The 56,695-nt window shown below is 60.3% G+C and carries 54 protein-coding genes, 1 tRNA gene and 1 pseudogene (2 of these 56 cut by a window edge); 28 read left to right on the top strand and 28 right to left on the bottom strand.

Going from position 1 to position 56,695, the window contains the following annotated elements; all coding sequences use genetic code 11:
- From garD to ACOYQJ_RS02120, 8 genes are all read right to left on the bottom strand, one after another.
- Positions 1-743, bottom strand: partial view of a galactarate dehydratase gene (garD, locus tag ACOYQJ_RS02155; protein WP_422904348.1) — the beginning only. The gene continues 760 nt to the left of window position 1, outside the view; only the first 743 of its 1,503 coding nucleotides appear in the window; it begins with the start codon at positions 741-743; the stop codon falls past the left edge of the window.
- A 9-nt stretch (positions 744-752) separates the two neighbouring features.
- Entirely contained in the window at positions 753-1,997 is a 1,245-nt protein-coding gene (locus tag ACOYQJ_RS02150) for an enolase C-terminal domain-like protein (protein ID WP_422904347.1), read from the bottom strand.
- Positions 1,998-2,075: 78 nt separating this feature from the next.
- Entirely contained in the window at positions 2,076-3,224 is a 1,149-nt protein-coding gene (locus ACOYQJ_RS02145) for an enolase C-terminal domain-like protein (RefSeq protein ID WP_422904346.1), read from the bottom strand.
- Positions 3,221-4,093 (bottom strand): alpha/beta hydrolase, encoded by an 873-nt coding sequence (locus tag ACOYQJ_RS02140; RefSeq protein ID WP_422904345.1) that lies wholly within the window; start codon positions 4,091-4,093, stop codon positions 3,221-3,223. Before ACOYQJ_RS02140 ends, ACOYQJ_RS02145 begins: the two co-directional genes overlap by 4 nt.
- Positions 4,094-5,782, bottom strand: a complete 1,689-nt coding sequence (locus ACOYQJ_RS02135; protein WP_422904344.1) for an ABC transporter ATP-binding protein — start codon at positions 5,780-5,782, stop codon at positions 4,094-4,096.
- Positions 5,783-5,807: 25 nt separating this feature from the next.
- Complete coding sequence (locus tag ACOYQJ_RS02130) at positions 5,808-7,004, bottom strand: ABC transporter permease (protein WP_422904343.1); 1,197 nt, start codon at positions 7,002-7,004, stop codon at positions 5,808-5,810.
- Complete coding sequence (locus ACOYQJ_RS02125; RefSeq protein ID WP_422904342.1) at positions 6,997-7,983, bottom strand: ABC transporter permease; 987 nt, start codon at positions 7,981-7,983, stop codon at positions 6,997-6,999. The genes ACOYQJ_RS02130 and ACOYQJ_RS02125 overlap by 8 nt, the downstream gene beginning before the upstream one ends.
- A 125-nt stretch (positions 7,984-8,108) precedes the next feature.
- Complete coding sequence (locus ACOYQJ_RS02120; RefSeq protein ID WP_422904341.1) at positions 8,109-10,034, bottom strand: ABC transporter substrate-binding protein; 1,926 nt, start codon at positions 10,032-10,034, stop codon at positions 8,109-8,111.
- Between the two features lie 157 nt (positions 10,035-10,191).
- Between ACOYQJ_RS02120 and ACOYQJ_RS02115 the strand changes: the two genes are divergently transcribed.
- From ACOYQJ_RS02115 to ACOYQJ_RS02095, 5 genes are all read left to right on the top strand, one after another.
- A complete protein-coding gene (locus ACOYQJ_RS02115) occupies positions 10,192-11,076 on the top strand; it encodes an SMP-30/gluconolactonase/LRE family protein (protein WP_422904340.1) in 885 nt (294 codons plus the stop codon).
- A gap of 84 nt (positions 11,077-11,160) precedes the next feature.
- A complete protein-coding gene (locus tag ACOYQJ_RS02110; protein ID WP_422904339.1) occupies positions 11,161-12,312 on the top strand; it encodes a mandelate racemase/muconate lactonizing enzyme family protein in 1,152 nt (383 codons plus the stop codon).
- Entirely contained in the window at positions 12,309-13,217 is a 909-nt protein-coding gene (locus tag ACOYQJ_RS02105; protein ID WP_422904338.1) for an alpha/beta hydrolase, read from the top strand. Before ACOYQJ_RS02110 ends, ACOYQJ_RS02105 begins: the two co-directional genes overlap by 4 nt.
- The gene (locus tag ACOYQJ_RS02100; protein ID WP_422904337.1) at positions 13,214-14,008 is read left to right on the top strand and encodes an NAD-dependent epimerase/dehydratase family protein; all 795 of its coding nucleotides are present in this window, start codon (positions 13,214-13,216) and stop codon (positions 14,006-14,008) included. The genes ACOYQJ_RS02105 and ACOYQJ_RS02100 overlap by 4 nt, the downstream gene beginning before the upstream one ends.
- 42 nt (positions 14,009-14,050) lie before the next feature.
- Positions 14,051-14,953 carry a 5-dehydro-4-deoxyglucarate dehydratase gene (locus ACOYQJ_RS02095; RefSeq protein ID WP_422904443.1) on the top strand — a complete coding sequence of 301 codons (903 nt, stop codon included), beginning with the start codon at positions 14,051-14,053 and terminating at the stop codon, positions 14,951-14,953.
- A gap of 71 nt (positions 14,954-15,024) precedes the next feature.
- Here the strand turns inward: ACOYQJ_RS02095 and guaB are convergent, their stop codons facing one another.
- The 8 genes from guaB to ACOYQJ_RS02055 all read right to left on the bottom strand — a co-directional run bounded on the left by guaB (position 15,025) and on the right by ACOYQJ_RS02055 (position 21,650).
- Positions 15,025-16,473, bottom strand: coding sequence for an IMP dehydrogenase (gene guaB, locus ACOYQJ_RS02090; RefSeq protein WP_422904336.1), 1,449 nt, complete (start codon positions 16,471-16,473; stop codon positions 15,025-15,027).
- A gap of 155 nt (positions 16,474-16,628) precedes the next feature.
- Positions 16,629-17,018, bottom strand: coding sequence for a hypothetical protein (locus tag ACOYQJ_RS02085; RefSeq protein ID WP_422904335.1), 390 nt, complete (start codon positions 17,016-17,018; stop codon positions 16,629-16,631).
- Positions 17,015-17,368: a helix-turn-helix domain-containing protein gene (locus tag ACOYQJ_RS02080; protein ID WP_422904334.1), complete on the bottom strand. Its 354-nt coding sequence runs from the start codon at positions 17,366-17,368 to the stop codon at positions 17,015-17,017. The genes ACOYQJ_RS02085 and ACOYQJ_RS02080 overlap by 4 nt, the downstream gene beginning before the upstream one ends.
- A 173-nt stretch (positions 17,369-17,541) precedes the next feature.
- A complete protein-coding gene (locus tag ACOYQJ_RS02075; RefSeq protein WP_422904333.1) occupies positions 17,542-18,480 on the bottom strand; it encodes a phage protease in 939 nt (312 codons plus the stop codon).
- Between the two features lie 15 nt (positions 18,481-18,495).
- Positions 18,496-18,801, bottom strand: a complete 306-nt coding sequence (locus ACOYQJ_RS02070) for a Mu-like prophage major head subunit gpT family protein (protein ID WP_422904332.1) — start codon at positions 18,799-18,801, stop codon at positions 18,496-18,498.
- The gene (locus ACOYQJ_RS02065) at positions 18,791-19,381 is read right to left on the bottom strand and encodes an AAA family ATPase (protein ID WP_422904331.1); all 591 of its coding nucleotides are present in this window, start codon (positions 19,379-19,381) and stop codon (positions 18,791-18,793) included. Before ACOYQJ_RS02065 ends, ACOYQJ_RS02070 begins: the two co-directional genes overlap by 11 nt.
- Before the next feature lie 73 nt (positions 19,382-19,454).
- Positions 19,455-21,074, bottom strand: coding sequence for a transposase domain-containing protein (locus ACOYQJ_RS02060; RefSeq protein WP_422904330.1), 1,620 nt, complete (start codon positions 21,072-21,074; stop codon positions 19,455-19,457).
- A 366-nt stretch (positions 21,075-21,440) separates the two neighbouring features.
- Positions 21,441-21,650 carry a helix-turn-helix domain-containing protein gene (locus ACOYQJ_RS02055; protein WP_422904442.1) on the bottom strand — a complete coding sequence of 70 codons (210 nt, stop codon included), beginning with the start codon at positions 21,648-21,650 and terminating at the stop codon, positions 21,441-21,443.
- Between the two features lie 102 nt (positions 21,651-21,752).
- Here ACOYQJ_RS02055 and ACOYQJ_RS02050 point away from each other — a divergent pair, with 102 nt between their 5' ends.
- The 5 genes from ACOYQJ_RS02050 to ACOYQJ_RS02030 all read left to right on the top strand — a co-directional run bounded on the left by ACOYQJ_RS02050 (position 21,753) and on the right by ACOYQJ_RS02030 (position 27,307).
- Entirely contained in the window at positions 21,753-22,268 is a 516-nt protein-coding gene (locus ACOYQJ_RS02050; RefSeq protein WP_422904329.1) for a helix-turn-helix domain-containing protein, read from the top strand.
- 328 nt (positions 22,269-22,596) lie between these two features.
- Positions 22,597-23,556, top strand: coding sequence for an agmatinase (gene speB, locus ACOYQJ_RS02045; RefSeq protein ID WP_422904328.1), 960 nt, complete (start codon positions 22,597-22,599; stop codon positions 23,554-23,556).
- A gap of 246 nt (positions 23,557-23,802) precedes the next feature.
- On the top strand, positions 23,803-24,951 hold the full coding sequence (locus ACOYQJ_RS02040; protein ID WP_422904327.1) for a CaiB/BaiF CoA transferase family protein: 1,149 nt from the start codon (positions 23,803-23,805) through the stop codon (positions 24,949-24,951).
- Between the two features lie 141 nt (positions 24,952-25,092).
- The gene (locus ACOYQJ_RS02035) at positions 25,093-27,135 is read left to right on the top strand and encodes an ASKHA domain-containing protein (RefSeq protein WP_422904326.1); all 2,043 of its coding nucleotides are present in this window, start codon (positions 25,093-25,095) and stop codon (positions 27,133-27,135) included.
- Between the two features lie 98 nt (positions 27,136-27,233).
- Positions 27,234-27,307 (top strand) — tRNA-Gly (locus tag ACOYQJ_RS02030).
- 13 nt (positions 27,308-27,320) lie between these two features.
- Here ACOYQJ_RS02030 and ACOYQJ_RS02025 read toward each other — a convergent pair.
- Together ACOYQJ_RS02025 and ACOYQJ_RS02020 are read right to left on the bottom strand one after the other, a co-directional pair.
- Positions 27,321-28,424 carry an acetoin utilization protein AcuC gene (locus ACOYQJ_RS02025; protein ID WP_422904325.1) on the bottom strand — a complete coding sequence of 368 codons (1,104 nt, stop codon included), beginning with the start codon at positions 28,422-28,424 and terminating at the stop codon, positions 27,321-27,323.
- A gap of 9 nt (positions 28,425-28,433) precedes the next feature.
- Positions 28,434-28,862 carry an Lrp/AsnC family transcriptional regulator gene (locus tag ACOYQJ_RS02020; protein WP_422904441.1) on the bottom strand — a complete coding sequence of 143 codons (429 nt, stop codon included), beginning with the start codon at positions 28,860-28,862 and terminating at the stop codon, positions 28,434-28,436.
- A 119-nt stretch (positions 28,863-28,981) separates the two neighbouring features.
- Here ACOYQJ_RS02020 and rocF point away from each other — a divergent pair, with 119 nt between their 5' ends.
- The 5 genes from rocF to gap all read left to right on the top strand — a co-directional run bounded on the left by rocF (position 28,982) and on the right by gap (position 32,964).
- Positions 28,982-29,902, top strand: a complete 921-nt coding sequence (gene rocF / locus ACOYQJ_RS02015; RefSeq protein ID WP_422904324.1) for an arginase — start codon at positions 28,982-28,984, stop codon at positions 29,900-29,902.
- Between the two features lie 51 nt (positions 29,903-29,953).
- Entirely contained in the window at positions 29,954-31,009 is a 1,056-nt protein-coding gene (gene ocd, locus ACOYQJ_RS02010) for an ornithine cyclodeaminase (RefSeq protein ID WP_422904323.1), read from the top strand.
- 95 nt (positions 31,010-31,104) lie between these two features.
- A complete protein-coding gene (locus ACOYQJ_RS02005; protein WP_422904322.1) occupies positions 31,105-31,650 on the top strand; it encodes a helix-turn-helix transcriptional regulator in 546 nt (181 codons plus the stop codon).
- A gap of 48 nt (positions 31,651-31,698) precedes the next feature.
- On the top strand, positions 31,699-31,842 hold the full coding sequence (locus tag ACOYQJ_RS02000; protein ID WP_422904321.1) for a hypothetical protein: 144 nt from the start codon (positions 31,699-31,701) through the stop codon (positions 31,840-31,842).
- 120 nt (positions 31,843-31,962) lie between these two features.
- Positions 31,963-32,964, top strand: coding sequence for a type I glyceraldehyde-3-phosphate dehydrogenase (gene gap / locus ACOYQJ_RS01995; RefSeq protein WP_422904320.1), 1,002 nt, complete (start codon positions 31,963-31,965; stop codon positions 32,962-32,964).
- A 69-nt stretch (positions 32,965-33,033) separates the two neighbouring features.
- Here gap and ACOYQJ_RS01990 read toward each other — a convergent pair whose 3' ends face one another.
- Positions 33,034-33,267 (bottom strand): hypothetical protein, encoded by a 234-nt coding sequence (locus tag ACOYQJ_RS01990; RefSeq protein ID WP_422904319.1) that lies wholly within the window; start codon positions 33,265-33,267, stop codon positions 33,034-33,036.
- A 271-nt stretch (positions 33,268-33,538) separates the two neighbouring features.
- Here ACOYQJ_RS01990 and ACOYQJ_RS01985 point away from each other — a divergent pair, with 271 nt between their 5' ends.
- Entirely contained in the window at positions 33,539-33,700 is a 162-nt protein-coding gene (locus ACOYQJ_RS01985) for a hypothetical protein (RefSeq protein WP_422904318.1), read from the top strand.
- A 94-nt stretch (positions 33,701-33,794) separates the two neighbouring features.
- Here ACOYQJ_RS01985 and coaD read toward each other — a convergent pair whose 3' ends face one another.
- From coaD to ACOYQJ_RS01970, 3 genes are all read right to left on the bottom strand, one after another.
- Positions 33,795-34,298 (bottom strand): pantetheine-phosphate adenylyltransferase, encoded by a 504-nt coding sequence (gene coaD / locus ACOYQJ_RS01980; RefSeq protein ID WP_422904317.1) that lies wholly within the window; start codon positions 34,296-34,298, stop codon positions 33,795-33,797.
- 82 nt (positions 34,299-34,380) lie between these two features.
- Positions 34,381-34,815 (bottom strand): CBS domain-containing protein, encoded by a 435-nt coding sequence (locus tag ACOYQJ_RS01975; RefSeq protein ID WP_422904316.1) that lies wholly within the window; start codon positions 34,813-34,815, stop codon positions 34,381-34,383.
- Between the two features lie 64 nt (positions 34,816-34,879).
- Positions 34,880-35,785, bottom strand: coding sequence for a LysR family transcriptional regulator (locus ACOYQJ_RS01970; RefSeq protein WP_422904315.1), 906 nt, complete (start codon positions 35,783-35,785; stop codon positions 34,880-34,882).
- A 97-nt stretch (positions 35,786-35,882) separates the two neighbouring features.
- On the opposite strand from ACOYQJ_RS01970, the gene ACOYQJ_RS01965 reads away from it, so the two are divergent.
- The 9 genes and pseudogenes from ACOYQJ_RS01965 (at position 35,883) to ACOYQJ_RS01925 (ending at position 44,537) form a co-directional block, all read left to right on the top strand.
- Positions 35,883-37,382 carry a CoA-acylating methylmalonate-semialdehyde dehydrogenase gene (locus ACOYQJ_RS01965; RefSeq protein ID WP_422904314.1) on the top strand — a complete coding sequence of 500 codons (1,500 nt, stop codon included), beginning with the start codon at positions 35,883-35,885 and terminating at the stop codon, positions 37,380-37,382.
- 130 nt (positions 37,383-37,512) lie between these two features.
- Complete coding sequence (locus ACOYQJ_RS01960) at positions 37,513-37,944, top strand: hypothetical protein (RefSeq protein WP_422904313.1); 432 nt, start codon at positions 37,513-37,515, stop codon at positions 37,942-37,944.
- Between the two features lie 157 nt (positions 37,945-38,101).
- Positions 38,102-38,521 carry a hypothetical protein gene (locus ACOYQJ_RS01955; RefSeq protein WP_422904312.1) on the top strand — a complete coding sequence of 140 codons (420 nt, stop codon included), beginning with the start codon at positions 38,102-38,104 and terminating at the stop codon, positions 38,519-38,521.
- A gap of 88 nt (positions 38,522-38,609) precedes the next feature.
- A complete protein-coding gene (locus tag ACOYQJ_RS01950) occupies positions 38,610-39,737 on the top strand; it encodes a carboxylate-amine ligase (RefSeq protein ID WP_422904311.1) in 1,128 nt (375 codons plus the stop codon).
- 92 nt (positions 39,738-39,829) lie between these two features.
- Positions 39,830-40,963 carry a glycosyltransferase gene (locus tag ACOYQJ_RS01945; RefSeq protein ID WP_422904310.1) on the top strand — a complete coding sequence of 378 codons (1,134 nt, stop codon included), beginning with the start codon at positions 39,830-39,832 and terminating at the stop codon, positions 40,961-40,963.
- A 158-nt stretch (positions 40,964-41,121) separates the two neighbouring features.
- On the top strand, positions 41,122-42,261 hold the full coding sequence (locus tag ACOYQJ_RS01940) for an acyl-CoA dehydrogenase family protein (RefSeq protein ID WP_422904309.1): 1,140 nt from the start codon (positions 41,122-41,124) through the stop codon (positions 42,259-42,261).
- A gap of 87 nt (positions 42,262-42,348) precedes the next feature.
- Positions 42,349-43,362: pseudogene (locus ACOYQJ_RS01935) on the top strand (enoyl-CoA hydratase/isomerase family protein); the annotation flags it as partial.
- 27 nt (positions 43,363-43,389) lie between these two features.
- On the top strand, positions 43,390-44,262 hold the full coding sequence (gene mmsB / locus ACOYQJ_RS01930) for a 3-hydroxyisobutyrate dehydrogenase (RefSeq protein WP_422904440.1): 873 nt from the start codon (positions 43,390-43,392) through the stop codon (positions 44,260-44,262).
- Between the two features lie 71 nt (positions 44,263-44,333).
- Complete coding sequence (locus tag ACOYQJ_RS01925) at positions 44,334-44,537, top strand: YgaP family membrane protein (RefSeq protein WP_422904308.1); 204 nt, start codon at positions 44,334-44,336, stop codon at positions 44,535-44,537.
- Positions 44,538-44,615: 78 nt separating this feature from the next.
- Here ACOYQJ_RS01925 and uvrA read toward each other — a convergent pair whose 3' ends face one another.
- Positions 44,616-47,516, bottom strand: a complete 2,901-nt coding sequence (gene uvrA / locus ACOYQJ_RS01920; RefSeq protein WP_422904307.1) for an excinuclease ABC subunit UvrA — start codon at positions 47,514-47,516, stop codon at positions 44,616-44,618.
- 153 nt (positions 47,517-47,669) lie between these two features.
- Between uvrA and ACOYQJ_RS01915 the strand changes: the two genes are divergently transcribed.
- Entirely contained in the window at positions 47,670-48,032 is a 363-nt protein-coding gene (locus ACOYQJ_RS01915) for a rhodanese-like domain-containing protein (RefSeq protein WP_422904306.1), read from the top strand.
- Positions 48,033-48,149: 117 nt separating this feature from the next.
- Here the strand turns inward: ACOYQJ_RS01915 and ACOYQJ_RS01910 are convergent, their stop codons facing one another.
- The 5 genes from ACOYQJ_RS01910 to ACOYQJ_RS01890 form a co-directional block, all read right to left on the bottom strand.
- Positions 48,150-49,241, bottom strand: coding sequence for an ABC transporter ATP-binding protein (locus ACOYQJ_RS01910; RefSeq protein WP_422904305.1), 1,092 nt, complete (start codon positions 49,239-49,241; stop codon positions 48,150-48,152).
- A 27-nt stretch (positions 49,242-49,268) separates the two neighbouring features.
- Positions 49,269-50,927: an alpha-glucosidase gene (locus ACOYQJ_RS01905; RefSeq protein ID WP_422904304.1), complete on the bottom strand. Its 1,659-nt coding sequence runs from the start codon at positions 50,925-50,927 to the stop codon at positions 49,269-49,271.
- A 79-nt stretch (positions 50,928-51,006) separates the two neighbouring features.
- Positions 51,007-52,170: a carbohydrate ABC transporter permease gene (locus ACOYQJ_RS01900; RefSeq protein ID WP_422904303.1), complete on the bottom strand. Its 1,164-nt coding sequence runs from the start codon at positions 52,168-52,170 to the stop codon at positions 51,007-51,009.
- Positions 52,171-52,183: 13 nt separating this feature from the next.
- The gene (locus ACOYQJ_RS01895; RefSeq protein WP_422904302.1) at positions 52,184-53,410 is read right to left on the bottom strand and encodes a carbohydrate ABC transporter permease; all 1,227 of its coding nucleotides are present in this window, start codon (positions 53,408-53,410) and stop codon (positions 52,184-52,186) included.
- Between the two features lie 91 nt (positions 53,411-53,501).
- Complete coding sequence (locus ACOYQJ_RS01890) at positions 53,502-54,764, bottom strand: ABC transporter substrate-binding protein (RefSeq protein WP_422904301.1); 1,263 nt, start codon at positions 54,762-54,764, stop codon at positions 53,502-53,504.
- Positions 54,765-55,023: 259 nt separating this feature from the next.
- On the opposite strand from ACOYQJ_RS01890, the gene ACOYQJ_RS01885 reads away from it, so the two are divergent.
- Both ACOYQJ_RS01885 and ACOYQJ_RS01880 read left to right on the top strand, forming a co-directional pair.
- Complete coding sequence (locus ACOYQJ_RS01885; protein ID WP_422904300.1) at positions 55,024-56,049, top strand: substrate-binding domain-containing protein; 1,026 nt, start codon at positions 55,024-55,026, stop codon at positions 56,047-56,049.
- Between the two features lie 7 nt (positions 56,050-56,056).
- Positions 56,057-56,695 carry the 5' portion of a GH1 family beta-glucosidase gene (locus ACOYQJ_RS01880; protein WP_422904299.1) on the top strand. It continues 681 nt past the right edge of the window, so the window shows 639 of its 1,320 coding nt (coding positions 1-639); it begins with the start codon at positions 56,057-56,059; the stop codon falls past the right edge of the window.

The raw sequence follows: 56,695 nt of genomic DNA, 5'->3' as shown, positions 1-56,695 counted from the left end.
TTCAGGGCGTCCAGGAGTATTTCGGCCTCGGCCATGATCGTATCGATCATCGGTACAAAGCCGTCTTGCTCTTGCAACGTCACCAAGGCGGCTTCGGGCATCATCAGGCGCGCAGGCTGAAGTTTCTCGCACCCCAGCGACACAACCAAAGCCCGCCCGCCAAAGTTGGGGTTCTTCGAGATATTGGACAGCGTGCGGATGGGGATTGCCGCATCGACCGCATCAATCGCCACGCCGCAGCCATAGATATGTTCCAGCGGGACAATGCCATCGACGTTTGGATACTTGGGCAACAGCTCTTCTCGGATACGGCGCACCGCGTGTTCAACAACGCCAGCGACGCATTGCACCGTCGTTGTCACCGCCAGCAGGTTGCGCGTTCCGACGCTGCCATCGGCATTGCGATAGCCCTGAAATGTCGCCTCGAACGGGGTGCCTGGCGCAGGTTTGATCGTGGCCAAGGGCAAGGAATCCAGCTCAGGCGCGGGCGGCAGATCGGTGTTGTGCTCGTTCACCCACGCCCCCGCAGGCAAATCCTGCGCGGCAATCCCGATCACAACGTCATAGCGCCGGATTTCATCGCCCCGGGCCAGATCGGTCAGGCTAACCTTGTGGCCCTGAGGCACCCGTTCAAGCAGAACGACGCCATTGGGCTCCGCCCCGGCAGGCAGGCCGCCATCATTGACCACGATGGCCACGTTGTCATTGGGATGAACCCGGATCACACGCGGAGTTTGCGTCATCTGTCGTCCTTAAAACTTCGGCCGCTGAAAGCGCCAGTCCGGCCAATGCTTGCGCATCTCGGTTTCATCGTCGCGGTGGGTATAGCCGCACTCCAGATAGTTCTGGTGCAGGCGCTCAAGTTCAACGCGGTCCAGCGTCACGCCCAGCCCCGGCCCCTCGGGCACGGCCAAGGTGCCACCTTCGATCTTCAGCTTACCGCCTTCGATCACCTCGTCGGTCTGCCACGGGTAATGGGTGTCGCAATCATAGGTCAGGTTCGGCGTCGCGGCGGCCAGATGGGTCATCGCCGCCAAGCTGATCCCCATATGGGAATTGGAGTGCATCGACAGACCCAGCCCCCAGATCTCGCAGATCCGGCCAAGGTCGCGGCTGGCCTTCAAGCCGCCCCAGTAATGGTGATCGCTCAGGATCACCTGAAAGGCATCCTGCGCCATGTTCGGCGGCAGATGGCCGTCGGCCACCACATACATATTGGTCGCCAGCGGAATGTCGGTCGCTGCGGCAACCCGCGCGTTGTCGTCGATCCCCACGGTCGGATCTTCAAGATACTCAATTAGACCTTCCAGCCGAGGCAGAAGCTTCAGCGTGGTTTCCACTGTCCAGCCGCCATTGGGATCGATCCGCAAGGGCGCATCCGGAAAGGCTGCGCGCAGCGCCTCAAGCCCGGCAATCTCGGCCTCGGGCTCCAGAATCCCGGCTTTCAGCTTGATCGCGTCAAAACCGTAAGTCTCGATAAAACGCCCCGCCTCGCCGACCAGTTGTTCGGGGGTCAGAACCTCGCCCCAGTCATCGGGCTGTTGCCCGGCATGACCCGCGAACTTGTAGAACAGATAGGCCGAGAACGGCACGCGGTCCCGCACCTGCCCGCCCAGCAGGTCACAGACCCGCAGGTTCAGCGACTTGCCAAGCGCGTCCCACATCGCCACCTCGATGGCGGCGACCACGCGGGGCAACAATGCCTCCTGGCCCATATACCCGCGCAGGTTCCCCACGACCGATCCCTTGGCCCATGCCCAAAGCGCATTCAGGTCGGTGACCTCGATCCCGCGCAGATTGGGCGCAAGCGTTTCGACCGCGTCGATCAGCTTGCGCGTGCCATAGCTTTCGCCAAGCCCGATCACGCCATCTTCGGTTTCGACCTCGATGATGGATCGCAGCGCAAATGGCTGATGGCAGCCCGCGTTGTTCAACAAAGGCGGGTCGTAAAAGGCGATCGGGGTAATCCGGACATCGGCAATGCGCAGGTCAGGCATGTAGGCTCCTTTGGTGGCGCACACATCGCGCCCCCGGGTATCTGAGAAAGTGGAAAGCGAAAACGCGCATGGTTTTGCCTAGACAGTATGGGCTTCGATGTAGTCGAGATTCAGATCCTGCCCGAGCCCCGGCTCTTCGCGGCCATGCACATAGCCATCGCCGTCCATCTCGTCGTCGATCCGGTTTTGGTATTCCTTCGGTTTGTCATAGTCGATGAAGGGGTGCAGCAACCCGCGTTCATAGAAACTGGTATTGTGGATTGCCAACGCGACCGAAAGGTTGCCCGCCCCGGTGCCGTGCATCTCGCAGCTGATGTGAAAGCTTTCGGCCATGTTGGCGCATTTCATCGACGGGGTGATGCCGCCGACATCCCAGACGCCCGCGCGCACCAGATCAATCGCGTCGGCCTTGACGTATTCGCCGCGAATCCAGTGTTTGCCGGTCATGGTCTCCGGGCCGAGGATGTTCAGCCCGGTGCCCTCGCGCAGCCACTTGTAGGACGATATGCTGGCCTCTTCCATCGGCTCTTCCATCCAGCGGAAATCCAGTTCCGCCAGACGGTTGGCCAACCACAGGGTATCGGTGCGGCTGTAGAAATGATGCGGGTCCAGCATCAAGGGCACATCCGGGCCGACCGCCTCGCGCACGGCGGCGCAGGCACGCGCGTCTTTCTTGACGTCCGGCGCGCCGGGCATCGGCGGCATCCAGCCGTGCAGCTTTACCGCCTTGTAGCCACGTTCATTGACCATCCATTCGGCAAAGCGGGCATAATCGTCGGGCGTGGCAAGGCCGTTTTCCAGATCGTCGCCGCACATGGTGCTGCCATAGGCCAGGATCTTGGGCCGCGCGCCGCCCAGCAGTTTCCAAACCGGCTGGCCGCAGATCTTGCCCTTGAGGTCCCACAGCGCCAGATCCACCGCCGTCAGCGTGCGATCGGAAAGCTGCGCGCCGGACAGGCGCTGCCATTTATAGACGGCATACCAAAGCGCCTCTGTGCACAGCGGGTCCTTGCCAATCAGGTTGGGGCGCACAAAACGCGCCAGCAGCTCTTCGCGCACTTCGGCAGGGCGGCATATCACCCGACCGACGCTGCCATCGTCACAGGTGATGGTCAAAAGCGCGCTGGTGGTCTGGCTTTCCGGCCCCGGATGGCCATGTCCATCGCTGTCGCGCACGGTGTTGGAGGAATGGGTGAAGACCTGAGAGGTCACGGTTTCGATTTTCATGTCGGCTCCGATTCGAAAAGCGATTTCAAGGCGTGCGCAGCGCGGGTCAGGCACTGGTCGGCGGCGGGGATCAAGCGCCCCCGGTTGATGAACCCATGCGTCACGCCGGGTTCGATATGCAGGGCGTGGGACACACCGGTTTGCTTGAGGCGCTCGGCCAGATGGCGGCTGTCATCGGCCAGAACGTCCAGTTCGGCCGAGATGATCTCGCAATGTGGCAGACCGGAAAGATCGCCCTTGAGGGGGTAGAGCAAGGGGTTGTCCCGATGCAGCATCTCCGGATCGTAGAGCGAGAACAGCTCTTGCATGCGGGCGAGGGCAAGGCCGTATCCTTCGGCATAGCGCTGATAACTGGCGGTGTCGAAATCATCGCCGCAGACCGGGTAGAACAGCAGCAGTGCCGCCAACGCGCCGCCCTCGGCCAAGGCGCAAGCCAGCGCAAGATTGCCCCCAGCCGACGCACCGCCAATCGCGATACGCGCCGGGGTAAAGCCCAGACCGCCCCCGCGCAGCCAGCGCAAGGCGGCGCGGCAATCATCCAGCCCGGCCGGGAACGGATGCTTTGGCGATAACCGGTACGAGATCGACAGGATGTTCCAGCCCGCCTCGGCCGCCAGTGCCCCGCAGGCGCGATCGTTTAAGGCGATCGAGCCATTGGTCCAGCCGCCGCCATGTATGAAGATCAAAACCGGCGCGCCGTCGTCTCCGCGATAGAGCCGCGCTGTTTGTGCTTGCCCGGCGCTCCCGGGATAGCTGAACGTTTCGGTCGGCACCTGTTTTGCGCCAACCGCCCAATACCGCGCTGCGTCCTCAGGCGAGGCGAAAGCCGCGTTCACGTCTTGCGCTTTTTCGACGCCTTCCGCGAACATTCAGATCGCCTCCGGCGCGTATCTGTGCCGCGTCCGAGTACCGCGCAGCGAAGGGTCAGCGATCGGCACAGAGGACAGCAACGCCTTGGTATAGGCATGCTGCGGGTTGGTGATGATGTCCTCGGTATCGCCAATCTCGACGATGCGCCCGCGATACATCACCGCCACCCGATCGCAGAAATAGCGGATCACCGCCATGTCGTGACTGATAAAGATGAAGGACAGCCCTTTTTCGGCCTGCAATTTCAGTAGCAGATCCAGGACCTGCGTTCGGATCGACACATCCAGGGCGCTTGTCGGCTCATCGGCGATGATCACCTTGGGGTCGAGCGCAATCGCCCGCGCGACCACGATCCTTTGCCGCTGGCCGCCGCTGAAGGCGTGCGGATAACGCTCCATCATCGAAGGGTCGAGGCCGACCTCGGTCAGCAGTTGCGCAACACGATCCTCAAGCTCTTGCCCCTTGCAGATGTTGTTGACGATCAATGGCTCGGCGATCAGCTGCTTTACCGTCATGCGCGGGTTCAGGGACGCGAATGGGTCCTGAAAGATCATCCTAACCTCGCGCCGGATTTCACGCAAACGGTCGGGCGTGGCTTCAACCAGATTTTCACCGTTGTAATCCACCAGACCCGCCTGCGGATCATAGACGCGGGCAATGCAACGGCCGACTGTGGTCTTGCCCGACCCGCTTTCGCCAACGATGCCAAGGGCCTCGCCCTGCCGCAGCGTGAACGACACGCCGTCAACCGCCTTGGTGACATCCGTGACGCGTTGGAAAAAGCCCTCTTTCTTTTCGAAATGCAGGTGCAAATCATCCACCCGCAGCACTTCGCCCGCATCCGCCGTCGGACGCACCTTGGCGGCGGCGGGTTGATCCAGGCGTTTCACGGCGCCCAGAAGTTTCTGCGTATAAGGGTGCTGGGGCGCGTTGAAGATCTGCTCGACCGAGCCTTGTTCGACCACATAGCCCTTTTCCATCACGACCACCTCATCGGCGATCTCGGCCACCACGCCCATGTCATGGGTGATGAACATGATTGCCATGCCGTTGTCGCGCTGCAGGTTGCGCATCAGGTCGATGATCTCCGCCTGCGTGGTCACGTCAAGCGCGGTTGTCGGCTCGTCTGCGATCAGCACATCAGGGTGGCAGGACAGCGCCATGGCGATCATCGCCCGCTGGCGCATACCGCCGGAAAACTCAAAGGCATAACGGTCCAAAGCCTTGTCGGGAGTTGGGATCTCCACCTGTTCCAGAACATCGCGCGCCATCTTGCGGGCAGTCTTTTTATCAACGTCGCGGTGCAACCGGATGGCTTCGACGATCTGGCTGCCGATGGTGTGCACCGGGCTTAGCGAGGACATCGGTTCCTGAAAGATCATACCGATGCGCCCGCCGCGGATGGCTCGGATTTCCTTGCCTCGCGGGTCCATGTCGGTCAGGCAGACTTGCCCATCACCATCGGGATTGAACAGGATGCGCCCGCCGTTGATGACACCGGGGCGCGGCACCATGTTCAGGATTGTGCGGGCCGTCACGGATTTGCCCGAACCGCTTTCGCCGACAATGCAGGTGGTCTTGCCGCGGTGCAGATCAAAGCTGATGCCATGCAGCACGTCCACCACACCTTGGCGCAGGGAAAATCCGACGTTCAGGTTTTCGACACTCAGAATGGGGCGGTCGCTCATGTCATGCGCTCCACTTGGGGCTGGATTATTGCTCATAGGGATCTGCCGCGTCTCTCATCCCGTCACCGAGAAAGTTGAAAGCCAGAACCGCGAAGACCACAAAGCCGCCGGGAATGAACAGCCAAGGGGCCTGCGAGATCGTCAGGATGTTCTGCGCTTCTTTCAGCAGCACGCCCCATGAAATCGCGGGCGGTTGCAGGCCAAGGCCAAGGAACGACAGCGAGGTTTCCGCCAGGATCATCAGCGGGATCGCAAGGGTCAGCGAGGCGATGATATGCGAGGTCAGCGAAGGCAGCATGTGACGAAAGATGATCCGCGCTTCGCTGGCACCATCAAGCCGCGCGGCAATGACAAAATCGTCGTTCTTCATCGCCAGAAAGCGCCCACGCACCACCCGCCCCAATTCGGTCCAGCCGACAAGGCTGACGATCAGGGTGATGACGAAATACTGCTGATAGATTGGCCAGCTCGGAGGCAAGGATGCCGCCAACGCCAGCCAAATCGGGATCGTCGGCAAGGACAAGACGAACTCGATCAACCGCTGGATCACCGCATCCACGCGACCGCCGTAATAGCCCGACATCCCGCCCAGTGTGATGCCCAGCACCAAGGCGATCGCCACGCCCACCAAACCGATACTCATGGAGATCCGCGTGCCATAGATCACCCGGCTGAACATGTCCCGGCCCAGCCGGTCGGCGCCAAACAAGAAGAACTTGTCGCGCGATTTCTCGGTGGCAAAGAGATGAATGTTCGTCGTCCAGAGACCCCAGAACTTGTAGTCTTCGCCCCGTCCGAACATCTTGAGGTAGATCTTTTCGCCCGATGGTGTGTAAGTGATTGCCAGCGTGTCAGGATCGCGTTGACGGTCCATCTCATAGACATAGGGGCGAATGCGTATCCCATCGTCCGTGTGATCGACAAAGTGGATCATCTGTGGAGGATGGAACACCGCGCGGCGGTTCTGTTTGATCGGGTCCGCAGGCGCCACGAACTCTGCAAAGACCGAGATAAGATAGAGAAATCCGATCACCCAAAGGCCGATATTGGCCAGTTTGTGTTTGCGAAAAGACCACCAGGTCAGCTGCCACTGAGAGGCAATGGCGACGCGGTCCGGATCAATATCCTTTTCAATCGCCGGAACGTCATGGATATGGTCATCCGCCGGAAGTTGCGTCTCGTGAGGGCTGTCGAGCGCGTCGGGGTTTGTGGTGTTATTCATAGCGAACCCTCGGGTCGAGAATGACAAGAAGGATGTCTGAAATCAGCATCCCCACCACGGTCAGCGAGGACAGAAGCAAGACGAACGCCCCAGCCAGATACATGTCCTGAGACAGCAGCGCCTGAAGCATCAGCGGCCCGGCCGTGGGCAAGCTGAGAACGATTGCGGTGACGACGGCCCCCGACACAAGATTGGGCAGCACCCAGCCGATGGTCGAGACAAAGGGGTTCAATGCAACCCGCACCGGATATTTCATGATCAGCCAGAATTCCGACAGGCCCTTGGCGCGGGCCGTGTCGACATAGGGCTTGTTCAGCTCGTCCAGCAGATTGGCGCGCATGATGCGGATCAGGCTGGCCGTCGCACCCGTCCCCAGAACCACAACCGGCAGCCAAAGGTGCTTCATCAGATCGACGAACTTGGCATAAGACCACGGCTCGCCCTGAAATTCGGTTGAAAACAGCCCGCCCACATCGCTGCCGAAATGCACAACCCCGATATACATCAGGATCAGCGCCAACAGAAAGTTCGGTGTGGCAAGGCCGATAAAGCCGATGGTCGTGGCGATGTAATCGCCGACAGAATATTTGCGCACGGCGGAATAGACGCCGATCGGAAAGGCCACCGCCCATGTGAACAACAGCGTGGCGAAGGACAGCATGATGGTCAGCCCCATACGCTCCCAGACCAGTTCGGACACCGGCTGACGCCATTCAAAGGACATGCCGAAATCGCCCTGAAGCAGATTGCCCACCCATTTGAAATACTGAACATACAATGGCTTATCGAGGCCAAATCGGGCGCGCAGGTTTTCAACGCTGGCCTGATCGAGCACTTCGTTGCTTTCGCCAAGTTTGGCGATGTAGGTGGTCAGGTAGTCTCCGGGCGGGGCCTGGATCAACAGGAAGGCCACGATAGAGACCGCAAAAAGGAAGGGCACCATCCAAAGGATGCGCTTGAGGATATAACGCCAGATCATCTCGGCCCGCCTGTCTTGAGGAGTGTGCGATCTTGTCCGTAACGGTGCGGCGGGGGCACGCCCGCCCTCCCCCCAAAAGGACAAGGTCTGTGGTTGGGTGGGGGGTACCCCCCACCCGTCGCCGATCACTCGGCGTAGTAGTAGGTCTGCGGCAGGGTCGGACCCGGATCCGGGTACATCCACGACGCGGGGATCGCATCAGGCACGTTGCGCAGCTTCTTGTTGACGACGCCAACAAGGTTCGGTGCAAGGCTGATACCGATGACTTCCAGCTCATCCGCGGCGATCTGGTGGATCTGGCGGAAGATGTCCAAAGCCTTTTCCTGATCGGCTTCGGCCTTATAGGCCTCGTACAGCTCCAGACGCTTTTTCATCGCTTCCGAGGGCTCTTCTCCTTCGGTGCCCCCCGAGATGTACCAACGCACCCACGGGATCGAGAACCAGCTGGCCTGCGGATGCACAGACAGCACATCACGCGGGCTGAGGGTCGGATCAAGTCCGCCGGGCGCGCCCCAGACCATGAAGTCATGCTCGTTGGCTTCGCCGCGCGAATAGTAGATCGAACGTTCGACCGAGGAAGAATTCAGCTCAACGCCGATTTCTTTCCACTGCTCCTTGATGATCTCAAGGCTGTCACCCCAATCCGGCTGTTCAATTCCGGTGTAGTTGACGTTGAAGGTGAACCTGCGGCCATCGGGCAGCAGACGGTAGCCATCGGCGTCCCGCTCGGCCAGACCGGCAGCATCCAGCAGTTCGTTCGCACGGTCCGGATCGTATTCGGTGTACTGACGGCCCAACTGTTCGTTGTAGAGCACATGATCCGGACGCGGGCCAATTTGCCAAGGCTCCCCCTGCCCCTGATACACGATGTCGATGATCTCATCGCGGTCAATGCCAAGGCTCAGCGCAATCCTCACGTCCTTGTTGCGAATGACCTCGCGCATCACCGGATCCTTGTGAGTCTGGTTGAAGTGGATCGCCATGACGTTCGAGTTCGAGTTGATCATGTTAAGGATCTTGTACCCACCCTTCTCTGCGTTTTCCGCAAAGACCGGCTTGTTCGCCAAGTTGGAAATCTTGCGCCGCTGGATGTCGATATTGCCAGCAACCGCCTCAAGCACCATCGCCTGGTTGTCCTGAGCGACACCCATTTCCAGCGTATCGATATAGGGCAACTGATTGCCGGCGGTATCGACCTGCCAGAAGTAGGGGTTACGCTCCATCACCACCTTGGTCGATCCGGCGCTATAACCGTCGCCGGTAACAACCCAAGGGTCCAACGTTGGTCGCTCGGGGTTGGACCAGCGGTTGGGCGCTTCGACTTCGCCGCAGTTCAGACGATACAGACCGGTCCAGTCTTCGACCGCTTCGGTCGCATCGACCAAGGCTTGAATGTCGGGGTTATACTTGGGGTGGTATTGCATGCAGTAATGCTTGGCCCAGAGCACGGGCTCTTGTGCCAACGGTGTCGCGAGTTCCGTCAGGAAGGTACCGTAAGGCGCCGCAAACTTGAGCTTGATCGTGTGGTCGTCGATTTTCTCGGCCTGCATGGTTTCGCCGCCCACCACGAAACGGGCGGGTGCGTTGGGATAGAATTCCTTGTTGTTCAGCAGGTCATCGACAAAGAACATGATGTCATCGGCAGTGAACGGTTCACCGTCTGACCACTTCATGCCCTCGCGCAGGTGGAAGGTGAACTCGCTGCCATCGGCGCTCGATTCCCAGCTCTCGGCCACGTTCGGCACAACGCCTGAAAAATCCGGCTTCCAGCGGGTCAGGCCCTGAGGGCTGACAACGCGCAAGATCGAGTTGTGGTCGTTCGAGCCCCCCAGCATGCGGCGCAGTTTGCCGCCATAGGTGCCCACCGACTCCAGCGGGGTCACAACCTCGGGCTGAGCGGGCAGACGTTGGTCCACTGGTGGCAACGTGCCTGCGGCGACCTGTTCGGCCAGCGCGGGCGCCTCCTCATAGGCCCAGGCCCCGATAGGCGTCAGCGCAGCGCAAATGGCCAGCGCGGAAACGGGACGCAACACGCGTCTCATGAATGACATGGCAGATTCCTCCCTTTAAAGACCTGTCAGATCGGTCCGTGGCGGTATTGGTGACATTTCGATTGCCAAGCTGTCAACAGATTAATATGACAGGTTATGCCACCTGTATGATTTGAATGCGAGGGACGCCACGCAACGCCATGGGAGCCAATGAAAAATGACCGGAATCACAATTGAGAGCGTTGTAAACAGCCATTCGAAAGTGGGCGAAGGTGCTGTCTGGGACGATCGGACTCAAGTGCTGTGGTGGGTCGACATCCCGGCCGGGCTGATCCACCGCTTCGACCCGACGAGCGGACAGAATACGTCCAGGGACTTTGGTGAACCGGTCGGCTGCCTCGCCCTGCGCGAAAACGGCGGCATGGTCCTGGCCACCAAGACTGGCTTTTGGTTGTATGACTGGGACAGCGGTGAGCGCAGCCAGATTGCCGACCCGGAACCGCACCTTGAGCAAAACCGCTTCAACGACGGCGCAACGGATGCGCAGGGCCGGTTCTGGGCAGGCACCATGAAGGACGGCGGCGAACCCGAGCGCCTTGGCACCTTCTACCGTCTCGACCCGGATTTCACCGTTACCAAATGGAAAGACGGTATTTTCACCACGAACGGAATGAGCTTTTCTCCGGACGGCAAAACGCTTTACTACTCGGACAGCAATCCAGCCGAACGGACGATCTGGGCCTGCGACTATGACACCGAAACCGGCACTCCGGGCCCTGAGCGCGTCTTCTTTGACACCCGCAGCGTCGCGGGCCGCCCCGATGGCGGCACAGTCGATGCCGAGGGATGTTACTGGCAGGCGGGCGTTTCCGGCTGGCAACTGTACCGCATCTCGCCGCAGGGCGAATTGCTGATGACTCTGGACATGCCGGTCGAAAAACCCACCAAGCCGATGTTCGGCGGCTCCGATCTGGATGTGCTTTACGTCACTTCGATTGGTGTTGGCCTGACCGAAGGGCGCGCCCAGCCAGACGCCGGAAACCTGTTTGCCGTCAAAGGCCTGGGAATCAAGGGAATCCCTCAGTGTCGCTTTGCCGGATAGATGCTTTAACGCGTTCCAAATATTCAAATCCGCACTCAAACCCCGAGATACTAGCAAATGAAAATAACAGGTCTGAGAAGTTATATGACATGTGATCGCGATCGCCCCCGGGTGCTCGTGGCCATCGATACCGACGAGGGCATAACCGGCTGGGGCGAGTGCTATAATCATGGGCCCGATCGCGCTCTGCCGCCTTTGCTGGACTATCTATTCCTGCAACTCGAAGGCGAAGATCCACGCCGCATCGAACGCATCGTACAGAAGCTTCTGATGCAATCGCGGTTCCCCCCCGGCGCCCTTGGTCTTGCGGCGATCTCGGCTATTGATCATGCGCTCTGGGACATTTCGGCCAAGGCGCTTGGCGTCCCAGCCTATCAGCTGCTGGGCGGCACCGTACGCGACCGGGTGCGGGTCTATCTTGGCGTTTACACCGCGCCCGACCCGAAGGAAGTGCGCGACTACTGCAACCAGATGAACGCGCAATGGGGCTTTACCGCCTTCAAGATGTCGCCCTACCGCAACGACATCCATGCCGAGCCTTGGGGCAAGACGCTCAAGGCCACCGCCGATTGGGTCGAGGTGCTGCACGCGCTCTGCCCGGATTATGAATTTGCCTATGACGCCCATGCCAAGCTGTTCGAACCGTGGCAGGCCGAGCAATTGGGCAATGCCCTCGCCCCGTTCAACCCGATGTTCTACGAAGAGCCAATGCGCCCCGAAAACTTCGAAAGTTGGGGCGCCCTGAAATCGAAGCTGCGCGTGCCGCTGGCCACCGGTGAAAGCCTTTACAGCCGGTTCGAGTTTCTGCGTTTGTTGCAGGCGGGCGGCGCCGATATCATCCAGCCCGACATCTGCGTGGTCGGCGGGCTTCTGGAAATGCGCAAGATCGCCGCGCTGGCCGAGGCGTTCTTTGTCCCGGTCGCGCCGCACAACCCGATGGGGCCGCTGGCGACGGCCGTGAACCTGCATTTCTCGGCCGCCTGCCCGAATTTCAAGATCCTTGAATACCGCCTGCCCCACGGTGCGGCCTATCACTCGGACGGCATGCAAACAGACGATCAAAGCGCCGCCTATATCACGGACCCATATCTGCCCAAGGACGGCCATCTGGAGCTGCGTCCCGATCGTCCCGGCTGGGGTGTAGAGATCGACGAAGACTACCTGAAAACCGATCGCTACGTGCACTGGGAACGCAAACTGCCGAAACGCCCGGACGGCTCGTGGAGCTATACATGAGCACGCTTCGCGACACTTTGCGCGGGCTGCTGGCCCTGCCCGACCCCGGCGATGTGCCCGAGGGCGTGCAGGTCAACGAAACCACCATCGCAGGGGGAATCCGGCAGGACTGGCTATTGAACGGCGCCACCGCAACGCTGCTTTGTCCCGATGGGGCCAGCCCGCGACCGACCGTGCTGTACTGCCATGCCCATGGCGGCGACTACACTCTTGGTCGCCGGGAACTGATCCAGGGCGCGCGGTGGCTTACTGGTCCTTATGCGCCCGACCTGCTGGGACTTGGCCTGAATGTGCTCTGTGTCGATATGCCGGGGTTCGGAGATCGTCAGGGATCTGGCAGCGAAAGCGCGCTTGCCAAGGCTGGACTATGGCGCGGGCAGCCGCTGATGGGGCGGATGCTGGGCGATCTGCAAGGCGCGGTCAGCTGGCTTGAGTCGCAGCCCTTCTGCACGCAAATCGCGACGCTGGGCATGTCGATGGGCGCCGCCCACGCCTATTGGCTGGCGGCGCTTGATCCACGCATCAGTGCCTGTGCCCATCTGTGCATGCTGGCCGACATGGCGCCTCTGATCGAAACGGGCACCCATGACCGACACGGGCATTTCCTGACGGTTCCCGGCCTGCTGCGCCACGCCGAAATGGGCGATGTTGCCGCCCTGATCGCCCCGCGCCCGCAGGTGATCACCCATGGTACCGGCGATCACCTGACCCCGCCTGAGGCCCGCGACCCGGCCTTGGAGCGCGTCCACCGGGCCTATGCGACCGGGGGCCACCTTGTCACCCGGCTTTGCGAGGCCGAAACCCATATCGAAACGCCGCCGATGCGCGCGGCTGTGATCAACTTCCTGCGCGACTGGTCCACCGGCGCGCTGACACACACTCAAGACCAAAGGAAAACAGGATGAAACGGCTTCTGATCACCGGCGCCGCAGGCGGGCTGGGCACTGTCATGCGCGAGAAACTGGCCCATCTGGCAGATACCCTGCGCCTCTCGGACATGACCGAGATGGGCGAAGCAAAGCCCAACGAAGAGATCGTGATCTGCGATCTTGGCGATGCTGCCGCTGTCGAAGAGCTGGTCAAAGACTGTGACGGCATCGTGCATTTCGGCGGCAAAAGCACCGAGGGGCCGTGGAGCGTCATCAACAACGCCAATATCCAAGGCGTGATGAACCTTTACGAGGCTGCGCGCAAAAACGGGATGCCGCGCATCGTCTTTGCCTCGTCGAACCACGCCATTGGTTTCTACAAGCAGGATCAGGTGATCGACAACACGGTCTACCCGCGCCCCGACGGGCTTTATGGCGTATCAAAGGTCTTTGGCGAAGCGGTGGCCAATGCCTATCACGACAAATTCGGCCAAGAGACTGCCATCGTCCGCATCGGAAGCAGCTTCCCCGAGCCGCGCAACCACCGGATGCTGTCCACATGGATGTCCTATGATGATTTCGCTGGCATGATCACCCGCATCTTTGACGTCCCGAAACTGGGTTGCCCGATCATCTACGGCGCCTCGGACAACACCGCCAGCTTCTGGGACAACTCAAACATCGCATGGCTGGGCTGGAAACCGCAGGACAATGCCGAGTCGTTTCGCGCCAAGGTCGACGCGAGCACCGCCAAGCCCTCCCCGGACGCCCCTGACGTGGTGTTCCAAGGCGGCATGTTCTGCGCCGACACGATCCACGAAGACTGACCCAGTTCCCCCCTGAATACGCCCAATAAGGACATCCACATGATTGCCCCAACCGACCTCCGAGAGATCATCCGCTCTGGTCTGCTATCCTTTCCGGTCACGCCTTTCGATGCCGAGGATCAAGTCAACCACAAGGCCTTTGCAGCGCATCTGGAATGGCTGGCCGAAACCCCCGTCGCAGGCCTGATCGTCGCGGGCGGGACCGGCGAGTTGTTTTCGCTGACGCCGCAAGAAGTGGTCGACGTCGTCAAGACCGCAAAGGCCACCCAGCCCAATGACCCGATCATCGCCGGCTGCGGCTATGGCACCCGCATGGCCATCGACATGGCTCAGGGGATCGAGGCAGCGGGCGGCGACGGTATCCTGCTGTTGCCCCACTACCTGATCGGCGCGCCGCAAAAAGGGATCGAAAACCACATCCGCCGGGTCTGCCATTCGACCAACATGGGCGTGATCGTGTACAATCGCGGCCAATCGGTGGTCTCAGCGGAAACGCTCGCGCGGCTGGCGGATGATTGCCCGAACCTGATCGGCTTCAAGGATGGCACCGGCGACATAGATACCGTCAAGCGCATCACCGTACACAACGGCGACCGTCTGGCCTATGTCGGCGGCATGCCCACGCACGAGCTGTTCGCCCAAGCCTATCGCGGCGCCGGGGTGGATACCTATTCGTCTGCCGTCTTCAACTTTGTGCCGAAAACCGCCCTGAAATTCCACGCGGCGTTCCTCGCTGGCGATGATGCCACCTGCGAACAGATGCTGCGGGATTTCTACTATCCCTTCACCAAGATCCGCGACCGGTGCACCGGTTATGCGGTTTCGGCGATCAAGGCAGGGGTTTCCCTGCGCGGCTTCGACACCGGCCCGGTGCGCACGCCCCTGACCGACCTGACCGGCGAAGAGCGCGAGATGATGCAGGAACTGATCAAGGGCTACGACTGACCCGAAGGGCCTTGGAAATGCGAAACGCCGGGGCCTTGCGACCCCGGCGTTTTTCATTCCAAAGCTGCGTTTCAGCCGATCCGGTAGTTCGGGCTTTCGCGGGTGATCTGCACGTCGTGAACATGGCTTTCCTTGAGACCGGCGCCTGTAATCTTCACAAAGCGGCAGCCACCGCGCATCTGCTCGACCGTGGCGCAACCGGTATAGCCCATGGCCGCCCGCAGACCGCCCACCAACTGGTGAATGACCGCCCCGGCAGACCCTTTGTAGGCCACCTGCCCTTCGATCCCTTCGGGCACCAGTTTGTCGCTTGCCGCGTCCTTTTGGAAATAACGGTCAGCCGAGCCGCGCGCCATGGCGCCAAGGCTGCCCATACCGCGATAGGCTTTGAAGGAACGGCCTTGATACAGGATCACCTCGCCCGGGGATTCGTCTGTGCCAGCGATCATGCTGCCGACCATTGCGCAGGACGCCCCCGCCGCGATCGCCTTGGCAAAATCACCGGAAAACTTGATGCCGCCATCGGCGATCACCGGGACGTCCCCCGCCGCCGAGGCGCAGTCCATGATCGCCGTCAGCTGCGGCACACCAACCCCCGCCACCATGCGCGTGGTACAGATCGAGCCCGGCCCGATGCCGACCTTGACCGCATCGGCCCCGGCATCGATCAGGGCGCGCGTCGCCTCGGAGGTCGCCACGTTGCCCGCGATGATCTGAACCCCATTCGACAGGCGCTTGGCCCGGGTCACAGCCTCGATCACGCCGCGCGAATGGCCATGTGCGGTGTCAATCACCACGATGTCCACGCCGCTGTCGATCAGCATCTCGGTCCGCTCAAAGCCGCTGTCGCCAACCGAACTGGCCGCCGCCACACGCAGCCGCCCCAGATCGTCCTTGCAGGCAGTCGGGTTGACCACCGCCTGTTCGGTGTCTTTCAGCGTCAAAAGGCCGGTCAGCTTGCCGGTGTCATCGGTGACCAGCAGCTTTTCGATGCGCCGTTCCTTCATCTTGGCGATGGCTTCGGGACGGTCAGCCGGTTCTCGCAGGATCGCCAGATTTTCGTGCGTCATCATGGCTTTGACCGGCGTGTCATCGTGTTCGGCAAACCGCATGTCGCGATTGGTCACGATGCCGACAACCCGGTGATCCTTGTCGACCACCGGAAAGCCGGTAAAGCCGTACCGCTCGGTCAGTGCCTTAGCGTCTGCCAAGGTTTGATCGGGGGTCAGGGTGACGGGGTTGTAGACGATGCCGGACTCAAACCGTTTGACCCGGCGGACCTGACGGGCCTGCTCTTCAGCGCTCAGGTTCTTATGGATCACCCCCATGCCGCCGGCCTGCGCCATGGTGATGGCCATACGTGCCTCGGTCACCGTGTCCATGGCCGAGGACAGGAGCGGGATGTTGAGATCAATGGATTTGGTTACCCGGGTGCGCGTGTCAGCGGTGCTGGGAAGCACATCGGATGCGCCGGGAACAAGCAGTACGTCATCGAAGGTCAGGGCCTCACGAATCTCCATGGGGTGGCTCCTTTGGAGGGGATCGGTTGGCACGTCCCTATTGCATGGATCATCCCGAGGGGAAAGGGCTAAAGGGCGGAAATGTGTAGTTACAGCTAATCCTGACATGGGCTTACAGTGGGTTTTGATACCGGACTACGCTCGAAGTTCCCGGACTATTCCGGTTGGAAAATCGGGCTGAGGGCGTCGCGGTGTTTGTTCCACCAGTCGTTGATTGCCGTCTTTTTGACGCGGCGCTCAGGCGGAAAGGCATTGGCAACTTCGGCTTCGAGTTGGGGGAATGTCAAGCGGTTGATCCGGGCGAGGATGAAGGCGCGCAGCTCGGGGTCTTTGTCGATGATCGCGGGGCGTCCGGGGCGGTGCTGGCGGCGGTGTTCACAGGGCGGAGGCAATCCTTCAATGGCCGGTTGAACAGGCTGTTGAACACCGGCTTCAAAATGGGTTTCAAGCGCGGCCTCAGCGCGGTCCATCGCCCCGGACAAGGCGTCGGAGACCGCGCGCAATTCGCGCAGGGATTGGCGCAGTTGATCCGCCGCACCGCTCATCTCGCCCTCGCGTCGCGCAGGGTGCGCTTGACGTTGGTGCTGGTGGTTTTCAGAGTTCGGCAAATCTGACTGACGCTAAGGCCCTCGGCATGAAGGGACCGGATCAACCAATTCTTCGGCATTGGCACTTCGGCCCGGTTCGACGGCATTCGCGCGCTCAGCTCGCGCAATTGCGCGGCACCAATCAGGGCCTCGGCCTGACTGCGCCCGCAGGGATCATCCGGGAAGTAGAGGGGCGTGCCACCAAACGCAATCAGAAAACGAACGGCAACACTTGGCCCCAAGACTTCGACATAGGCGTCAATATGGGCCGGGTGTCGCGGATACCTTATGGCCGGAAGCGCGCTCATTCGACTGCGCTGGACAGGTCTTTGGTGACAGTTACTTTCACGACCATGCGCGACACTCCTGAAATAGCTTTGCGAGGACCGGATGTTGCTGACCGGTCCGGCCCCCGCACGCCCCGGCTTTCAATGGCCAGGGCCGACAGGGCGGCAAGGGTGGAGACCGCCGCCCATTTCGATCAATCGCCTATCAGGCGTTCCGGCGTGACCCCAAGCTGTTCGCTCAAGAGCATGACCTCGGCGGAATGCTCGGGCTTGCTCATGCCAGGTATGCCCTTGGGGACAACAGAGGTTGTCAGGTGCGCATAGGCCGGGGCGGTATTGGCGATAAAGGCGTCAAAGCTGGCCTCATCCTTCATGCAAAGTTCCAGCGCCCATGCCTTGCCGCCCGTGGTCAGGTATCCGGCATTCCAGGCGTCGTTGACTTTGCGTTGCGCGCGCTCTTCACGGAAGGTCGCAAGCTCCTTGTTGCGGTCATTCATCGCTTCTCGAAGGGCCTCGATGGGAGCGAATTTGCTTGGGTCAGGATTGGCCCCGTCCAGGCGTTGCCGCAGCGCGGCAAAAAGGTCTTCTTCGGTGGCGTCTTCGTCCAAGCCAACAAGCTTGGCAAGGCGGGCCATGAGGCCGGTCATATCCGGCGCGGTCTTTGGCGTGGTGGGATCGGGCATTGTGTCCTCCTGTGCGGCAAGCGCCTTGATGTGCAGCGCCGGGTTGTGGACAAGCGCCGCTCCCCGGATCAAGGCCACTTGACCCGAGTTCTTTTCGATAATCAGCGTCGGGCTGAGAAACCGGTATTCGCGCGCGGCAATCATCGCGCTGGCGCGGTCGGTCCATTCGACGCGGCCCCAAATACCATCGGCACGGGTGGCAAGTTCCTTGATCCACCCCGCCGCTGGCACAGGTCCGGAAAGCTTGGCCTTGGGGTTGTCGTTCTGGTGTTCGTAGTCAATCGGCAGATCAATCCCGCCAGCCGCAAAGGCGGCAAGAATGGCGTCCGGATCGTCCACCACAAAGTTGCGCCCGTCGCGCGCGGTGATCGCCCCCAATGGCGTGAGCTGCACCCAGTCGGGCGCGTAGGGAAGCGCATTGTCGCATTGGACGGTGAAGGTCGGCCCCATGGTCGATCCTCCGCCTTACGCTTCAAGCCACGGGCTGACAATCAGTTCAGCCGTGCCCTTGTAGGGGTTGGAGCCGCCGCCGTCCTTGTTTTCAGTATTGAGAAGGTGCAGGGCTTCGTCTTCGAGCGAGGGCGGCACCACAAGCACCTTGGGTTTCACGCCCAAAAGCCGCCCGCTGTTGCTGCGATAGCCCATCATCGCGGCGCGCGCGGCGGCGTAGTTCGCTTCGTCCAGGGTATCGGTGCTGCCATAGGCAAGCTGCCACAGGCCAAAGCCCGCATTCACCCGAGCCCGGACCCCGTAAATATATTCATCGTGCATGAACACATGCGGGTTTTCGGCTTCGGTCAACGAGGTGAATTCGTATTTCTCGCGCTCCTGTCCGCCTCGGCAATTGCGCCGCATCCTTAAAACTGTTCGCCAATCGCTTGTCGCCAATAAAGGCCGCGCCAAAATGGCCTGCTTCTGCAACGCCGCGAAACCATTCTACAGCGCCCCAATTATCAGGCCCCCGCGCGTTTTCCTGAACAAGGTACTGCGCCTCATCGATGATTACGAAACCGCCTGGACCAATCTCCTCGGCAATCTCGTGGCCAGTTTTCGGCATGTTGCGCGAATTCGGCTCCGGCATGTCCAAAAGCTCACAAAGCCGATAAGCGAGGTTCCATGCGCCACCCTCTTGAGCGCGTGCCTCGGAAACCAGTGTGTCCCGCGCTTCTGTCTTGAATTTCCACATTGTGCGGCTCTTTCCAACGCCGCTGCCGCCGATTATCATAGTCAGGCGTGACCGCGCTCGCGCCCTGCGCAAAGCAAGAAGCATAGCGCGTGAGGATGGTGTTTCCACAAAGTGCGGCAACCTCACTGGCTCCTCCCGCTTGATCTGTGTGACATTTCCTGTCATGTCTTTCTCCTGTTTGTTGGGCTTGCGCCCGCTGCTATCGGTCGGGTCGGTGTTCCAGCACCGCCCGACCATCTCAGAACCGCTCCGCTTGGCGACGGGCTGTCGCTTCTGCAAGGTTCCTCAATCTCTCGTCAGTCACGTAAGAAACCGCTGTCTCGACCTTTTCGACCTCGGGCACGAAGGCTTCCCGGCGCGGCAGTTCGACAACCTTCTCGCCGGACACGTTCCGTGCCGGTTCCGGGTTGCGCATCTGCGCCAGCAGGAGAACCCGCAGTTCTTCCCGCTTCTCGTCCGAATACTTCATGCCCAGGCCTTTGAGGATCTTGTTGATCCGGCGCTTCTCCGTCAGCGCCGCCCGCCGCCCTTCCTCGCTACCATGCGCGGTTTCCTCCACGTTCGGCAGGGTTTCCAGCAACAGCCGCCCAGGTTCATCGCTGCCTTCCCATGTGCAGACCATGGCGGGCGCGGTGAAGTCATTCGGATTGAACCCGACAAGCACTTGCTTGCCGACGAAGTTCAGCATCACACCTTGCGTGGTGGCATCCCCGAAGAACCCCTTGTCGAACCGGATACGCCCGTCCGGCTGGACCGTCTTCGGTTTCCAGACCATGCCAAGGCGGCGCTTCATCAGCGGCGTGACAACACGCGCGGGGCGATCCTTCAACAGCCGTTCAAACGCCATTGCACGGCTCTCGCCCTTGCGCAGGTCCTTCACCCGGTTGTCCGTCGCCGCGTTCAGATCGGCAACTGCCTTGGCAAGAACCTTCTCGAAGAGGTCGATGGGCACGGGCGCGCCTTGCCCGACCTCAGGGTCATTTGGGCCGGGGCGCTGTGCGCGATAGAACAGAGGATGGTTGTCCACCTTCCGTAGATGCGACCACACGTTTTCTTGCAAGTTGCTTTTCTTCGCAGCGATGCCGGTATTTGCCAGCTCGATTTGCAGAATGGAGAGGACGCCCGGCACCTTCCAATCGGGGTTCTTCATCTGCTTCCGCTTGAAAAACGGATGCTTCCCGCCCGCGATGCGCTTTGAATTGAAGGCCCCGCCATTATCGAACCTGATTTTTATCGGGCGTCCATTGGTCTCACAAGCGACGGTCACAGCCGCCTCGGTCACGTCCGCATTCTCGGACTTACCCACCGCAAAACCGACTTTCTTTCGGCTGGCGCGGTCCACCAGTGCGACGACCACGGGGCAACCCACATAGCCATCAGGCCAGATGCAGCGAACCTTGAATTCCCGTCCGTCACCGTCCCACAAATCGTTGGCCAGCATGTGGCGCGCGGTCTGCGTTTGCGACAGGCGAAGCATGGCTTCCGCGCGCTCTTCGCCCAACTCGATAGCAAGGCGCTCGATCGGGTTCATTGCCGTCCAGCGCCGCCGGATTGTGTGCAGCTCAGGCCAATCCCAGCCTTTGTCCGCCGCGATCCCAGCAACTAAATGATAGGCTTCCTTGAGCGGGAGGCGCGTTCCATTTTTGCCGCCGAAATAGACGCAGCTACAGAGCATTTCCCAAGCTGCTGGCGAAACAGGGTCCGGTTCGCTGCCGCCACACCATCCCGGTTGCAGAGCCGGTGCCCAGTTCGCCGGGTCAATGCCTTCGGTCAGGGCCTTCCAATTCTTCATCGAGTTGCGCACCGGGAAGTCTCGGAACTCTTTCTTGCCCGCCTTTTCGATTTGCGGCCAACTCATGCCAACCTGCTCATGCTTGACGATAAAGAGCAGCTTTGAAGCACGGTCATACGCGCGCTCCTGCGTACTACTCGGAGCCTGCGAAAGTCGAAGGTGCGCTGCGTCGTCATAGTGACCGGGGTCGATGCAGGCTTCTTGGGCAAGCTGCGTAAGGTAGGCCGCGCGAACGTCTTCTGGCAGGTCAACTACTGAAACGAACTCTGGAAGCCGTCCATCTGTCTTGTCGTGGTAGATAGGCACACATTGGCTATTGAGCCATCGGCCAGCCGCTTTTCGATCACTTGGAATGCGCCCAACTCCGAGCAACATGGTAACGGAGACCAATGGTGCGTCCAGATTTGGTAAATCCTTTGGCGTCGTCTGCATTTATGACGCCTTGCGATGCAAGATCACGCCGGGCAACCGTGATGCTTCTGGTAGTTTTTTTAGACCAAGATCTACAGCGATTTGATGACTGATACCGCGCTTACATGCCAGCGCGCCTTGCATAACGGCGTAGACTGTCCTCGGGTTGTACCCACGTAGCTTTGCCCAGTCGGCAATCGAGATGCCTTCTGCCTCGAATTGACGGCGCACAAGATTAACTTGTTCGGGCTTCCACCCTTTGGAATTAGGTTGCTCCACGGTACGCCCCAATGTTACACGATAGCGAAACTATAGTACAGGTATGTCACGCTAATGAAAACATCAAGAAGAATTTTCGATAGCGAAACAATGCGTGGCATTGGTGCAAAGCTTCGAGAAGTAAGGGGTGACCGAACGCTTGCTGAATTTTCCAAAGCGCTTGGGTTGGCGCGTACGACATGGTCGAACTACGAGGCGGGACGGCGGCTTCCGAGCCATGAAGTACTGGAGCGGCTTTGGGCCGTCGAAGGAATACCAGCAGACCAGATATTGCCGTCCGCTTCTTTGAAACGGACAGTGGCACCACAGGGGGCGTCAGGATGGTTCAGCTACATTCCAATCCTGTGGCTGTTCGGCCATCTGAGGACGTCCGGCCGTTTTGCTTCTGAGAACGAAGCACTCCTTTGGTGGTCTCAACGGGTACCGTCGTTGGCGGATGAATTTGAGAACCGTGCGTTTGAAATGGCGGCGCTGCATGATATTGACTTGGAGGATGCCGCCTTGCTTGTTTGCCAAGACCTGGAAGGTCGCAGTGAAGACGAGCTATTCGAGTTTCTCGAAGGTGCGTGACAATCATGGTCATGGGCAAAATCGCCCATGATATGCTCTAAAAAATCGTTTCTTTTCAATGCCCATCATTTCTCAAAGCGGCGTTGAATGAGCCTTTTGAGGCCGAAACTGTCAAAACCTCTGTAACTGACCACCCCATAACCCATTGATTTTACAGCGCCCGATTTTCGGCCCCTGTCAATTTCATCTGTAACCGCTCAGGAAATGGGGGCGCTGCCCCCGTCACTCCTGCGGAGCGCCTCCCCCGGGGTATTTTTGACAAGATGAAGCGACGGGCTTGTTCATTCCTTTCGCGCAGCGCACCTTGAGGCAAAACAGGAGGTTTGCCATGAGCCATGGGTATGAGAGCGGGCGTCTGAATCTGCCGTTCACCGGGATCTGCACGTTTGCCAAGAAACCCTATGTCGGGGACTGGACGACGATCGAGGCCGACGCTGCCATCCTTGGCGCACCCTTTGACGCGGGCACCCAGTGGCGGGCGGGCGCGCGGTTTGGCCCACGCGGCGTGCGCGAAGCCTCGACCCTGTTTTCCTTCGGCCATGCGGGCGCCTATGACCACGAGGATGACGCCACCTATCTGGGCGAAGAGGTCCGCATCGTCGACATGGGCGACGCGGATATCGTGCATACAGACACCTTGCAGAGCCACACCAATATCCGCGCGGGTGTCGAGGCGGCCTTGACCGCAGGAGCCCTGCCCGTGGTCATCGGCGGCGATCACTCGATCAACATCCCTTGCATCGAAGCCTACGAGGGCCGCCCGCCCTTCCACGTGTTGCAAATCGACGCGCATCTGGATTTCGTCGACAAACGCCACGGTGTCACACGAGGCCACGGCAACCCGATGCGCCGCGCCGCTGAAAAGCCTTGGGTCACAGGCCTCACGCAGGTCGGCATCCGCAACGTCAGTTCCACTGCGAAAGAAGGCTATGATGCCGCCCGCGCCATGGGCTCTGACATTCTGTCCGTGCGGCAAATGCGCAAGCTTGGCCCGCAAGGCACCGCCGCACGCCTGCCCAAGGGCACTCCGGTCTACATCACCATCGACATTGACGGTTTCTGCCCCTCGATCGCTCCGGGAACCGGAACACCCAGCCACGGCGGGTTCCTCTATTATGAAGTGCTGGAGCTGCTGCAAGAGGTCACCCGCCATCACGACATCGTCGGCATCGACCTCGTCGAAGTGGCGCCGGACTACGACCCCACCGGATCAACCTCGATCCTCGCGGCGCAACTTTTGATGAACCTGCTGGGCTTTGTGTTTCATGCGCGCTCAACCGCCCGCTGACCGGCGGGTTTAGATCGCGTCGAAACGCCCTGCCCAAGGCTCCCCGGCCAGACCGAAACCCAACGTCCTGACGTTGTCGTCGCCTTTCCACTTGCTGAAAAACAGCGCGCGGAAGCGCACATTTGGATCACCTCCCGGCCGGCAGCGCAGAAACCCGCGTATCGGACAATTTGGCCCTTGCCGCCAAAGGCCCGGCGCGGTCTTCTGTGCGCGAGCAGTCAAATCACAAAACTCGGGAATTCAACTATGGCCCTGCCTCTCTCTGGCCTTATGGTCCTTGATCTCACCCACGTTCTTGCCGGTCCCTATTGTTCCATGACACTGGCCGATATGGGCGCAACGATCATCAAGGTTGAGCGTCCCGACGGCGGTGACGACACCCGCGCCTTTCCGCCCTTCAAGGATGGCAAAAGCGCCTATTTCGCCGCCATCAACCACGGTAAAAAGTCGATCGCCCTCAACCTGAAGAACGAAGACGACTGCGCCATTTTCGAAATCCTGCTGGCCCGCGCCGACATCATTCTGGAAAATTTCCGCCCCGGCGTGATGGAGCGGATGGGCTATGGCTATGAAAGCCTGCACCAACGCTATCCCCGGCTGATCTACGGCGCGGTTTCGGGGTTTGGTCACACTGGCCCGGATGCCAAGCGTCCGGCCTATGACATGGTGGTTCAGGCGCGCGGCGGCGTGATGTCCATCACCGGCGAAAAAGACCGTGATCCGGTGCGCGTCGGTGCTTCGATCGGCGATATCGTGGCGGGAATGTTTCTGGCGCAGGGCGTTCTGGCCGCGCTATATGATCGCGAAAAAACCGGCAAGGGCCGCAAGATCGACGTCTCGATGCTGGATAGTCAGTTGGCCATTCTCGAACATGCCATCGCCATCACGACCATAACCGGGAAACCGCCCGTACCTTCGGGCGCGCGCCACCCGTCAATCACCCCATTCGAGACCTTTCATGCCTCGGACGGGTTGTTCGTGATCGCGGCGGGCAATGACAAACTGTTCGAAAAGCTCTGCATCACGCTGAACCTGCCGCTGGTCGGCGACGAACGCTTTGCCACCAACGCGGAGCGCTGCAAACACGCCCGCCTTCTCAAGCGGCTGGTCGAAGCCGTAACACTCGACAATACCCGTTCCTACTGGATTGCCAAGCTGACCGCTGCGGGCGTTCCCACGGGGCCAATCCAAAGCGTCGATCAGGTGCTCAAAGACCCGCAAATTCTGGCGCGCAACATGGTTGTGGACGTATTGGACAAAAACGGGCGGGCGGCCTTCAAGGCGGCGGGCAATCCGATCAAGATGTCAGACGCGACGGATGCGACGACACGCGCCCCTGCGCCGGATCTTGACGGCAACCGGGGCGAAATCCTGCGCTGGCTGGGGCAGGAATAGACCGCCACGCCGGATTCTGACAAAATAGGAGAGCTTTAGGGCCCTTATGGCGTGTTTTGACATTGGAATGACGTCTGCCGCCTTTCCATTCCAGCGCGCGCGCGTATGTTCCCCACAAACGCGCGAAAGCAGGACAATGGCATGAGCACCGATCCCCTCGTCATCTTTACCCCATCCGGCAAACGCGGGCGCTTTGCAGTTGGCACACCGGTGCTGACCGCGGCGCGACAGCTTGGGGTCGATCTTGATTCTGTCTGCGGTGGCAGAGGCATCTGTTCCAAATGCCAGATCACACCGTCGTATGGCGATTTTCCCAAGCATGGTCTGCATGTGGCCGAGACTGCCTTGTCCGAATGGAACGCGGTCGAACAGCGCTATGACGACAAGCGCGGATTGAAACCGGGGCGACGTTTGGGCTGTCAGGCAACCGTTCAGGGCGATGTTGTGATTGATGTGCCACCTGAATCTCAGGTCCACCGCCAGGTCGTGCGCAAGGCCGCCAGCGCCCGGGTGATCGAAATGGACCCGGCCACGCGCCTTTACTACGTCGAGGTGCTCGAGCCGGACATGCACGAACCCACCGGCGATCTGGAACGCGTGGCCCGTGCGCTGAAAGAGCAATGGGGCATCGACGATGTCCAGGCCAGCTTTGCGGTGATCCCGGGGCTGCAAAAGGTGCTGCGCAAGGGCGATTGGAAGATCACCGTTGCCCTGCACACGGCAGATGGCGCCGCGCCGCGCATCACCGCCGTCTGGCCCGGCCTGCACGAAGCCGGCATTTTCGGGCTGGCGATTGACCTTGGATCAACCACCATCGCAGCGCATCTGACCAACCTTGAAACCGGCGAGGTCAAAGCATCGTCCGGGATCATGAACCCGCAGATCCGCTTTGGCGAAGACCTGATGAGCCGGGTGTCCTATGCCATGATGAACCCCGGCGGCGACGTGGAAATGACCCGCGCCGTGCGCGAAGCCCTTGACGCGCTGACGCGTGAAATCGCCGCCGAGGCGGGCATCGACACCGGGTTGATCCTTGAGACAGTCTTTGTCTGCAATCCGGTCATGCATCATCTGCTGCTTGGCATTGATCCAGTGGAACTGGGCCAGGCCCCCTTTGCGCTGGCGACATCGGACGCGTTGAACCTGACTGCGGTGGAACTTGGCCTTGCCGCCCTGCCCGCCAGCGCGCAAATCTATATCCTGCCCTGCATTGCTGGCCATGTCGGCGCCGACGCCGCCGCCGTGGCGCTGAGCGAAGAGCCGGGCAAGAGCGAAGATCTTGTGCTGGTCGTGGACGTCGGCACCAATGCCGAGATCCTGCTGGGTGACAAGACCCGTGTGCTGGCCTGTTCCTCGCCCACCGGCCCGGCCTTTGAAGGTGCGCAGATCAGTTCCGGCCAGCGCGCCGCCCCCGGCGCGATCGAGGCAATCCGCATCGACCCAATCACGAAAGACCCGCGTTTCAGGGTGATCGGCTGCGACAAGTGGTCGGACGAGGACGGCTTTTGGGAAGAAACCGCGCAGACCGGGATCACCGGCATCTGCGGCTCGGGCATCATCGAGGCGGTGGCCGAGATGCGTATCGCAGGACTTGTCGACCCCTCTGGCCTGATCGGCAGCGCCGCGCAAACCGGCACCGAGCGCTGCATCCCCGAGGGCCGCACCCACGCCTATCTGATTCACGACGCAAGCGCCGAAGGCGGCCCACGCATCACCGTGACACAAGGCGATATTCGCGCCATCCAATTGGCAAAATCCGCGCTCTACGCCGGCGCCCGCCTGCTGATGGACGAACGCAATGTCGACAAGGTCGACCGCGTGGTGCTGGCCGGAGCCTTCGGCGCCCATATCTCGCCGCTGCACGCCATGGTGCTGGGGATGATCCCCGACGTGCCTTTGGACAAGGTCACCAGCGCGGGCAACGCTGCGGGCACCGGCGCGCGCATCGCGCTGTGCAATGTCGCCGCACGCCGCGAGGTTGAACGCGTTGTGGGCGAGATCACCAAGGTAGAAACCGCCATCGAGCCGCGTTTTCAGGAACACTTTGTCAACGCCAACGCCATCCCCCATGCCACCGATCCTTTCCCGGAACTTGGCAAGATCACGCAGCTGCCGCATGTCAGCTTCAACACCGGTGGCGGCGATGGCGAAGGCGGCGGACGCAGACGCAGGCGGCGCGGTTAAAGGGCTGTGAAAGCGCCCCGCCGCATCGGATTTTCGCCAATGCGGCGCGGGCAGGCTCTTGCACTGGTCCCGCGCCCTCGCTAGATAAAGTCTCAGCGGCGGGTATGGTGAAAAGGTATCACGGCAGCTTCCCAAGCTTTAGTTACGGGTTCGATTCCCGTTACCCGCTCCAACCTTCGGAAAATTCAACCAAGCACCCGCGCGCGAAGCTGCGCGACCCGATCCCGAACCTCGTCCCGGATTGGCCCGCCGCGTGGCTTATCCTTGAGCGTTGTCAGCATGTCCGGGGCGGGCTGTCCCTTGCGATGCCAGTGCAACCCACGCAAGAGCGCGCCAGCTGCATCCGGCAGGTGGTCAGGGATGTCAAACCCGGCAATCTCGGCCCAGACCCCGCTCCAGCAGCGCCCGACGGACCAAGGGTTGTATCCCCCGCCGCCCGAGACAATCAGCCGGGGCGCCAAGTCGCGCAGCGCCCGGATGGCGGAGCGGTGCGCATTGTTCGACAGCGCCAGCCGGGACAAAGGGTCTTCGGCCAGCGCATCCGCCCCACATTGCAGGAAAATCGCGTCAGGGGCGAAATCCTGTACCGCAGGCAAGATCAACTCGTTCAGAACAAGGGCGAAGTCATCGTCGTGAAATCCGCGTGGCACAGGCAGGTTGACCGCGGCGCCACCGGCGTCCTCCTTCAGCGCGCCGGTAAAGGGCCAGCGCTGCTCCTCATGGACGGAAATCATCCGCACATTTTCAGACCCGGCAAATCCAGCCTCGACCCCGTCGCAGTGATGTGCGTCGATGTCGACATAAGCCACCCGCTCCAGACCCATCGCCAAAAGCCGCTGAATCGTCAGAACTGGTTCGTTCAGATAGCAGAATCCGGCCGCGCGATCCGCAAAGCCGTGATGCGTGCCGCCACCGGGATTGTAGACGACGCCCCCGCGCGCCACCAATTCGGCCGCCAGCAGCCCGCCACCAGCGGCGGTGGCCGGACGACGGAACATCTCGGGGAATACCGGGTTGGACAGCGTGCCCAGCCCGTGGCGCTGCGCCACCTGATCGCTTACCTCGCCCTGCGTTTCGGCCCTTACCAAAGCCGCCAGATACTCCTCGGTGTGAAAACTGCGCAACGCCGAAGGTTTGGCGCGCGGCGAGGTGCGATATTGCGCCTCGGGCAGCCAACCCATCGCCTTGCAAAGATCCATCACCGTCGGGACCCGCTCGATGGAAAGCGGATGCAGGCGCCCGTAGCTGGAGCCGCGATAGATCCTTGAACCGATGAAAATAGGCGTCATAAGCGGAACTTAGCGCCCTGGCTGCCGTGTCGACAGCAAAAGCGAGGTTTCTGAGGTCGCCACCCCTTCAAACCGCCTAATTCTGTCCAGAACCTGGTCAAGCGCCTCAAGACTGCTGGCGCCAAGCTCGACAATGACATCCCATCGTCCGTTGGTGGAATGCACCGCACGGACCTGCGGGAGCCCCATGATCTGCCGCTTGATCCGGTCGGCGCCGCGCCCTTCGATCCCGATCATCATCAAGGCGCGCACGGGATCGGCGGTCACGTCCTCCTTCAGCACCACCGAAAAGCCCAGTATGACCCCTGCCGCGCGCAGCCGTTCAATTCGAGCGCGCACCGTGGTACGCGAAAGCCCCAGTTGAACCGCCAGATCAGACAGCGCCGCCCGTGCGTCATGGCGCAGCGCAGCGATCAGCCGGTGATCCACATCATCCAATTCGGACATTTACCCCCTCCGTTTTGCACAACATATCCCCGTTTAGTGCAAATTGCACGCTTAACCCCTGCGCAAATCGGGAAGAGATTGCATCAACACTTGCGAACAGGACTTACGACATGAGCAAATCCATCCTTCTGGTCGGCGCGCCCGTCGACAGCGGCAAAACGCGCCAAGGCTGTCTTATGGGGCCGGATGCCTATCGCACCGCCCGGATCGAGGGCGCGCTGCGCGACCTTGGCCATTCGGTCAGGGATCTGGGCAATGTCACGCCAGCTGCCAGCACGACCCAGGATCAAGCGCATCTTTTTGCCCTGCCCCAAACCGTCGCCTGGACACAGGCGCTGAGTTCCGCTGCCCGTGCCGCCATGGACGACGGCCTGCCGATCTTTTTGGGAGGAGATCACGCGCTCAGCCTTGGCACGGTGCACGGGGTTGCCGCGCATGCCGCCGCACAGGGCCGTCCGCAGTTTGTCCTTTGGCTTGATGCGCATTCGGATTTCCATACGCCGACAACCACCCAGTCGGGAAATCTGCACGGCACGCCGCTGGCCTATGTCACGGGACAGCCGGGCTTTGACGCCTTCCCCGCCGTCCCGCATCCCGTACCGCAAGAGAACCTTTGTATCCTTGGCCTGCGCTCGGTCGATGATGCTGAACGCGCCGCGCTGGAGGCGACGGACATCCACCGCCACGACATGCGGGCCATCGACGAGCATGGCATCAAGGCCCTTCTGGCGCCTTTCCTGACCCTTGTCGCGCAGGCTGGCGGCGCCCTTCATGTCTCGCTCGACGTGGACTTTCTGGACCCGAGCATCGCCCCCGCCGTTGGCACCACCGTTCCCGGCGGCGCCACGGTGCGCGAGGCACATCTAGTCATGGAGATGATCCACGACAGCGGATTGATGACCTCGATGGATCTGGTTGAGCTCAACCCGATGCTGGATGAGCGCGGGCGCACGGCTCAGGTCATGGTCGATCTTTGCGCCTCGGCCCTTGGTCGTCGGGTCTTTGACCGTCCGACGCCGCGCCTTCTATGACCTGACCGGTTATCACCGAATTCAAACGCCGCTCATCCCAAGGAGCCCTCCATGACCCCCTCGCACAAAGCCCTCGTTCCGTTTGTCTCGGTCGATCACATGATGCAGTTGATCCACCGTATCGGCCTGCAAGAGATGATCACCGGCATCGCGGCCTGTATCGAAGAAGATTTCCGCCGTTGGGAATGTTTCGACAAGACGCCCCGCGTCGCCGCCCATTCCGAGGTTGGCGTGATCGAGCTCATGCCGACCGCCGATGAAACGCATTACGCGTTCAAATACGTCAACGGCCACCCCAAGAACACGCGCGACGGGCTTCAGACCGTGACGGCCTTTGGGCTTTTGGCGGACATGGACACGGGCTATCCGCTCCTGCTGTCGGAAATGACCTTGCTCACGGCGCTGCGCACAGCCGCCATGTCCGCCGTCGCGGCGAAATATCTTGCCCCCAAGGGCGCGCGGGTCATGGCGATGATCGGCAATGGCGCCCAGTCGGAATTCCAGTGCCTTGCGATGCAGGCGCTGGTCGGGATCGACACGGTGCGGCTTTACGACACCGACGCCGCCGCAACGGTCAAATGCGCCGCGAACCTGCGCGGAACGGGGTTGACCGTGATCCCCTGCGCCTCGGCCCAAGAGGCCATGGAAGGCGCGCAGATCGTCACCACCTGCACCGCAGACAAGAAGAACGCCACGATCCTGAGCGACAACATGGTTGGCCCCGGCGTGCATCTGAACGCCATCGGCGGCGATTGCCCCAGCAAGACCGAGCTGGCTTCGGGCATCCTGACCCGCGCCGATATTTTCGTTGAATACCCCGAGCAGACCCGCATCGAAGGCGAGATCCAGCAACTTGCCCCTGATCACCCGGTCACCGAACTTTGGCAGGTCATCTCCGGCGCCGCCAAAGGGCGCGAGACCAGCCAACAGATCACCCTGTTCGACAGCGTGGGCTTTGCCATCGAGGATTTCAGCGCCCTGCGGTATGTGCACACAAAGGCCCTGGAGACCGGGCTGAACCTGCCGCTTGACCTGCTGGCTGATCCTGACGACCCGCGCGACCTGTTTGGCATGCTGCACCGGGCGAAACCCGCCCAGGCCGCCTGATCCGGTGTCGGAATGGCGCCGGAAGTCGGCGTCAAACTGCCGCGCGCGAGTCTGAGCGCTGTCAAAAGATCGTCCGCCCCCCTATCAGGGGCCGCATGACACGCGATATCAAGAACGCTCCGTTGGCATTGATGATCCTGATCATTGGTCAAATCCTCTGCGCAGGGTTTTTCCTGTTTGACGTGGCCGAGGATGGGCTGGACCTTGCATGGCCTCCCTTTCACGACATTCACTTTGTCATCGAAACCTTTGCTGCCCTTGCCTTGATCGCCGCCGTTGGCGTCGAGGTTCGGTTCCTGCAGCAGTTACTGCGCCGCAAAGCCCATCTTGAATCGCAGGTCTCCATCGCCGCCGGCGCGTTCCAGGACATCATGGAAGAGCGGTTTCGCGACTGGGGACTGACCCCCTCCGAGGCCGACGTGGCCATGTTTTCATTGAAAGGCATGAACATCGCGGAAATCGCGGCGCTGCGGGGTACGGCTGAGGGCACCGTCAAAGCGCAGCTTGGCGCCATCTACCGCAAGGCCGGTGTCACCGGACGCGGCGCGCTGCTGGGACTTTTTGTCGAAGACCTGATGCAATCCGCAAAGCCTTTCGATCCGGCACCCTATACTGCCAAAAGCCATGCAACTTCGGGGTGACAGCGCCCGCCCGCTCTGGCATGACTTCGCAAAAGTACCGGAGCTGCCATGACCAACAAACTTGCCATCATTCTGGGGATCGTGATCGTCGCCGCCCTGATGGTGGACTATCTGGCATTTGGATCCGAACACTTTTTGTTTCTGGGTAAAAAGATGTTTGTCCTGATCGACTGGCTGGCCTTCTGGCGCTAAGCTCTGGTTTATTCGAAAAATTGGCGGCGCGGCGTCACCACGGCGTTGACATTTTGCCCCGCCTTTGGTTGTTAGCGTTAACACCCACACATTGGCCAATCGGCACGAAGGGAGAATTCCATGACAGTCAAGGTTGCAATCAACGGTTTTGGGCGTATCGGACGCAATGTGCTGCGCGCGATCATCGAATCCGGCCGCACCGATATCGAAGTGGTGGCGATCAACGATCTTGGGCCCGTTGAGACAAACGCGCACCTGCTGCAGTACGACAGCGTGCACGGACGTTTCCCGGTCGAGGTCAAGACCACGGATGACAGCATCGATGTAGGCCGTGGCCCGATCAAGGTGACCGCAATGCGCAACCCCGCCGATCTGCCCTGGTCGGATGTGGACGTGGTGATGGAATGCACCGGGATCTTCACCTCCAAGGACGCCTGCAAGGCGCACCTAGAAAACGGGTCAAGCCGCGTTCTGATCTCGGCCCCCGGCACCGATGCCGACAAGACCATCGTTTTCGGCGTGAACGACAATGTGCTGACCTCGGACGATATCGTGGTCTCGAACGCTTCGTGCACCACCAACTGCCTGTCGCCTGTTGCCAAGGTTCTGAACGACAGCGTTGGGATCGTGAAAGGCTTCATGACCACGATCCACAGCTACACCGGCGACCAGCCGACGCTGGACACCATGCACAAGGATCTGTATCGCGCCCGCGCCGCGGCGCTGTCGATGATCCCGACCTCGACCGGTGCGGCCAAGGCTGTGGGTCTGGTGCTGCCGGAACTGAACGGCAAGCTGGACGGCGTCGCAATCCGCGTGCCCACGCCCAACGTTTCGGTTGTGGACCTGACATTCGAGGCAGCCCGCGCCACCACGGTCGAAGAAATAAACGATGCCATCCGTGCGGCCGCCAATGGCCCATTGAAAGGCATTCTCGGCTATACCGACAAAAAGCTGGTCAGCTCGGACTTCAACCACGACCCGCATTCGTCGATCTTCCACACCGATCAGACCAAGGTCATGGACGGCACCATGGTCCGTATCCTGACCTGGTACGACAACGAATGGGGCTTTTCCAACCGGATGTCCGACACGGCTGTTGCCATGGGCAAGTTGATCTGAGGCGTCAGACTTTCCAAAAACCACAAAGGGCCGCAACACGCGGCCCTTTTTCGTTTGTGCGGCGTCCGCTCAATCGACCGAGACAGCCCCTTTTGCCGCCCGATAGGCCGACGCCGCCTGAGCGGTCGCTGCAGGCAGGCTTTTGCCCCCGAGCATTGGCAAACACTGCGTTGCGACTGGCACCGGCGGCTTGAGAACCGCCTCTGCGCGCCCGGTTTGAACCATGGCCACTTCCTGCACCGTCGCCGCCCCCCGGCCCGGCGTCCGTGTCAAGGGAAGGGCCGCAGCATATCCAATGTGCATGACACTCTCCATCCTTGCGAGGCTGCTGCCCCGGCCCGATGCCACGACTCATACGCCTCATGATTTTTTAAGGTTAACCGAAGGGTGGTAAATTTTTGATTAGCTCTCATACAGGGCTGATCCAAGGACCGATGAACGCTTAACCAAGCCAGTAGGTTCCATGCGTTTTCTGCAATGCGGCTTGACCAAAGCGGCAATTGTTCTGCACTGCAGCAATTCCTATGTTTGCGGTACCAGAAACGGAAACACCTAATGGAACAGGAGATTTTCCATGAACAACTTCTTCAACACTGTCCGCGTCCGGATGGAAAAGCGCGCGCAATACAACCGCACCGTCCATGAAATCCGCAACATGCCGCAGGATGTAGCCCAGGATCTGGGTATCTTTCCGGGTGACGCGCGCCGCATCGCTCACGAAGCTGTCTACGGCTAAGCGCCAGAAACGTGGAGGACGGACCTAAGGGCCAAAGGCCCGTGATATCAATAAATTAGAGCGTCGATCATGATCGAAGGATCATGGACGGCGCTCAACTTTTCGTTTTGCCCAGCTTTTCAAGCAAAGCCTCGCGCACCGGCGGAGTGACGAACTTGGCGACATCGCCATCCAGACGCGCAATTTCTTTCACCAGCTTTGACGCAATTGCCTGATGCCTGGCCTCGGCCATCAGAAAGACCGTCTCGACCGAGCTGTCCAGCGCCCTGTTCATCCCAACCATCTGATATTCATACTCGAAATCAGCGACGGCCCGCAGACCGCGGACAATGATCTGCGCCCCGACATCGCGCGCGCAATTGATCAGCAGGTTCTCGAAGGGATGAACGACGATCTCGGTGCCGGTGGCTTTCGACAGCGCTTCACATTCGGCTTCGATCATGGCGACGCGCTCTTCCAAACAAAAGAGCGGCCCCTTGTCGCGATTGATGGCCACGCCGATCACCAAACGATCGACCAAGGCGGTTGCCCGGCGAATAATGTCGATATGCCCAAGGGTTATGGGATCGAATGTCCCGGGATACAAACCAATACGCATGGGGGTCTCCCCTCTTCGCCACGTTGGGGCGCACGCAACAATATTGCGCAGCGGAATGCAACCCAGAAAGTTGGCAAAAGCCTCAGTGGCCCATGATCATGCCTTCAAGGGCACTCTTCTCCATCGCAAGTTCGGACAGGCGCGCCTTGACGACGTCACCGATGGTGATCAGCCCGATCATTTCGCCGTTTTCGACAACCGGCATATGGCGGAAACGTCCTTCGGTCATCTTGCTCAGCACATCATCGGCCTTGTCCGACCGCGTGCAGGTGACCAGTTTCTTCGTCATGTAGTTGTCGACGGTTTCCGACATGCAGGCCGCGCCGTGGGCTGCGAGTTCCCGCACGATGTCACGTTCGGACAGGATGCCCTTTGCATCTTTCCCGGTTTCAGAGATCACCACGGTGCCGATCCGTTTTTCGGCAAGGATCTTGGCGGCGTCGGAAATCAAAGTCCCGGGTTTCACCGTGACCACACCGTCGGATCCCTTACTCTTCAGGATGTTCTGCACTTGCATGTCGGTCCTCCTTAAATGCGCTGCCCCTCGGTACAGCGTCCTCCGGGTGCGTCACTCTGTCAAGTCAGACATTCAGGCAAAGGGCCTCAAGACGCGCAAGTTCGGCCCGCATGCCGTCCACAAGGGCCATTGCAAAACGATTCATCCGTTCAAGGCGGCGATCATCGACATGGCGCACAAGATAGAAACTTCGGATCAGGCTGACCTCATCGGTCAGAATGCGGCGCAGATCGGGGGCGCTTGGCAGAGCAAAGTCATGCACGATACCCACCCCTGCGCCCTGCCGGATCCAGTTGAACTGCACCGAAACGGAATTGGAGGTCAGTGGCACCTGGGTCAGGCCAAGTTCGCCCAGATAATCCAACTCCTTGTCAAAGATCATGTCGGGAATATAGCCGGTGATGCGGTGATCATGCAGGTCACTGACCGCACGAATGGGGGTGTTTTGCGCAAGATACTGCTTGGATGCAGCCAGATGCAGGCGGTAATCGGTGATCTTTTGAACCGCCAGACGCCCGGCTGTCGGGGCGCTGACGGCGATGGCCATATCGGCCTCGCGCCGGGACAGATTGACCACACGCGGCAGCGCGACGATCTGCACTTCAAGGTCTGGGTTCTCGGCGGAAATCGCGGCGCAGACCTGTGGCAAAAGGAAATTGGCGCAGCCATCCGGCGCGCCGATCCTGATTTGGCCAGACAGCCCCTCGGCGCCGCCGCGCACCGCCTCTGACGCAAGGCTGAGCGCCTGCTCGGCCTCTTCGGCATGGCGCAACATGCGCGCGCCCGCCTCGCTCAGCGCATAGCCCTGCGGACTTTTGACAAACAGCGCCGCACCCATGCTCTGTTCCAGTCGGGCGACACGCCGGCCAACGGTCGCCGGGTCCATTCGCAGCAACCGCCCGGCCGCCGACAGGCTTTCGCCGCGCGCGACCGCAAGGAAAATGCGCAGGTCATCCCAGCTATCCGACATCACGCCCCTGCATTTTTGCAAAACCCTTTTGCCACATTGCCCCTTTATTGCGCATTTTTGCAAGAGTATGGTCACGCCAAATCTTGGAGGATCTGCAATGCAAGAACTGTCTCACTATATCAACGGCGCACACGTCAAAGGCACCTCGGGTCGCTTTTCCGATGTCATGAACCCCGCAACCGGTGAAGTTCAGGCGCAGGTGCCGCTGGCCACCGTGGACGAGCTGAACGCCGCCGTTGCCGCCGCCGCCGAGGCGCAAAAGGTATGGGGCGCCACCAACCCGCAGCGCCGCGCCCGCGTGATGATGAAGTTCGGTGCCCTGATCAACGAACATATGGACGAACTGGCCGAGCTGGTTTCCCGCGAGCACGGCAAGACCTTGCCCGACGGGCGCGGCGACGTTCAGCGCGGTCTTGAGGTGGTCGAAGTTTGCATGGGCGGGCCGTCGCTGCTCAAGGGCGAGTTCACCGACGATGGCGGCCCCGGCATCGACCTTTACTCCATGCGCCAACCGCTGGGTGTGGTTGCGGGCATCACGCCCTTCAACTTCCCTGCGATGATCCCGCTTTGGAAGATGGCCCCTGCCCTGACCTGCGGCAACGCCATGATCCTCAAACCCTCCGAGCGTTGCCCCTCGACCGCGCTGCGTCTGGCCGAACTGCTGACCGAAGCGGGCCTGCCCGACGGCGTGCTTCAGGTGGTCAACGGCGACAAGGAAGTGGTCGACGCGATCCTCGACAACGACACCGTGCAGGCCGTGGGCTTTGTCGGCTCGACCCCGATTGCGCAGTACATCTATGGCCGCGCGGCCAATAACGGCAAACGCGCCCAGTGCTTTGGCGGTGCCAAGAACCACATGATCATCATGCCCGACGCCGACATGGACATGGCCGCGGACGCGCTGGTCGGTGCCGGTTACGGTGCGGCGGGTGAACGCTGCATGGCGATCTCGGTCGCGGTCCCGGTGGGTAAGGAAACCGCCGATACGCTGATCGAAAAGCTGATCCCGCGCATCGAAAAGCTGAAGGTCGGCCCTTACACCGCAGGCACTGACGTAGATTACGGCCCGGTCATCACCGCCGCCTCCAAGGCGCGGATCGAAGGGCTGATCAACTCGGGTGTCGAACAGGGCGCAAATCTGGTGATCGACGGACGCGGGTTTGAACTGCAAGGCTATGAGAACGGCTATTTCGTCGGCCCGTCGCTGTTCGACAACGTGACCCCGGACATGGACATCTACAAAGAGGAAATCTTTGGCCCGGTTCTGTCCCAGGTGCGCGCTGACAGCTATGAAGAGGCGCTGAAGCTGACCATGGACAACCCCTATGGCAACGGCACCGCGATCTACACCGCCGATGGCGACACCGCGCGCGACTTTGCCCACCGGGTCAATGTCGGCATGGTCGGCATCAATTTCCCGATCCCGGTTCCGCTGAGCTATCACACCTTCGGCGGCTGGAAGAAGTCGGCCTTTGGGGATCTGAACCAATACGGTCCCGACGCCTTCCGCTTTTACACCAAGACCAAAACCGTCACGGCGCGCTGGTTTTCGGGGATCAAGGAAGGTGGCGAATTCAACTTCAAAGCCATGGACTGATTGGCCAGACAAAGACAATTCGCTTAAATTGGGGGCGCCGATTGCGGTGCCCTCATTTTTTTGATGAAATACATTGCCCTTACGTCAGTTTCGAATAACTAACTAATTCAAACCAGACAACGGAGCCCCCATGCCGATCCGCTTCTCGATACATCCGGACAGGCGGCTTGCGTTTTTCAGGTTTGAAGGAGAAGTGGACACGTCAGACTGTGCGAACGTTTTCGAGGACTATATCTCGGCCAAGGGGTTTTCACCTGATCTGGTGATGCTGAGTGACACAAGTTCACTTGTCTCGATCAATTCGGATTACAGCAGTATTCTGTCCCGGCTCTTGGAGTTACGAAAATCCCTGAAGGTTTTTCAGCGCCCAATTCTGAGCGTCATCTATGCACGAAGTGACGCGATCTATGGCATGGCGCGTTTGCTGGAGCAGGTTCAAAACCCGATTTCAAACATCAAGATTATCGTCTGCAGGGATCAATCAGAGGCTCTGCGACTGGCCGGACAGCCTTACACAAGCATGCAAGCCCTGAACGATGCCATTGAAAGCGGAACGAACTGACAAAGAACCCACAGCTTTCCGGCTTGAACGGCAGGGCTTATGCTCATTTAAGGATATACTATCGCTATAGTTTTACTATCGCTATAGTTGTGCTATAGAGATCCATGCCTGTGACACAGCGGGCATGTGTTTTGATTTCACAAATTAGGTTTCTGTTATGCCGGTCTGTTACCAGATTTACTCCGCCCAACAATGTATCGTGTTCCGAAAATACGGCACGTATACAACTCAGGATTGTCGAACATCGACCAAAAGCGCATTGGCGGAACCCAACTATTTGCCGCAAATGGCGCAGATCTACGATCTGAGCGATGTCACGGATTTCGATGCGAACTTCGCCCAGATCTCCAGTTTGGTTACTTTCCTGGGAGAGATCTCATCGCAGGTGGATCAAAATACACCACTCGTCATCATCGCGCCAAAGGACATTCAATTTGGTATGGCGCGCATGTTCCAGCAGTTGATGGACGGCCGGACGCCCTTCGACGTCCATCTTGTGCGCAACTGGGCAGAGGCGGCGAAAATCGTGGATCTGCCCCCCGAAAGATTTCAGGAAATGCTGAAAATCTCCGCCTGATCACCACGGCTTGCCCCTGCCGAAATTCCCATTGCTCTCACGCCCGGTTTTGCGCTCAACTGAACCGACCAGAAGGGGAGTGAGTACAATGCAGGAACCAGAGTTCACGCTCGGTATCGAGGAAGAGTACCTTCTGGTCGATCTGGACAGCTTTGCGCTGATCGAGGCGCCAAAAGGGCTGATGGAAGATTGCGCCGCCGAACTTGAAGGGCAGGTCAGCCCCGAGTTTCTGCAATGCCAGATCGAGATTGGCACAAAACCCTGCGCCGATATCGCCACGGCACGCGAAGATTTGAAACGCCTGCGCAGCACGGTGGCCAAGCACGCCCGCGCACGCGGAATGGCGCCGATCGCGGCCTCTTGCCATCCGCTGGCCGATTGGAAGAACCAGCACCACACGGACAAGCAGCGCTACAATGAACTCAGCCGGGATCTGGGCGGCGTTGTTCGACGTATGTTGATCTGCGGCATGCACGTGCATGTCGGGATTGGCAGCGATCAGATCCGGGCGGACCTGATGCGCCAGATGAGCTATTTCCTGCCGCATCTGTTGGCGCTGTCCACATCCTCACCGTTCTGGCAAGGACAGGACACCGGCCTTGCCTCGTACCGGATTTCCGTCTTTGACAACCTGCCCCGGACCGGCCTGCCGCCGCAGTTCGAAAGCTGGTCGGATTACCAGCGCTCGGTCCAGATGCTGGTGGATCTGGGGGTGATCGAGGATAGCAGCCGGATCTGGTGGGATCTGCGCCCCTCGTCCCGGTTCCCGACTCTGGAAAGCCGGATCATGGATGTGCAGCCGCGCATGGAACACGCCCTGACGCTGGCCGCGCTGAACCAGTGCCTGCTGCGGATGCTCTGGCGGCTGAGGATCAAGAACCAGCGTTGGCGCATCTATGACCGTTTTTTGATTGGCGAAAACCGCTGGCGGGCGCAGCGCTATGGCGTCGACGAAGGGCTGATCGATTTTGGTGCCGCCGAGATCGTCGACTTTCCGGCGCTGGTCGATGAGATGATCGAATTGATCGAACAGGACGCGGGCATTCTGCGCTGCCTGCGCGAAGTGGAACGCGCCCGTGAGATTGCCTTGGAAGGCAACAGCTCGACCCGCCAGCGCGCCGTACTGGCCAAGGCCAAGTCGGAGGGGCTGGATCACGAAGGCCAGATGCGTGCTGTCGTTCAACATCTGGTCGAAGAATTTCACGCGGACCTTTAAGACCTTTGACCGACACCACAGCCAGCCAGACCTGCGCCCTTGGCAGTCCGGCTCCCAAACGGTAAGTGCGGCGTACAAAGCATGAGGGCTTTATGAAAATCGCCATCGCCACATCAGATTATTTCTTGATGGGGGAAACCTTTATCAACCGCCATATCGAGCACATGTTCGGGGGCGACACGGTGGTGATATGCGGGCGCAAGAACGGTCAGGACCCTCTGGGAAAACCGCTGTTTGAACGCCGTGCACCGTTGACGTTGCGCGACAAGTTGGCAGCCCCCTTCGCGGCGCTTTCGGGTGCGCTCCTGCACGGCACGTCGCGGCTGCCCTTCGGCGACAATCGCGCACGGCTGATCGCCTTCCTGAAAGAACATCAGGTCGAGGTAATCCTTGCCGAGTTCGGAACGCAGGCCCTGGTGGTGGCGAAACTGGGCAACGATCTGGGTATCCCGGTCTTTACCTACTGGCGCGGCACCGACGCCTCGGCGGCGCTACAATCCAGCCAAAGAGTGCGGTCCTACCGGCTGATGATGCCGCGGCTGGCAGGTATGTTCTCGGTCAGTCAGTTCCTGCTCGACAATCTCGCCGCGCATGGCGTGCGCCATGACAACGCTCATGTAGTGCCCTCTGGTGTGGACATTCGCAGGTTCACACCCGGCAAAAAGCGCCCCGGCAGTTTTCTGGCCGTCGGGCGCATGGTGGAAAAGAAGGCACCCCAGATCACCCTGCGCGCCTTTGCCCAAGCTGCACAGGGGCGCGATGCCCATCTGACATTCATTGGTGACGGCCCCCTGCTGGAGCCTTCCAAAGCCCTCGCAGCGGAACTTGGCGTTGCTGCGCAGATCAGTTTTACCGGCGCCCTGCCCCATGATCAGGTGCGCCAGCATCTGCAGGACACCGAGGTTTTCCTTCAACACTCGATCACCGCCAAGAACGGCAATACCGAGGGCCTGCCTACCGCTATCCAGGAGGCGCTGGCCTGCGGTTGCATCACGCTCTCCACCCGCCACGCCGGCATCCCCGAGGCGGTCGAAGATGGCGTCAACGGATTGTTGGTGGACGAATGGGACGAGGCGGCTTTTGCGGACCGCATAACGCAGATCCTCGACATGCCCGATCGCAGCACCATGAGCGCGGCGGCCCGCGCCACGGCTGAAACAAAATTCGACAATACCGTGGGTCTGCACAGGGTCGAAACCGTGATCCGCACCACCGTGTCGGCGTAACGCACGGGCATTCCGAACCCGGCTTCCCGGAATTCCTCCCAAACCCCAAGTCGGGCTGTCATTTTAGCGCAAACACGATGGCCGCCCGCCTTGCATCCGCACGCCACTTCCTGCACAATCTGAACAAGCGTTCAATTCAAAGGCAGGGAGGGCCAGACATGGATTTCGCACTTACCGAGGAACAGACCGCCATCTTCGACATGGCCCATGCCTTCGGGCAGGAACATATCGCCCCCCATGCCCGCGAATGGGAAGCGCAGGGCACCATCCCGAAAGAGCTTTGGCCGCAACTCGCGGAACTGGGGTTCGGCGGGCTTTATGTTTCCGAACAGGCTGGCGGTTCGGGCCTCAGCCGACTTGACGCGACACTGGTGTTCGAAGCCCTCTCGATGGCCTGCCCCTCGGTCGCCGCCTTCCTGTCGATCCACAACATGTGCGCCCGAATGCTGGACAGCTTTGCCAGCGATGAAATGAAGGCACGCATCCTGCCCAAAGCCCTGACGATGGAAACCGTGCTCAGCTACTGCCTGACAGAGCCGGGCTCGGGGTCCGACGCAGCCGCGCTGAAAACCCGCGCGGAAAAGACCAACGAAGGCTTCAAGCTGAACGGCACCAAGGCCTTTATCTCGGGCGGTGGTTATTCGGATGCCTATGTCGTCATGTGCCGCACCGGCGAAGACGGCCCCAAGGGCATCTCGACCCTCTACGTCGAGGATGGCACCCCCGGCCTGTCGTTTGGCGGGCTCGAGGACAAGATGGGCTGGAAGTCGCAGCCCACCCGGCAGGTGCAGTTCGACGACTGCACAGTGCCTCACGACATGTTGGTCGGAGAAGAAGGTCAGGGGTTCAAATACGCCATGGCGGGCCTGGACGGTGGCCGCCTGAACATATCGGCCTGTTCGCTCGGCGCAGCCCAGACCGCCCTGAACATGACGCTGCAGTACATGTCCGAACGCAAGGCTTTCGGCAAAAGCATCGACCAGTTCCAGGCCCTGCAATTCCGACTTGCCGATATGGAAATCGAACTGCAGGCCGCCCGCACCTTCCTGCGTCAGGCTGCATGGAAACTGGATACCAAGGCACCCGACGCCACCAAGTTCTGCGCCATGGCCAAGAAATTCGTCACCGAAGCAGGCAGCAAGACGGTTGACCAATGCCTGCAACTGCACGGCGGCTACGGCTATCTGGCCGATTACGGAATCGAAAAACTGGTACGCGATCTGCGCGTGCACCAGATCCTTGAAGGCACCAATGAGATCATGCGCCTGATCACCGCCCGGCATATGTTGGCGAACTGACCCGCCCCTTCACTGGTCCAGAAATATCCCGGGGGTCCGGGGGCAGCGCCCCCGGGGCTGTCCACGAAAAAACGCAAGGCCGCTGCCATGTCCGATATTCAAATCCGCAAAACAGGCCGCGCAGGCCTCATCACCCTGACTCGTCCCAAGGCGCTGAACGCGCTCAGCTATGACATGTGCCTGAGTGTCGAAAAAGCGCTGGAGGCGTGGCGCAACGATCCGGAAATCGAGCTGGTCCTGCTGGACGCAGAAGGTGAACGCGCCTTTTGCGCCGGCGGCGATATCGCCGAAATGTACCAGACCGGAACCGAGGGCAATCTCGACTATGGACGGCAATTCTGGCGTGATGAATACCGGCTGAACGCCAAGCTGGCGGAATACCCCAAACCCATCGTTTCCTTCCTGCATGGCTTTGTCATGGGCGGCGGCGTCGGTCTGGGCGGGCATTGTTCGCATCGCATCGTTACGGGCAGCACCCAGATTTCCATGCCCGAGGTCAGCATCGGGTTCGTTCCCGACGTGGGCGGGACCTTCCGGCTTGCTCAAGCGCCCGGGCGGCTGGGTGAATACCTTGGACTGACCGCCGCGCGCATGGGCCCCGGTGACGCGATCTACGTCGGATTTGCAGATTTTTACGTTCCTGAGGACCAATGGCCCGCGCTCAAGGCAAAGATGATTGAAACCGGCGATGCAACGCTCGCCCGCCAAAGCGCCCTGCCCCCACCGGAAAGCCCGCTTGCGGCTCAGCAGCCCCAGATCGACGCGCTCTTTGCCGGGGAGGCTCTGACAGATGTGCTCAACGCCCTGCGTGCAGATGATAGTGAGTTCGCCGCCAAGACACTGAAAACTGTTGGTCGTAATGCGCCGCTTTCCATGGCTGTCACGCTGGAAATGATCCACCGTCTGCGCGGCACGGGCCTGACGATCCGCAAGGCGTTGGAGTTGGAATACCGCGTCAGCCATCGGATCATGGAACACGGGGACTTCCTTGAAGGCATCCGCGCCGCCATCATCGACAAGGACAAAAGCCCGAAATGGCGGCACGATCTGGACAAGGTGCCCGCTGTTGACGTCTCACGTATGCTGGCGCCACTTGGCAAAGAGGCGCTCGATTTCAGGGAGAAGAGCATGAAGATCGGATTTATCGGACTTGGAAACATGGGCGGCCCGATGGCGGCGAACCTGTCTGCCGCAGGGCATGACGTGACCGGATTTGACGTGGCTGGCGTCACGGTCGAAGGCACAGCGCAAGCCGAAACAGCCGCAAAGGCCGCCGCGGGCGCCGACGTGGTCATCACCATGCTGCCCAATGGCGCCATCCTGCGCAGCGTCGCGGATGAGATCATTCCCGCGATGCAGCCCGGCGCCGTGCTGCTTGATTGCTCGACCGTCGATGTGGACAGCGCCCGCGCCGTCGCCGCCCAGGCCGAAGCCGCAGGCCTTGGCGCACTTGACGCCCCGGTGTCCGGTGGCGTTGGCGGAGCAACGGCTGGCACGCTGACCTTCATGGTTGGCGGCAGCGATGACGCCTTTGCCAAGGCCAAGCCGCTGTTCGACATCATGGGGCAGAAGGCCGTGCACTGCGGCCCCTCGGGCAATGGTCAGGCGGCCAAGATCTGCAACAACATGATCCTTGGCGTCACGATGATCGCCACATGCGAGGCTTTTGCCCTTGCCGACAAGCTTGGTCTTGACCGTCAGGCGATGTTTGACGTTGTCAGCACTTCTTCGGGCTATAGCTGGTCGATGAACGCCTATTGCCCGGCGCCCGGGATTGGCCCGAAATCCCCGGCAGACAACGGCTATCAGCCCGGATTTGCCGCCGATCTGATGCTCAAGGACCTGCGCCTGTCGCAGCAGGCCGCAACCAGCGCCGATGCGGACACCCCCATGGGACAGGCCGCGATGGAGCTGTACCAGCGCTTTGTCGAGGACGAAGACGGATCCGGCAAGGATTTCTCGGCCATGCTGCCGCGCTTCGAGGCCCGCACGCGAAGTTGATCCATGTCATATTCGGAACATGCTATATTGAGTAAAGGATACTTATAGATCAACCTTTTCCGGGGGAAAGCATGTTTTCCAAGAATATGGGTCAGACCGACCGCCTCATTCGCGCCATTGTCGGTGTGGTCCTTGTCATTGCCTTCTTCATGATTGCGGGCAGCCTTAAATGGCTGGCGCTGATCGTGGGCATCGTGATGCTGGCCACCTCTGCGATGGGCTCATGCCCGCCCTATGCGCTGCTGGGCATCAACACCTGCAAGACCAAATCCTGAAACGGACAAGGGGGCCCAAGCGGCCCCCTTTCCAATTTTGCGCGACACCGACCAGATCAAAACCGTCGCCGCGCCCCATCACTCGGCCGCAACCTTGCGCGATTTCAGCATCGGTTTGAGATAACGCCCTGTGTGCGAGGCTTCTACCTCGCTCACTTTCTCCGGCGTACCGACCGCGACGATCTCGCCGCCGCCATCGCCGCCTTCAGGGCCGATGTCGATCAGCCAGTCAGCGGTCTTGATCACATCAAGGTTATGTTCGATCACAACCACTGTATTGCCCTGATCCACCAGCTCGTGCAGCACCTCCAACAGTTTGCGCACGTCTTCGAAATGCAGGCCTGTGGTCGGCTCGTCCAGAATATACAGCGTTCGTCCGGTTGACCGTTTCGCCAGTTCCTTCGACAGCTTTACGCGCTGCGCCTCGCCACCCGAAAGGGTCGTCGCCTGCTGTCCCACCTTGATATAGCCAAGCCCCACGCGGGCCAGCGCATCCATCTTGTCGCGGATGCTGGGCACCGCCTTGAAAAACTCCTGTCCCTCTTCCACAGTCATATCAAGAACGTCGGCGATGCTCTTGCCTTTAAAGCGAATTTCGAGCGTTTCGCGGTTGTACCGCTTACCCTTGCAGGTCTCGCATTCGACATAAACGTCGGGCAGGAAATGCATCTCGATCTTGATGACACCATCCCCCTGACAGGCCTCGCAGCGCCCGCCTTTCACGTTGAAGGAAAAGCGCCCGGGCTTGTAGCCACGCGCCTTGGCCTCGGGCAGACCGGCGAACCAATCGCGGATCGGGGTAAAGGCGCCAGTGTAGGTCGCCGGGTTGGAGCGCGGCGTGCGCCCGATGGGGCGCTGGTCGATGTCGATCACCTTGTCCAGATGCTCCAGCCCCTTGATCGTTTCGCAAGGGGCCGGTGTCTGCCGCGCGCCATTCAGCGCCATGCTGGCGGTCTTGAACAGCGTTTCGATCGTCAGAGTCGACTTGCCGCCGCCGGAAACCCCCGTCACGCAGACAAACTTGCCCAGCGGGAATTCAGCCGTCACCTCGCGCAGATTGTTGCCTGTCGCCTTGACCACCGTCAGCTTTTTCTTGTTCCCCTTGCGCCGCTCGGCGGGAACGGGGATTTCGCGAAGACCTGACAGGTATTGACCGGTGACGCTGGCCGGGTCCGCCATGATTTCCGCAGGCGTGCCCTTGGCCACCACTTGACCGCCGTGCACCCCGGCGCCCGGTCCGATGTCAAAGACATAATCCGCCTCGCGGATCGCCTCTTCGTCGTGTTCGACCACGATCACCGTATTGCCTTGATCGCGCAGGTTTTTCAGAGTGTCCAGAAGGCGCGAGTTGTCGCGCTGGTGCAACCCGATCGAGGGTTCGTCCAGCACATACAGCACCCCGGTCAGCCCGCTGCCGATCTGGCTGGCCAGCCTGATCCGCTGGCTTTCGCCGCCCGACAGCGTTCCGGCGGCGCGCGACAGCGTCAGGTATTCCAGCCCAACGTTGTTCAGGAACCCAAGCCGTTCACGGATTTCCTTGAGGATCGCCTTGGCGATTTCGTTCTTTTGCTTGCTCAGCGCCTCGGGCACCGATCCGCACCACTCAAAGGCCTCGCGGATCGACATCTGAACCACCTGCCCCACGTGCAGCAATTCATCCGGTCCGCCCTTGGCTGGACCGATCTTGACCGCCAAGGCCTCTTCGCGCAGACGATAGCCGCCACAGGCGCCGCAAGGCCGGTTGTTCTGATAGCGCTCGAACTCTTCGCGAATCCAGTTCGAATCGGTTTCGCGATAGCGGCGTTCCATATTCGGAATGACGCCTTCAAAGCTGCGGCTGACCTGATACACCCGCCCGCCCTCGTCATAGCGGAACTGGATTTCCTCATCGCCCGACCCGTAAAGGAACACCTGCTGCACATGCGCCGGAAGGTCTTTCCAGCGGGCCTTCTTGTCGAACTCGTAATGCTTGGCGATGGCATCGATCGTCTGCAGGAAATACGGACTCTTGCCTTTGCGCCAGGGCGCCAGTGCGCCATCGGAAATCTTCAGCGTCTGGTCCGGCACCACCAGCCGTTCGTCAAAGAACAGCTCCACCCCAAGGCCGTCACATTCCGGACATGCCCCAAACGGCGCGTTGAAGGAAAACAACCTCGGCTCGATCTCGGGGATGGTGAAGCCGCTGACAGGACAGGCAAAATTCTCGGAAAATGTCATGCGTTCAGGCGCAGGCGCGTCTTCGCCGTCCGCCGCTTTGGGTGCCGTCTCAAGGATCGCGATACCATCGGCCAGATCCAACGCAGTGCGGAACGAGTCCGCCAGCCGGGTCTCCATCCCCTCGCGCACGACAACCCGATCCACCACCACGTCGATGTCATGGCGAAACTTCTTGTCCAACGTCGGCGGGTTGTCCAACTCGTGGAATTCGCCGTCCACCTTCACCCGCTGAAACCCCTGCTTGCGCAGCTCAAGGAACTCCTTGCGGTACTCGCCCTTGCGGTCGCGCACGATCGGCGCCAGCAAAAAGGCGCGCGTCCCCTCTTCCAGCGCCATCACCCGATCAACCATGTCCTGCACCTGCTGCGCCTCGATGGGCAGTCCGGTGGTCGGACTAAAGGGCGTGCCAACCCGCGCAAACAGCAGCCGCATATAGTCGTAAATCTCGGTCACCGTGCCGACGGTCGAGCGCGGGTTCTTGCTGGTCGTCTTTTGTTCAATCGAAATCGCCGGGGACAGGCCGCTGATATGATCGACGTCAGGTTTCTCCATCATATCAAGGAATTGCCGGGCATAGGCGCTCAGCGATTCGACATAGCGCCGCTGCCCTTCCGCATATATCGTGTCAAAGGCCAAAGACGATTTTCCTGACCCTGACAGCCCGGTAATCACCACCAATTCATCACGCGGGATATCCACGTCAATGGACTTGAGGTTATGTTCGCGCGCCCCGCGCACTTCGATATATTTCAACTCAGCCATTTCGTACCCCGGATTCACGACCGACTAACAGATAGGCGAAACCGAAAGGATCGCCAATGGAAAATTGAGAACATTAAGGGAACGTGAGGCTTTCCTCTTTACATTCAATTTACAGAATGTATATCTCTTGGGCAACAGCCCAGGAGACGCTCAATGTTTGCATTTCTGAACAATGCCGCGCACAGCGGCGATATGACCCCGCAAGAGGCGATCACACGCAGTGCCACACAGGACATCATCGTGATCGACATCCGCGACCCGATGGAAGTTCGCATGTCAGGCAAAGCCAAAGGCGCATTGGAAATCCCAAGCGCGACCCTGCAAATGCGTGCCGATCCGCGCAGCCCCGAATGCCTTCCGGAACTGAAGAAAGGCAAGCCGATTGCGGTCTACTGCGCTTCGGGCGCACGCTCCTCGATGGCAAAAATGATGCTGCAACGCATGGGACACGAAGAGGTCCACAACATCGGCGGCCTCGGCCATTGGCAAAGCGCTGGTGGTGAAATCACCCGCTAAGCCTTTCACTGGTCCGGAAATATCCCGGGGGTTTGGGGGCAGCGCCCCCAAGGCCTGCGTGGCCTGAACGCAATACAAAACGGCGCGCGCCGCAAGGCGCGCACCGTTGGATCAAACCTAGCGATACAGCAGCGACACCCCGTTGGCGAACAGATGCATCTTCGACGGCTCAGCGCCGAGCCGAATCTCGGATCCGCGCGCATCCCGGTGGATTCCCGGCAGCTTGGCGATCACCGGGTCCGCGACGCCTTCGGGCTGGAAGTACAGCAGCGTCACCTCACCCAAGGCTTCGGTGAAATCCACCTTGCCGGAATAGACGTATTCGGCGCCCAATGTCTCAATCATATCTTCGGGGCGCACGCCAACGTTGACCTTCAGCCCCATGTCCGCCTCGCTGGTGGGATAATCCGACAGCACCTCGCCGCCGCCGGCCAGCTTGACCCGGGTCTGGGGCCCTGTGCCCGTCACTTCGCCCGGAAGAAGGTTCATCGAGGGCGAGCCAATGAATTGCGCGACGAATTCGCTGTTCGGCCGCTCGTATAGATCGAGGGGTGAGCCGACCTGCGCTATCCCCTTGTTCGCCAGCACCACAATCCGGGTGGCCAGGGTCATCGCCTCGACCTGATCGTGGGTCACATAGATCATCGTGCGGTCAGGCATCTGTTCTTTGAGCTGCGCGATCTCGATCCGCGTCGCCACACGTAGCGCGGCGTCAAGGTTCGAAAGCGGCTCGTCGAACAGATAGACCTTGGGGTCGCGCACCAACGACCGGCCAATCGCCACCCGCTGTCGCTGGCCACCCGAAAGCGCCTTGGGCAGGCGATCCAGATACTCTTCCAGTTGCAGCATCTTGGCTGCGCGGTTCACCGCCTCGTCGATCTCGGCCTGCGATTTCTTGGCCAGTTTCAAAGCAAATGACATGTTCTCGCGCACGGTCATATGCGGGTAAAGCGCATAGGACTGGAACACCATGGCAATGCCACGCTGCGCGGGGGGCACGTCATTCACCACCTGCCCGTCGATTTCAAGCGTGCCGCCAGTGATCTTTTCAAGACCTGCGATCATCCGCAAAAGCGTGGACTTGCCACAGCCAGACGGTCCGACAAAAACGATCAGCTCACCCTGCTCAATTTCAAGGTTGATATCCTTGAGCACGTTGACCGCGCCGCCATAGGTCTTTTCGACCCCCTTCAGCTTTAGATTGGCCATGCCTCCCCCTCCTTCTATCGTTATCCGTTATGCCGATTGACACAGCGCCAGCGCTGGCTGCCATGGGCCAAGATGCAGTTTGCCATCGGGAGCCGGTCCTGTGCTGCCCAGTTCGATGCCGATCTGGTGCCACTTTCCCTCTGGCATGTCGATTGTCCAAGGCTCGCCGGACAGGTTCACCGCGACAAAGATTGTCTCATTTTCATCTTCACGCAGAAAATGCACCACACTGCCTGTGGCTTGCACCTTGTCGTGTGTCCCCTTGACCAAAGCCCTGTGCGAGTGGCGAAAATGGATCGCCTTTCGATAGTGGTGCAGCAGCGCCCCGGGGTCCCTTTCCTGCTCGGACACCGCGCGCGGCAGATGATCATGGCTGATCGGCAACCAGGGGTTGCCGCTGGTAAAGCCGCCGTTCTGGTTGTTGTTGTCCCAGACCATCGGCGTGCGGCAGCCATCGCGGCCCTTGAACTCGGGCCAGAACTGGATGCCGTAAGGGTCCTGAAGATCCTCAAAGTTAAGATCGGCTTCGGGCAGGCCCAGCTCTTCGCCTTGATACAGGCAGACCGAGCCACGCAGGCACATCATCAGCGTGGTATAGGCCCGCGCCGCCGCATCCGGCAGGTTCCAGCGCGAGATGTGGCGCGGCACATCGTGGTTGGAAAAGGCCCAGCACACCCAGCCGTTGGGCGCCTTTTCATCGACAAGGTCCATGACGCTGGCGACATATTCGGCGGTCGGAGGCACGGAGGACAGCAGCTCAAACGCATAGCTCATCTGAACCTTGTCCCCGCCCGAGGTATATTCGCCCAGAATATCAAGCCCGTAGAGGTCATCGCCCACCTCGCCAACGGCGGCCGCGTTATAGCGGTTCATCAGCGTGCGCAGCTTGCGCAGGAACTCAAGGTTCTCGGGGCGGTTCTTGTCGTAAAGATGTTCCTGCCAGGTATAGGGATTCACGGCGGGTGCGCTGATCGGGTTGCGCTTGTCTTCGGACAGTGCCGGGTTGTCGCGCAACTCCTGATCGTGAACGTAGAAGTTGATGGTATCCAGACGGAAGCCATCGACCCCGCGATCCAGCCAGAACTCGGCCACCTTCAGCAGCGCCTCCTGCACCTGCGGTTCGTGGAAATTCAGATCCGGCTGCGAGGTCAGGAAGTTGTGCATGTAATACTGGCAGCGCCGCGAATCCCATTCCCAGGCCGAGCCGCCAAAGATCGACAGCCAGTTGTTCGGCGGGGTGCCATCGGGCTTCGCATCGGCCCAGACGTACCAGTTGGCGCGGTCATTGGTCTTGTCCGCGCGGCTTTCCTCGAACCATGGATGATCCTGCGAGGTGTGCGACAACACGAGGTCGATCATCACCCGCAATCCCAACTGATGCGCCATGCCAATCAACGCGTCGAAATCCGCCAGAGAGCCGAACATCGGATCGACATCGCAATAATCGCTGACGTCATAGCCAAAATCCTTCATTGGCGATTTGAAGAATGGCGAGATCCAGATCGCATCAACACCGAGTGAAGCGATATGCGGCAGACGGTGGGTGATCCCCAAAAGGTCTCCGACCCCGTCGCCATTGCTGTCTTGATAGCTGCGCGGATAGATTTGGTAAATCACCGCACCGCGCCACCAGTCTGGATCGGTTGTCAGCGTTTTCGACATATCGATTTTCGCCTCTGCGTTCATGATGGTGCCTCCAAGCCCCGGGGTGCCCCGCGACCTTTCGTCTGTCGCCCCGGGGCCGTGGTCCCGGGGCTGAGATTTTCTATTTCACCGAGCCAGCCAGAAGACCGCGCACGAGATACTTTTGCATGGCAAAGAAGACGGCCAGCGGCACGGCAATGGAAACGAAGGCGGCCGTGGCCAGAATTTCCCAGTTGCCCCCGCGAGTGCCCAGCAGTTCAACGATCTGGTTGGTCATGACCGTTGTTTGACCAGTCGCATCAATCAGGAACACCTTTGCCACCAGAAGATCGTTCCACGTCCAAAGGAACTGGAAGATCGCAAACGAGGCCAGCGCCGGGAAGGACAATGGCAGAATGATCTTGGTGAAGATCTGGAAATCCGTCGCCCCGTCCACCCGCGCATTCTCGATGATGTCACGCGGCAGCCCGACCATGTAGTTGCGCAGAAGGTAGATCGCCAATGGCAGGCCAAAGGCCGTATGCGCCAGCCACACCCCCAAGTAGCCTTTGCCGATGCCAATGGACAGGTGCAGTTTCAGCAGCGGGATCAGCGCCAGTTGCAGCGGCACAACCAGCAGTCCCACCACAAAGGCCACCAACAGTGCCCGCCCCGGAAAATCCATCCAGGCCAGCGCGTAGGCCGCAAAAGCCGCAACCACGATCGGGATGATCGTTGCCGGCACCGTCACGGTCAGCGTGTTGAAGAACGCCTTGGCCATGCTGTCCGTGACATTGCCGGAAAACAGCACGCGGTCATAGTTGGCGGTGGTGAACTCGGGAGCCTTTTCAACGGTGACAAAGACCCGCTGCCCGCGTCCGGAAATCTGCTCGTCATTGCCGCTCCAGACGTAATCGCCGGACTCAGTGACGCTCATCGTCTCGCCGTCCCCCATATCGGCAGTCTCGCCCGGTCCGTACGCCGCCACATCGCGGGACGAGGTGCCCCAAGCCGAGACTTTGCTGTCGCCCGGTGTCGTCCCCGCCTCAACGAAAAGGTTGCCCTGCACCACAAAGCGCGCGCCCTGAGCCACCCGCGCCTCATCCGGGTCAGCGCTGCGGAGTTGCTCGACCGCTTCGGTCGGGAACATCGACGCCCACCAGCCCGATCCAGTGATCTGATCGCCCGTCCGAAACGACGACACGAACAGCCCGACGGTCGGGAACAGCCAAATCGCCACCAGGAACACGACCGACAGATGAACCGCCCATGTCAAAGAGGATTTGCTACCTGCGATATTATCCATAAGCCTATCCCCCTCAGCGCATTTCTTTGCGCGCGTTGTACACGTTCCAGATCAGGATTGGTGACACCAGCAACATGATCACGATGGCACTGGCCGATCCCACACCCCAATCCCCTGCGCGGAACAGTTTGTCGTACATATAGTTGGCCAGAACCTGGGTTTCCCACTGGCCGTTGGTCATCGCAAACACGATGTCAAAGATCTTCAGCACCACCAAGGTGATCGTCGTCCAGACGACCACGATGGTCCCCATGATCTGCGGCACCTTGATCTTGAAGAACACCTGAAACGGGTTGGCGCCATCCACGATGGCCGCCTCGATCGTCTCTTCGGGGATACCGCGCAGCGCCGCGCTGAGGATCACCATGGCAAAGCCGGTCTGGATCCAGATCAGCACCACCATCAGGAAAAAGTTGTTGTAGAAGTCCAGTGTAAGCCATTGCTGCGGCTCTCCGTAGGGCAGGCTTGCCGTCACGATATCGACGATCTGCAACAGGGAAATCACCACCAGCCAGGCGGCAATCGCCGCCGCCAGCACCCGCAGCACCTTGAAGCCCGAGCGTCCTTGCCCGCCGATCAGCGGATGGATCAGGATCCAGCCGACATAAGCCACCATCGCCGCAAAGCTCAGAACAATGAGCAAAGGCACCACTTTGAGCATCAGCACACTGCCGAACCCGCCATCAAATTGCAGCCAGACCGCATTCAGCACGCCAATCTGCGGCTGGTCCGCCGCCCGCGCGTCATAGATCAGCTTGAAGATCACCGAGGCTCCGACAAAGGAAATTGCCATCGGCATAAAAATCAGCGACTTGGCAAAGGCGCCCCACTTGATCCGGTCGGTCAACTGCGCCGCCAGCAGGCCAAACGCGGTCGAGGCCGCCGGCACCACGATCAGCCACAGCATGTTGTTGCGCATGGCCTCCCAGAACTTTGGCTCATTCAGCATCTGGCTGTAATTCTGCAATCCGACAAATGCCCCGCCGGCGTTGCGATCGGTCAGCGACAGGCGCAGCGTTTCAACGACCGGATAGGCCAGATATAGTCCCAGCGCAAAGATTGCGGGAAACAGGAACAACCACGGCCTGACCATATTGGCGCGGTTGATGTTGCGCCCGGCATCATCGTGCCGGAACGGAAAGATCACTTTATCAAGCAACTGGTTTGACAGATAAAAATACCCGACGCAGCCGCCGACACCGATGATGATCGTCATCAGGCCCTGAAGTGCTGGATGCATGTTTCCCTCCCCCGCAAATGGCGCTTGGCGCCTTTCTGTGGACCGGTCCGGGCACTTCCGGGCCGGTCCTTATCGCATCAGGAACCCGGCGTTATTTCGGCCAGCTGTCCTGGATTTCCTTTGCCACATCGGCTGCGGACTTGCCGCCGGTGTAGTCGACCATGCCCGTCCAGAAGCTGCCCTGCCCAACGGCGGGCGGCATCAGGTCCGAGGCATCAAACCGGAAGGTCGTCGCGCCCAGCAGGATTTCGTTCATCTTGCGCAGCGTCGGGTCGCTGAACTTGTCGAGATCGACCCCCTTGTGCGGCGTCAGAAAGCCCTTGCGGCCCATCCAGATCTCATGCGCTTCGGGGGTTTCGAGGAACGCGATCAGCTCGTGCGCGGCCTCGTTTTCGTTGGTGATCGCCCACAGCGTCCCTGCACCCAGCACCGGGTTGCCCAGCTCCTTCTCGGCGTAGGCCGGGAAGTAAAAGAAATCGACATCTTCGCCAACAACGCTGCCTTCGGGGAAGAACGACGGGATGAACGACGCCTGACGGTGCATGTAGCACTGCGGCGGTGCTTCAAACATGCCCTTGGGGCTGTCGCGGAAGTCGGTCGAGGCCACGGCCGCGGCGCCACCGGCAACAAAGTCGTCATTGCGCGCGAACCAGCCGAATTCGTCGATCGCTCCGACCACACGCTCATCGGTAAACGGGATCTCGTTGCTTACCCACTGGTCATAGACGTCGGGGCTCTGGGTGCGCAGCATCATGTCTTCGACCCAGTCGGTGGCCGGCCAGCCGGTCGCGCCGCCACTGCCCAGACCGATACACCACGGGGTTTCGCCATCTGCGACGATCTGTTCGGTCAGCGCCTTCAGCTCCTCCATGGATTGGGGCACTTCGTAACCGGCATCCTCAAAGTTTTCAGGCACGTACCAGACCAGCGATTTCAGATCGACCTTATAGAAAAAGCCGAACAGCTGATCGTCGCCATTTTCGTCGCCGTATGTGCCCAGATCAACCCAGGATTGGCCAGCGGCATAGTTGTCCCGGACCCAATCAGCCGTACCGTCCCTGAGCGGCGTCAGGAAACCGCGCTCGGCCAGGCTTGCGGCCAGGGCGGGCTGCGGAAACACCGATACGTTGGGCGCGCTGCCCGCTTCGGTGTCGATCACGATCTGCTGCTCAAAGCTGTCGGAGCCGGTATAGCGCACGTCGTGGCCGGATTTTTCCGCAAAGGCACTCAGCACGGCCTCGACATGTTCCTGGTCTGCGCCGATCCACGGCCCGAAGACGGTGATTTGTTCAGCCTGCGCAGCGCCAGCGGTCAACGCCGCGACGGCCACGCCCATTAGATAAGTTCGTTTCATGGAAGTCCTCCCGTTAGTCTGTTTTTGTACGCCAATGATGTACCAGTCCGGCGCATGAGCAAACGATAAGTTTTAACCAAAGCGCTTTGGATGGATCAGCAATTGCTTGATTCTCGGATTCTGTCAATCCAAGACCTTCTCAAACCGCTATAAAATTACGCCAATGCGCAGAATTATCGTGCAGCGCCCCAGATTTTTCTTTCGGCGCGGGCACATGAATATCTTTACAAATCCAAATCGCTTTGGTTCGTATAGACTCATGAACCTCAAAGAACTCTCTCAGCATCTTGGCCTGTCGCAGACCACGGTTAGCCGTGCCTTGAACGGCTATCCCGAAGTCAGCGAAAAGACCCGCGAGAAGGTTCTCAAGACCGCACAGGCCATGAATTATAGCCCGAATGCGCGTGCGCAGGGCCTTGCCACGGGGCGTGCCAAGGCCATCGGGCACGTTTTGCCGGTCTCTGACCAACATGAAATGGTCAACCCGATCTTTGGCGATTTCATTGCCGGGGCCGGTGTGACCTACGCAAAACACGGCTACGAGGTGGTGATCTCTCTGGTCGAGGACAGCAAGGAAGAGGCCGCTTATCAGTCAATCAAGGCGCGCGGCAATGTCGATGGAATCATCGTGCATGGCCCTCGCATGGCGGACCGGCGGATCGAATTGCTGCACAACCTGAAGTTGCCCTTCGTTGTCCATGGCCGCGCCTCCGAAGTGAATACGCCTTATTCCTATCTGGACACCAACAACAGCCGGGCATTTCAACGTGCAACGGACTTTCTTCTGGATCTGGGCCACCGCAAGATCGGGCTGATCAATGGTCTGGAGTTCATGGACTTCGCTCATCGCCGCCGCATGGGATATGAGCAGGCCTTGAACAATCGCGGCATAGCGATTGATCCCGGGTTGATGCGTTCGGCCGAAATGACCGAGATCTTTGGCTATACTGCGACCAGCGACATGCTGGCCAGCGACACCCCGCCAACTGCTTTTATTGCCGCCTCCATGATCACAGCCATTGGCGTGCGCCGCGCCATCCACGAACGCGGGCTGGAAATGGGGCGAGATGTGTCAGTCATCACCCATGACGACGATCTGAGCTATCTCAAGAATGGCCATGACGTTCCGATTTTCACCGCCACACGCTCCTCCGTTCGGACGGCGGGGGCGCGCTTGGCGGAAATGCTGTTGCAATTGATCGATGAGCCGGGCCAAGGCCCATTGACGGAACTGATGGAAGCCGAGTTGATCATCGGAAGCTCGACCGCCCCCGCCCCCACCTGAGGACGCCATGAAATATACACGCAAAGATTTCCCCGATGACTTCCTGTTCGGGGTTGCCACGTCGAGCTATCAGATCGAGGGCCACAGCTTTGGCGGCGCGGGCCGCACCCATTGGGACGATTTTTCCGCCACGCCCGGCAACGTAAAGAACGCCGAAAACGGCGCGATCGCGGTGGATCACTATCACCGCTACGAACAAGATCTTGATCTTGTCGCGGCGGCCGGGCTGGACTGCTATCGGTTCTCGACATCATGGGCGCGGGTCATGCCCGATGGCAAGACCGCCAACCCCGAAGGGCTCGACTTTTACGACCGGTTGACCGACGCCATGCTGGAACGCGGCATCAAGCCCTGCGCCACGCTGTACCATTGGGAACTGCCCTCGGCGCTGGCCGATCTTGGTGGCTGGCGAAACCGCGACATTGCCTCGTGGTTCGGCGACTATACCCAAACGCTGATGTCGCGGATCGGCGACCGGATGTATTCCGTCGCCCCGATAAACGAGCCGTGGTGCGTCGCCTGGCTGTCGCATTTCATGGGCTACCACGCCCCCGGCCTGCGCGACATTCGCGCCACCGCCCGCGCCATGCACCATGTGCTTTTGGCCCACGGTACGGCGATCCAGACCATGCGCGATCTGGGCATG

Source organism: Pacificoceanicola algae, assembly GCF_049341065.1.
Taxonomy (GTDB): Bacteria; Pseudomonadota; Alphaproteobacteria; order Rhodobacterales; family Rhodobacteraceae; genus Pacificoceanicola.
This window is presented reverse-complemented; position numbering and strand designations above follow the sequence as displayed.

Coding starts and splice junctions, on each gene's coding strand:
- ACOYQJ_RS01905 (WP_422904304.1), bottom strand. CDS start 50,927: ATGAACGCAGAGGCGAAAATCGATATGTCGAAAACGCTGACAACCGAT.
- ACOYQJ_RS01890 (WP_422904301.1), bottom strand. CDS start 54,764: ATGAAACGAACTTATCTAATGGGCGTGGCCGTCGCGGCGTTGACCGCT.
- ocd (WP_422904323.1), top strand. CDS start 29,954: ATGACCCCCTCGCACAAAGCCCTCGTTCCGTTTGTCTCGGTCGATCAC.
- ACOYQJ_RS02060 (WP_422904330.1), bottom strand. CDS start 21,074: ATGAGTTGGCCGCAAATCGAAAAGGCGGGCAAGAAAGAGTTCCGAGAC.
- ACOYQJ_RS01895 (WP_422904302.1), bottom strand. CDS start 53,410: ATGCATCCAGCACTTCAGGGCCTGATGACGATCATCATCGGTGTCGGC.
- ACOYQJ_RS01990 (WP_422904319.1), bottom strand. CDS start 33,267: ATGCACATTGGATATGCTGCGGCCCTTCCCTTGACACGGACGCCGGGC.
- ACOYQJ_RS01900 (WP_422904303.1), bottom strand. CDS start 52,170: ATGGATAATATCGCAGGTAGCAAATCCTCTTTGACATGGGCGGTTCAT.
- ACOYQJ_RS01955 (WP_422904312.1), top strand. CDS start 38,102: ATGCCGGTCTGTTACCAGATTTACTCCGCCCAACAATGTATCGTGTTC.
- ACOYQJ_RS01915 (WP_422904306.1), top strand. CDS start 47,670: ATGTTTGCATTTCTGAACAATGCCGCGCACAGCGGCGATATGACCCCG.
- ACOYQJ_RS02000 (WP_422904321.1), top strand. CDS start 31,699: ATGACCAACAAACTTGCCATCATTCTGGGGATCGTGATCGTCGCCGCC.
- ACOYQJ_RS01985 (WP_422904318.1), top strand. CDS start 33,539: ATGAACAACTTCTTCAACACTGTCCGCGTCCGGATGGAAAAGCGCGCG.
- ACOYQJ_RS02140 (WP_422904345.1), bottom strand. CDS start 4,093: ATGTTCGCGGAAGGCGTCGAAAAAGCGCAAGACGTGAACGCGGCTTTC.
- ACOYQJ_RS01965 (WP_422904314.1), top strand. CDS start 35,883: ATGCAAGAACTGTCTCACTATATCAACGGCGCACACGTCAAAGGCACC.
- mmsB (WP_422904440.1), top strand. CDS start 43,390: ATGAAGATCGGATTTATCGGACTTGGAAACATGGGCGGCCCGATGGCG.
- ACOYQJ_RS01925 (WP_422904308.1), top strand. CDS start 44,334: ATGTTTTCCAAGAATATGGGTCAGACCGACCGCCTCATTCGCGCCATT.
- ACOYQJ_RS02080 (WP_422904334.1), bottom strand. CDS start 17,368: ATGAGCGCGCTTCCGGCCATAAGGTATCCGCGACACCCGGCCCATATT.
- ACOYQJ_RS01885 (WP_422904300.1), top strand. CDS start 55,024: ATGAACCTCAAAGAACTCTCTCAGCATCTTGGCCTGTCGCAGACCACG.
- ACOYQJ_RS02070 (WP_422904332.1), bottom strand. CDS start 18,801: ATGCACGATGAATATATTTACGGGGTCCGGGCTCGGGTGAATGCGGGC.
- ACOYQJ_RS02150 (WP_422904347.1), bottom strand. CDS start 1,997: ATGCCTGACCTGCGCATTGCCGATGTCCGGATTACCCCGATCGCCTTT.
- ACOYQJ_RS02065 (WP_422904331.1), bottom strand. CDS start 19,381: ATGACAGGAAATGTCACACAGATCAAGCGGGAGGAGCCAGTGAGGTTG.
- ACOYQJ_RS01960 (WP_422904313.1), top strand. CDS start 37,513: ATGCCGATCCGCTTCTCGATACATCCGGACAGGCGGCTTGCGTTTTTC.
- rocF (WP_422904324.1), top strand. CDS start 28,982: ATGAGCAAATCCATCCTTCTGGTCGGCGCGCCCGTCGACAGCGGCAAA.
- speB (WP_422904328.1), top strand. CDS start 22,597: ATGAGCCATGGGTATGAGAGCGGGCGTCTGAATCTGCCGTTCACCGGG.
- ACOYQJ_RS02085 (WP_422904335.1), bottom strand. CDS start 17,018: ATGAGCGGTGCGGCGGATCAACTGCGCCAATCCCTGCGCGAATTGCGC.
- ACOYQJ_RS02135 (WP_422904344.1), bottom strand. CDS start 5,782: ATGAGCGACCGCCCCATTCTGAGTGTCGAAAACCTGAACGTCGGATTT.
- ACOYQJ_RS01950 (WP_422904311.1), top strand. CDS start 38,610: ATGCAGGAACCAGAGTTCACGCTCGGTATCGAGGAAGAGTACCTTCTG.
- ACOYQJ_RS02025 (WP_422904325.1), bottom strand. CDS start 28,424: ATGACGCCTATTTTCATCGGTTCAAGGATCTATCGCGGCTCCAGCTAC.
- ACOYQJ_RS02035 (WP_422904326.1), top strand. CDS start 25,093: ATGAGCACCGATCCCCTCGTCATCTTTACCCCATCCGGCAAACGCGGG.
- ACOYQJ_RS02110 (WP_422904339.1), top strand. CDS start 11,161: ATGACATGTGATCGCGATCGCCCCCGGGTGCTCGTGGCCATCGATACC.
- uvrA (WP_422904307.1), bottom strand. CDS start 47,516: ATGGCTGAGTTGAAATATATCGAAGTGCGCGGGGCGCGCGAACATAAC.
- ACOYQJ_RS01945 (WP_422904310.1), top strand. CDS start 39,830: ATGAAAATCGCCATCGCCACATCAGATTATTTCTTGATGGGGGAAACC.
- ACOYQJ_RS02040 (WP_422904327.1), top strand. CDS start 23,803: ATGGCCCTGCCTCTCTCTGGCCTTATGGTCCTTGATCTCACCCACGTT.
- ACOYQJ_RS02005 (WP_422904322.1), top strand. CDS start 31,105: ATGACACGCGATATCAAGAACGCTCCGTTGGCATTGATGATCCTGATC.
- ACOYQJ_RS02050 (WP_422904329.1), top strand. CDS start 21,753: ATGAAAACATCAAGAAGAATTTTCGATAGCGAAACAATGCGTGGCATT.
- coaD (WP_422904317.1), bottom strand. CDS start 34,298: ATGCGTATTGGTTTGTATCCCGGGACATTCGATCCCATAACCCTTGGG.
- ACOYQJ_RS02075 (WP_422904333.1), bottom strand. CDS start 18,480: ATGGGGCCGACCTTCACCGTCCAATGCGACAATGCGCTTCCCTACGCG.
- ACOYQJ_RS02100 (WP_422904337.1), top strand. CDS start 13,214: ATGAAACGGCTTCTGATCACCGGCGCCGCAGGCGGGCTGGGCACTGTC.
- ACOYQJ_RS02120 (WP_422904341.1), bottom strand. CDS start 10,034: ATGTCATTCATGAGACGCGTGTTGCGTCCCGTTTCCGCGCTGGCCATT.
- gap (WP_422904320.1), top strand. CDS start 31,963: ATGACAGTCAAGGTTGCAATCAACGGTTTTGGGCGTATCGGACGCAAT.
- ACOYQJ_RS01910 (WP_422904305.1), bottom strand. CDS start 49,241: ATGGCCAATCTAAAGCTGAAGGGGGTCGAAAAGACCTATGGCGGCGCG.
- guaB (WP_422904336.1), bottom strand. CDS start 16,473: ATGGAGATTCGTGAGGCCCTGACCTTCGATGACGTACTGCTTGTTCCC.
- ACOYQJ_RS02145 (WP_422904346.1), bottom strand. CDS start 3,224: ATGAAAATCGAAACCGTGACCTCTCAGGTCTTCACCCATTCCTCCAAC.
- ACOYQJ_RS01975 (WP_422904316.1), bottom strand. CDS start 34,815: ATGCAAGTGCAGAACATCCTGAAGAGTAAGGGATCCGACGGTGTGGTC.
- ACOYQJ_RS01970 (WP_422904315.1), bottom strand. CDS start 35,785: ATGTCGGATAGCTGGGATGACCTGCGCATTTTCCTTGCGGTCGCGCGC.
- ACOYQJ_RS02105 (WP_422904338.1), top strand. CDS start 12,309: ATGAGCACGCTTCGCGACACTTTGCGCGGGCTGCTGGCCCTGCCCGAC.
- ACOYQJ_RS02125 (WP_422904342.1), bottom strand. CDS start 7,983: ATGATCTGGCGTTATATCCTCAAGCGCATCCTTTGGATGGTGCCCTTC.
- ACOYQJ_RS02115 (WP_422904340.1), top strand. CDS start 10,192: ATGACCGGAATCACAATTGAGAGCGTTGTAAACAGCCATTCGAAAGTG.
- ACOYQJ_RS01940 (WP_422904309.1), top strand. CDS start 41,122: ATGGATTTCGCACTTACCGAGGAACAGACCGCCATCTTCGACATGGCC.
- ACOYQJ_RS02130 (WP_422904343.1), bottom strand. CDS start 7,004: ATGAATAACACCACAAACCCCGACGCGCTCGACAGCCCTCACGAGACG.